This window comes from Pseudoalteromonas sp. P1-30, from assembly GCF_001400005.1.
In the GTDB taxonomy this organism is placed as follows: domain Bacteria; phylum Pseudomonadota; class Gammaproteobacteria; order Enterobacterales; family Alteromonadaceae; genus Pseudoalteromonas; species Pseudoalteromonas atlantica.
The window spans coordinates 65522-123192 of sequence record NZ_LKBC01000013.1; the positions used below are offsets into that span (position 1 = coordinate 65522).

General features: G+C 40.5%; 46 protein-coding genes and 1 riboswitch (1 of these 47 cut by a window edge). Of the genes, 24 read left to right on the forward strand and 22 right to left on the reverse strand.

Annotated elements, in window-relative coordinates:
• Positions 1 to 217 precede the first annotated feature (217 nt).
• The 6 genes from AN395_RS15965 to AN395_RS15990 all read right to left on the reverse strand — a co-directional run bounded on the left by AN395_RS15965 (position 218) and on the right by AN395_RS15990 (position 4793).
• Positions 218 to 1063 (reverse strand): DUF4198 domain-containing protein, encoded by an 846-nt coding sequence (locus AN395_RS15965; protein WP_054983578.1) that lies wholly within the window; start codon positions 1061 to 1063, stop codon positions 218 to 220.
• Between the two features lie 34 nt (positions 1064 to 1097).
• The gene (locus tag AN395_RS15970) at positions 1098 to 1607 is read right to left on the reverse strand and encodes a DUF2271 domain-containing protein (protein WP_054983579.1); all 510 of its coding nucleotides are present in this window, start codon (positions 1605 to 1607) and stop codon (positions 1098 to 1100) included.
• Complete coding sequence (locus AN395_RS15975) at positions 1607 to 2239, reverse strand: PepSY-associated TM helix domain-containing protein (RefSeq protein ID WP_004586014.1); 633 nt, start codon at positions 2237 to 2239, stop codon at positions 1607 to 1609. Before AN395_RS15975 ends, AN395_RS15970 begins: the two co-directional genes overlap by 1 nt.
• A gap of 122 nt (positions 2240 to 2361) precedes the next feature.
• Entirely contained in the window at positions 2362 to 2760 is a 399-nt protein-coding gene (locus AN395_RS15980) for a YbaN family protein (protein ID WP_054983580.1), read from the reverse strand.
• 128 nt (positions 2761 to 2888) lie between these two features.
• The gene (locus tag AN395_RS15985) at positions 2889 to 4208 is read right to left on the reverse strand and encodes a hypothetical protein (RefSeq protein WP_054983581.1); all 1320 of its coding nucleotides are present in this window, start codon (positions 4206 to 4208) and stop codon (positions 2889 to 2891) included.
• Positions 4209 to 4310: 102 nt separating this feature from the next.
• A complete protein-coding gene (locus tag AN395_RS15990) occupies positions 4311 to 4793 on the reverse strand; it encodes a MarR family winged helix-turn-helix transcriptional regulator (RefSeq protein WP_004586011.1) in 483 nt (160 codons plus the stop codon).
• Between the two features lie 532 nt (positions 4794 to 5325).
• On the opposite strand from AN395_RS15990, the gene AN395_RS15995 reads away from it, so the two are divergent.
• The 4 genes from AN395_RS15995 (at position 5326) to AN395_RS16010 (ending at position 11304) form a co-directional block, all read left to right on the forward strand.
• On the forward strand, positions 5326 to 6186 hold the full coding sequence (locus tag AN395_RS15995; protein WP_054983629.1) for a D-hexose-6-phosphate mutarotase: 861 nt from the start codon (positions 5326 to 5328) through the stop codon (positions 6184 to 6186).
• Positions 6187 to 6207: 21 nt separating this feature from the next.
• Complete coding sequence (locus tag AN395_RS16000; RefSeq protein ID WP_095206679.1) at positions 6208 to 6741, forward strand: PH domain-containing protein; 534 nt, start codon at positions 6208 to 6210, stop codon at positions 6739 to 6741.
• Positions 6734 to 8278, forward strand: coding sequence for a PH domain-containing protein (locus AN395_RS16005; protein WP_054983582.1), 1545 nt, complete (start codon positions 6734 to 6736; stop codon positions 8276 to 8278). Before AN395_RS16000 ends, AN395_RS16005 begins: the two co-directional genes overlap by 8 nt.
• A gap of 206 nt (positions 8279 to 8484) precedes the next feature.
• On the forward strand, positions 8485 to 11304 hold the full coding sequence (locus tag AN395_RS16010) for a PD40 domain-containing protein (RefSeq protein ID WP_054983583.1): 2820 nt from the start codon (positions 8485 to 8487) through the stop codon (positions 11302 to 11304).
• An 84-nt stretch (positions 11305 to 11388) separates the two neighbouring features.
• Here the strand turns inward: AN395_RS16010 and AN395_RS16015 are convergent, their stop codons facing one another.
• Both AN395_RS16015 and AN395_RS16020 read right to left on the reverse strand, forming a co-directional pair.
• Complete coding sequence (locus AN395_RS16015) at positions 11389 to 12534, reverse strand: lipopolysaccharide assembly protein LapB (protein ID WP_054983584.1); 1146 nt, start codon at positions 12532 to 12534, stop codon at positions 11389 to 11391.
• 48 nt (positions 12535 to 12582) lie between these two features.
• Positions 12583 to 13716 carry a PepSY domain-containing protein gene (locus AN395_RS16020; RefSeq protein ID WP_024033989.1) on the reverse strand — a complete coding sequence of 378 codons (1134 nt, stop codon included), beginning with the start codon at positions 13714 to 13716 and terminating at the stop codon, positions 12583 to 12585.
• 364 nt (positions 13717 to 14080) lie between these two features.
• On the opposite strand from AN395_RS16020, the gene AN395_RS16025 reads away from it, so the two are divergent.
• The 4 genes from AN395_RS16025 to AN395_RS16040 all read left to right on the forward strand — a co-directional run bounded on the left by AN395_RS16025 (position 14081) and on the right by AN395_RS16040 (position 16869).
• Positions 14081 to 14695, forward strand: a complete 615-nt coding sequence (locus tag AN395_RS16025; protein WP_054983585.1) for a PQ-loop domain-containing transporter — start codon at positions 14081 to 14083, stop codon at positions 14693 to 14695.
• A 71-nt stretch (positions 14696 to 14766) separates the two neighbouring features.
• On the forward strand, positions 14767 to 15591 hold the full coding sequence (locus AN395_RS16030; RefSeq protein ID WP_054983586.1) for a hypothetical protein: 825 nt from the start codon (positions 14767 to 14769) through the stop codon (positions 15589 to 15591).
• Positions 15588 to 16061: a pilin gene (locus tag AN395_RS16035; RefSeq protein ID WP_054983587.1), complete on the forward strand. Its 474-nt coding sequence runs from the start codon at positions 15588 to 15590 to the stop codon at positions 16059 to 16061. Before AN395_RS16030 ends, AN395_RS16035 begins: the two co-directional genes overlap by 4 nt.
• Positions 16062 to 16080: 19 nt before the next feature.
• Complete coding sequence (locus tag AN395_RS16040; protein ID WP_054983588.1) at positions 16081 to 16869, forward strand: PhzF family phenazine biosynthesis protein; 789 nt, start codon at positions 16081 to 16083, stop codon at positions 16867 to 16869.
• Between the two features lie 42 nt (positions 16870 to 16911).
• On the opposite strand, the gene AN395_RS16045 is transcribed toward AN395_RS16040, so the two are convergent.
• The gene (locus AN395_RS16045) at positions 16912 to 19422 is read right to left on the reverse strand and encodes a zinc-dependent metalloprotease (protein WP_054983589.1); all 2511 of its coding nucleotides are present in this window, start codon (positions 19420 to 19422) and stop codon (positions 16912 to 16914) included.
• Positions 19423 to 19712: 290 nt separating this feature from the next.
• Between AN395_RS16045 and AN395_RS16050 the strand changes: the two genes are divergently transcribed.
• The 5 genes from AN395_RS16050 to AN395_RS16070 all read left to right on the forward strand — a co-directional run bounded on the left by AN395_RS16050 (position 19713) and on the right by AN395_RS16070 (position 27601).
• Positions 19713 to 20897, forward strand: coding sequence for an efflux RND transporter periplasmic adaptor subunit (locus tag AN395_RS16050; protein ID WP_054983590.1), 1185 nt, complete (start codon positions 19713 to 19715; stop codon positions 20895 to 20897).
• An 11-nt stretch (positions 20898 to 20908) separates the two neighbouring features.
• Positions 20909 to 24049, forward strand: a complete 3141-nt coding sequence (locus AN395_RS16055; RefSeq protein ID WP_054983591.1) for an efflux RND transporter permease subunit — start codon at positions 20909 to 20911, stop codon at positions 24047 to 24049.
• A 111-nt stretch (positions 24050 to 24160) separates the two neighbouring features.
• Positions 24161 to 24243: riboswitch (cyclic di-GMP riboswitch) on the forward strand.
• Between the two features lie 95 nt (positions 24244 to 24338).
• Positions 24339 to 24905: a hypothetical protein gene (locus AN395_RS16060; RefSeq protein ID WP_054983631.1), complete on the forward strand. Its 567-nt coding sequence runs from the start codon at positions 24339 to 24341 to the stop codon at positions 24903 to 24905.
• A 119-nt stretch (positions 24906 to 25024) separates the two neighbouring features.
• Entirely contained in the window at positions 25025 to 27142 is a 2118-nt protein-coding gene (locus tag AN395_RS16065) for a S9 family peptidase (RefSeq protein ID WP_408003099.1), read from the forward strand.
• Between the two features lie 60 nt (positions 27143 to 27202).
• Complete coding sequence (locus AN395_RS16070; protein ID WP_054983592.1) at positions 27203 to 27601, forward strand: hypothetical protein; 399 nt, start codon at positions 27203 to 27205, stop codon at positions 27599 to 27601.
• 16 nt (positions 27602 to 27617) lie between these two features.
• On the opposite strand, the gene AN395_RS16075 is transcribed toward AN395_RS16070, so the two are convergent.
• Positions 27618 to 28373: a LytTR family DNA-binding domain-containing protein gene (locus AN395_RS16075; protein WP_024033980.1), complete on the reverse strand. Its 756-nt coding sequence runs from the start codon at positions 28371 to 28373 to the stop codon at positions 27618 to 27620.
• Between the two features lie 241 nt (positions 28374 to 28614).
• Here AN395_RS16075 and AN395_RS16080 point away from each other — a divergent pair, with 241 nt between their 5' ends.
• A complete protein-coding gene (locus AN395_RS16080) occupies positions 28615 to 31557 on the forward strand; it encodes a TonB-dependent receptor domain-containing protein (RefSeq protein WP_054983593.1) in 2943 nt (980 codons plus the stop codon).
• 282 nt (positions 31558 to 31839) lie between these two features.
• On the opposite strand, the gene AN395_RS16085 is transcribed toward AN395_RS16080, so the two are convergent.
• A complete protein-coding gene (locus tag AN395_RS16085) occupies positions 31840 to 32313 on the reverse strand; it encodes a Dps family protein (RefSeq protein ID WP_004585992.1) in 474 nt (157 codons plus the stop codon).
• Between the two features lie 346 nt (positions 32314 to 32659).
• Here AN395_RS16085 and AN395_RS16090 point away from each other — a divergent pair, with 346 nt between their 5' ends.
• Complete coding sequence (locus AN395_RS16090; RefSeq protein ID WP_024033977.1) at positions 32660 to 32869, forward strand: hypothetical protein; 210 nt, start codon at positions 32660 to 32662, stop codon at positions 32867 to 32869.
• Here AN395_RS16090 and AN395_RS16095 read toward each other — a convergent pair.
• On the reverse strand, positions 32866 to 33471 hold the full coding sequence (locus AN395_RS16095) for an alpha/beta hydrolase (RefSeq protein WP_004585990.1): 606 nt from the start codon (positions 33469 to 33471) through the stop codon (positions 32866 to 32868). The two genes, AN395_RS16090 and AN395_RS16095, sit on opposite strands and share 4 nt — an antisense overlap.
• A 17-nt stretch (positions 33472 to 33488) precedes the next feature.
• A complete protein-coding gene (locus AN395_RS16100; protein WP_024033976.1) occupies positions 33489 to 34025 on the reverse strand; it encodes a YaeQ family protein in 537 nt (178 codons plus the stop codon).
• A gap of 91 nt (positions 34026 to 34116) precedes the next feature.
• Here AN395_RS16100 and ylqF point away from each other — a divergent pair, with 91 nt between their 5' ends.
• Both ylqF and AN395_RS16110 read left to right on the forward strand, forming a co-directional pair.
• Positions 34117 to 35061: a ribosome biogenesis GTPase YlqF gene (gene ylqF / locus AN395_RS16105; protein ID WP_054983594.1), complete on the forward strand. Its 945-nt coding sequence runs from the start codon at positions 34117 to 34119 to the stop codon at positions 35059 to 35061.
• A 245-nt stretch (positions 35062 to 35306) separates the two neighbouring features.
• On the forward strand, positions 35307 to 35684 hold the full coding sequence (locus AN395_RS16110) for a hypothetical protein (RefSeq protein WP_054983595.1): 378 nt from the start codon (positions 35307 to 35309) through the stop codon (positions 35682 to 35684).
• Between the two features lie 139 nt (positions 35685 to 35823).
• Here the strand turns inward: AN395_RS16110 and AN395_RS16115 are convergent, their stop codons facing one another.
• The 5 genes from AN395_RS16115 to AN395_RS16140 form a co-directional block, all read right to left on the reverse strand.
• Positions 35824 to 36459, reverse strand: coding sequence for a recombinase family protein (locus AN395_RS16115; protein ID WP_054983596.1), 636 nt, complete (start codon positions 36457 to 36459; stop codon positions 35824 to 35826).
• A gap of 261 nt (positions 36460 to 36720) precedes the next feature.
• Positions 36721 to 37362 (reverse strand): inovirus-type Gp2 protein, encoded by a 642-nt coding sequence (locus tag AN395_RS16120; protein ID WP_054983597.1) that lies wholly within the window; start codon positions 37360 to 37362, stop codon positions 36721 to 36723.
• A gap of 520 nt (positions 37363 to 37882) precedes the next feature.
• Entirely contained in the window at positions 37883 to 38338 is a 456-nt protein-coding gene (locus AN395_RS16130) for a hypothetical protein (RefSeq protein ID WP_054983599.1), read from the reverse strand.
• Between the two features lie 101 nt (positions 38339 to 38439).
• On the reverse strand, positions 38440 to 38667 hold the full coding sequence (locus tag AN395_RS16135; RefSeq protein WP_054983600.1) for a hypothetical protein: 228 nt from the start codon (positions 38665 to 38667) through the stop codon (positions 38440 to 38442).
• Between the two features lie 139 nt (positions 38668 to 38806).
• Positions 38807 to 40372, reverse strand: coding sequence for a hypothetical protein (locus tag AN395_RS16140; RefSeq protein ID WP_157683955.1), 1566 nt, complete (start codon positions 40370 to 40372; stop codon positions 38807 to 38809).
• 619 nt (positions 40373 to 40991) lie between these two features.
• Between AN395_RS16140 and AN395_RS16145 the strand changes: the two genes are divergently transcribed.
• Positions 40992 to 44441: a PAS domain-containing hybrid sensor histidine kinase/response regulator gene (locus AN395_RS16145; RefSeq protein ID WP_054983602.1), complete on the forward strand. Its 3450-nt coding sequence runs from the start codon at positions 40992 to 40994 to the stop codon at positions 44439 to 44441.
• Positions 44442 to 44455: 14 nt separating this feature from the next.
• Here the strand turns inward: AN395_RS16145 and AN395_RS16150 are convergent, their stop codons facing one another.
• Both AN395_RS16150 and AN395_RS16155 read right to left on the reverse strand, forming a co-directional pair.
• The gene (locus AN395_RS16150; RefSeq protein ID WP_054983603.1) at positions 44456 to 45118 is read right to left on the reverse strand and encodes a response regulator transcription factor; all 663 of its coding nucleotides are present in this window, start codon (positions 45116 to 45118) and stop codon (positions 44456 to 44458) included.
• 102 nt (positions 45119 to 45220) lie between these two features.
• The gene (locus tag AN395_RS16155; protein WP_054983604.1) at positions 45221 to 47509 is read right to left on the reverse strand and encodes a TonB-dependent receptor; all 2289 of its coding nucleotides are present in this window, start codon (positions 47507 to 47509) and stop codon (positions 45221 to 45223) included.
• Between the two features lie 258 nt (positions 47510 to 47767).
• Between AN395_RS16155 and AN395_RS16160 the strand changes: the two genes are divergently transcribed.
• The 6 genes from AN395_RS16160 to fusA all read left to right on the forward strand — a co-directional run bounded on the left by AN395_RS16160 (position 47768) and on the right by fusA (position 54776).
• Entirely contained in the window at positions 47768 to 49069 is a 1302-nt protein-coding gene (locus AN395_RS16160) for a GntP family permease (RefSeq protein ID WP_028834699.1), read from the forward strand.
• 9 nt (positions 49070 to 49078) lie between these two features.
• Complete coding sequence (locus AN395_RS16165; RefSeq protein ID WP_054983605.1) at positions 49079 to 50260, forward strand: homoserine O-acetyltransferase; 1182 nt, start codon at positions 49079 to 49081, stop codon at positions 50258 to 50260.
• Positions 50261 to 50264: 4 nt separating this feature from the next.
• Entirely contained in the window at positions 50265 to 51026 is a 762-nt protein-coding gene (locus tag AN395_RS16170; protein ID WP_054983606.1) for a 3-hydroxybutyrate dehydrogenase, read from the forward strand.
• 9 nt (positions 51027 to 51035) lie between these two features.
• Positions 51036 to 51743 (forward strand): CoA transferase subunit A, encoded by a 708-nt coding sequence (locus tag AN395_RS16175; RefSeq protein WP_054983607.1) that lies wholly within the window; start codon positions 51036 to 51038, stop codon positions 51741 to 51743.
• 10 nt (positions 51744 to 51753) lie between these two features.
• On the forward strand, positions 51754 to 52413 hold the full coding sequence (locus AN395_RS16180) for a CoA transferase subunit B (RefSeq protein ID WP_054983608.1): 660 nt from the start codon (positions 51754 to 51756) through the stop codon (positions 52411 to 52413).
• A gap of 278 nt (positions 52414 to 52691) precedes the next feature.
• Complete coding sequence (fusA, locus tag AN395_RS16185) at positions 52692 to 54776, forward strand: elongation factor G (protein WP_024033968.1); 2085 nt, start codon at positions 52692 to 52694, stop codon at positions 54774 to 54776.
• Between the two features lie 850 nt (positions 54777 to 55626).
• On the opposite strand, the gene mdoH is transcribed toward fusA, so the two are convergent.
• Both mdoH and AN395_RS16200 read right to left on the reverse strand, forming a co-directional pair.
• Entirely contained in the window at positions 55627 to 57588 is a 1962-nt protein-coding gene (gene mdoH, locus AN395_RS16195) for a glucans biosynthesis glucosyltransferase MdoH (protein ID WP_054983609.1), read from the reverse strand.
• Positions 57560 to 57671, reverse strand: partial view of a glucan biosynthesis protein gene (locus tag AN395_RS16200; protein WP_054983610.1) — the 3' end only. The gene runs 1508 nt beyond the window's last position; only the last 112 of its 1620 coding nucleotides appear in the window; its start codon lies off the right edge, out of view — the gene reads right to left on this strand; it ends in the stop codon at positions 57560 to 57562. Before AN395_RS16200 ends, mdoH begins: the two co-directional genes overlap by 29 nt.

The following is a 57671-nucleotide window of genomic DNA, read 5'->3' on the forward strand; positions in this document are numbered from 1 at the left end:
ATGTAGGCAACAAAGAGTTTATCGCCCCTAGGCAGAACCCGAAGGGCAGCACATGTTTGGCATTTATGCTGCGTTATCGCCTATTTATGGGGAATAACCACACTTCATAGGCTCTGCCTTGCCTAAAAACCAAACACACTGCTGCAAATTCAACCATCAAAGCTCAACACGCCCTGAAAACTTGGCCTTAATTTATTGTGTAAATTGCGTGAAAAAATTATTCAGGCGCTACTTCTAACGTCGTGAATAAAGCATAACGACCGGCATCTACGCCTTCTTCGTTTACTTTAACTTTGTTAGAGGTTTCGATTAGGTATAGGCCTGGCTCTTTCCAGGTTGTGCTAAACATGCCGTTTTTGTCGGTTGTTACTTTTATTTCGCCACGTTCGTTACGGTAGCGTGTATCGCCTTTTAAAATGCTTACTTCAATGCCTTCGCCCGCTGGCTTGCCATCTTGTAGTAACTGAAAACGCGCTTGCTCGCCAACAAATAAATCGTTTGGATGCGTTGGGCCGCTAAGCTCAAGGCCTAAGCCAAGTTGTGCAGGCTTAGAAGTACCGTTACGGCTTACAAATGTATCTACTGTAGATATAACTTTAGTTGTGGTTACATCTTTTGCATTGCTTGGTAATTCAGCTTCTGACTTTTTACCAAATACGCGCTTGCGCTTACCTTCTTCGTTTTTGTAGAAGGTCATGTACATTGGCTTTTGCGTCATGGCAATGTGGTAAGTACCTTCTTCTTTTAGGCTTACCGCCGCTGAGCTTTTACGCTTTAGGTAATAAGCACGAATGGTCTCAGATACTTCTTCATCGTTTGGAGCAAGGGCCATAAGTAGTGTGTCGTCGTACTCTGCGCCTTTTTCTTTTGGCTTAAAGGCTTTGTCGGGTGCAAATATTTCGTTAGAAATACTCGCGTCAATCATTACGTAGTGCGCTTTGTCGCCAGATAATGACGTATGCGAAGGTAATAACCAGCGCCCATGTGCACTTGCCGATGTAGATACCAGCGCCGATAAGCTAAGTGCGCCAATTAAAGCCGTTTTTAATAAATTAATTTTCATTGTATTTCCTTAAATTCAAATGATTCAGTAGCAGCTACTTAGTGCTTACGGTTACAAAACTTGTCGAAAATTCTTTTTTACCTTCAATGGTCACTTTGCCAGCTTGCGATAAATCAAGCTCTACGCGGCTGTAATCACGGCCGCCTTCTTCGCGCACAACCTCAATGTTTAAAAGGTATTTGCCAGGCTTTACGGCATTGCCGTCTAAATCTTTACCTTGCCAGTTAATGGTGTAAGTACCTGCACGCTTAGTTGCACCACTTATGCCGTCAAAGTTAATGTCGGTTTTACCCGCTTTACGCCACCATTGGCGCAAATCTTTAAACCATTCTGCTTTTTGAACCCATAGCGCAAGCGTCGTTACGTGTTTACGCTTTGGCGTTTCTAGCCAAACAGCTACGTATGGGCGATGGTAAGGTTGTACATCAAGATCGGGTAGGGTTAATTCAATCTCTAGCTGTGGCGTTTGTGCCTGCGCAGTTGTTTGAAATAATGCGGCAACCATTAATAGTGCTGCACTTAGTACCGTACTTACTTTTAACATTAAGACACTCCTTTAATTTGTGGCACCCAACATAAATAAATAACCAAAGGCGTTGCTATGCCTAAAACGGTTATCCATATTCCTGCTAAGCGTTTTTTTCTGTTTTGAAATAAAATAATCATCCCGGTGATTGAAAAAATAATCATCAATACCGCTGAAATATCAATAACCCAGCTCCACACGGCGCCACTGTGGCGGCCTTTGTGTAAATCGCCAATCAGGCTTAAAAAGCCACCGGTTTGGTAATCTAGGTTTAGCTCACCGGTTGTAAAATCAAGCTCTGCGTAAGCAAAGCCTGCCGGTAGTGGGTAGTCGAGCATAACCAGCGCGTCTTCTTTTTCCCACTCAATGCTTTTAACTTTAGTGAGCGCGTATTGCTCGGCAAAAAACGCTTCTATGTCTGGGTAGAGGGTGGGTAATGTATCTAGTTGAGTATTCGCTTTAGCCATTAACGCTTGAGGAATAGCGGTACTTACTTGGCCGTTGCTTTTGTCGTTTTTAAGCCAATCAACATGGTTAAGTACAATGCCGCTAACGCAAAATAAAATAAGCAAAAAAAACAAAGCTGTAGAAATATAAATATGGAGCGCACGGCTTGTGCTGTACAAAGCCCGCTTATTAATAAACGCCATAGAAACAGTAATTAAATTAAATTTAGAACATGATAATCATTTGCATTAACCATTACAAATTTACTTACTTAACTTTACATTAAATTTTTGCCTAAACGGTGTGTGCATGCAAAAAAGGGCGGTTATTTAGCGCTAGGTGGGTGCGAGGGCCTTAAAATTAGGTAAATCATAACGGCTATTTCAATTACGCCAACAAGGTAAATAACCCAAACAGGGGCGTTTGAGTAAAGCAAAAATACAAAACCAATTAGCATACCAATCGCGGCGTAGCATTTTGCTTTTACAGGCACTACTTTATGCGCTTGCCATTGTTGTAAGGTAACGCCGTAACGAGGGTGGTTAAGTAGCCAGTGTTCAAGCGCCGGTGATGAGCGAGTAAAGCAGGTAAGCGCAAGAATAAAAAAAATGGTGGTAGGCATAACCGGCAGCACAATACCAACAATGCCAAGAGCCACTAACAATAACCCAAGTGCTTTAAGCCATAAGTTTTTATAACAAATAAATACTGCTTTTATATTCACTTAGGCTCTTTTAAGTAATGGCTGTTAGTTAGGATTGTAGGCCAAATAGTTATAAAATCGAACCCTATAAACGCAAAAAAGGGCAAACTAAGTTTGCCCTTTTAAAATACTAAATATGTTTTACTTATTTAGAAGTAGTAACCTACGTTGATGTTAAAGCGACGTTCTGTGTCGCCATCACCTGCAACAGAGCCACCAATAAATGGCTGGTTACGTGCTTGAATAAAGTCAAAGTAAGTAAATAATGCACCGGCCGATACGCTCATGCCTGTTACGTTCATCCACGTATCTGGGCTGTCGTCAGACTTGTCGTAAATAATGCCGTAATCGTTGTAAAATTGAACGCCTGTTACTGGGCCCCAATCAAGCGATAGATCGTAAGCTACGTTAAAGTTGGTCATGGTTGCTTCGCTTGATACGGTATCGTAGTAATCAAACGCGCCAACTACAAAGCGGTTGCTGTTGTCATCTAGGTCGTAGTCGTACTCGCCGTGCTGAAATTGAATATTCCAGTTATTAATTTGGCTATTTACATGAAACGCCCATGCACCGTAGTTACCCGCACGGTCGTTACCGTCGTGCAAACCACCGCTTAGTAGTGATACGCCAATATCGGTTTTAGCGTTTTCACTGTGCTCTATTTGATACACTGTACGACCAGCAAAAGTATTGTACTCACCAAGGCGCGAACCTGGTGCGTCGTAGGTGCCTTCGGTTGTTGCACGGCTACCAACAATATCGTAAGAGTAACGTTCGTTAACTTCTGAGCTGCCATCAACGCCGCCTACTTCATCATTTTTGAAAAAGCCGAGGTCTAGTTTCCAGTTGTCTTTAAGTTTACGGTTTACTGTTACACCTAAATCAAAGTCATCTTCTAGGCCAACGTAGTAGTTGGTGCTAAAAAAGTAGCTGTGTGAGTTGTATGGGCCGTTACCAAACGGTACAGGTGCAATACCAGCTTGCGCTTCCCAGCCATCTGTAAATTCGTAACCTAAGTATGCATACTTAACAATGGTCATGTAATCGTAAAAACGAAAATCACCATTTACAGAAATATCGCTAATTTCACCCGATAAGTTAAGGCGAAATACTTCAAAGTCTAAATCGCCGCCACGGTCTTGCGTGTCTTCATCGTAGGTGTTTGTGCTGTAGTTAAAACGTACGGCACCGCCAATTTTAATGCCTTCATCTTCTTGTTCAGGCGCAGCGGCGGCAACAACAACTTCTTTGTTGTCGGCCTTTTTACTGATCTCGGCAACTTGTTGTTCGTGTTGCTTGTTGATTTGGCTTTGCTTTGATTTTTCATCAGCAAGCTGCTGTTCAAGCAACTGCATTTGTTGCTTAAGCTGCTTTAATTGGCTTTGCAGTGTGTCGAGATCGGCTGCATTAGCTGTGCTTGCTGCACCGCCAAGCATTAGTGCTAGCGTTAATTTTGAGAGTTTAGTCATTGTTGATGCTCAGGTTTTGATTAAAAAATAAAAAAATTCAAGGTGCCCAAAAGCCCCTTACGAATGATGTAAGAACTAATTTAAATTTATTTTTTATTTTTTTTATTTATTTGGTGTTTGAGTTAACGCACCTACCTCTAACAGAGGTGATGCATCTAACTTATCAGCATCCATCATTGCTGCAACGCGTTGCATAGATGAAAGTAATAAACTTTGCTCCCACTCTGCAAGTGCAGAAAACTTTTCAATAAAGTGTTCTTGCAGTGGCTGAGGTGCTTTTTCTAGTAACTCTTTCCCTTGCTCGGTGAGGTATAAGCTCACTCGGCGTTTATCCATTTGACTACGAACGCGTGTTACAAGGTTTCTGCTTTCTATTCTATCAAGAATATTAGTTACAGTAGCCGGGCTTAAGTTAACATTCTGAGCGATACGGCTTGCTGTTATTCCATCGGTGTGCGCTACTTCTTGCATTATAAGCAATTGTGGGCCTGTTAAACCTGATGTTTTATTTAGCTGCTTAGAATGTAAGTCAATCGCGCGGATTACTTTACGTAAAGAAACTAATAATTCGTCATATTTTTGCATTTGCTTATCTCGTCGATGGGCCAAAGGTGTGCCGTAATCGCGAAATGTTACACATCAAATAAATTGAATTCAAATAATAAATTAAGCTTGAGCCCATGTTTATTGGTTTTTATTAGTTTGAGCAGAAACTAAAATAGTATAATTTTGTTTAAAACTTATTAAATGTTATTAGCATATTGTTTGCATTGTGGTGCGCACACTACGTATGTTGTGAATAATTGGCAAGTCTTATGGTTTAGACTTTAGTATTATACCCACCTGCATTAATACCTTAATAAATTTAACATGCGTTTGCCTAAGCTTAGCCGCGGTTTTACTGCCCTAAAGCATGGGCATTATTTATACGCATTAGTGTTATTTATAACAGCTGTTATTAATTGGTAATTGTTTGTAAGTTAGCTGTGTATGTATTAATCGCCAATGAACAAATTATGCACGCAATGTTTAGTGAGTATAGCGTATACTTTGCACATGCATTATTGTTTATATGCACATGTTAAAAATCTTTAATATCAGCATTGTAGGGAAAAACATGAAATTATCGCCATCAGTTAGCATTGAACAAAGCGAAACCGGCCTAGAGTTTATAAAAGTTGCGAGCTCAAAGTGTGATGCAAAAATATTTTTGCAAGGCGGGCAAATTACCGAGTTCATCCCAAAAAATAACAAGCCACTTATTTGGGTCTCTAAAAATGAGACGTTTCAAGAAGGGGTGAGCATTCGCGGTGGTATTCCTATTTGTTGGCCTTGGTTTGGTAATCATGAAAACCAAGATTGGCCAGCACATGGCTTTGCACGTACCAGTTTATGGCAAGCTGATGCTGTGCATGAAGATGATGAGCACATTACAATTAGCTTAAACTTACCCATGAAGTTAGTTAACCCAACGTATTGGCCGCACAACTCGGCGTTAAAGGTTGAGTTTGTATTGAGCGAGCAATTACAGGTGCGTTTAACAACCACTAATTTAAGTAATAGCTCTTTTAGCTATACGCAGGCTTTGCACAGCTATTTTCCTACCTCAGATATAAAACACACCCATGTAGAAGGTTTACAAGGCGCGCAATATATTGAATTTGGTGAAGGGCCGTTTGCGCAAAATGCGCCAGTGGAGTTTACCCGCGAAACCGATATGGTTTATACCCAGGCCGCTAAGCAGCAACACATTCACACCCCAGATGGGATTATTAATGTAAGCCGCGAGAACTCAAGCTCGTGTGTGCTGTGGAACCCATGGATAGAAAAATCTAAGCGTTTATCTAATTTTGCTGACGATGAATACCTGAGCATGGTGTGTTTAGAAGCCGCCAATGTGTTAGAAGATAACGTGACACTTGAGCCTAAACAAAGCCATACGTTAGTTACTACAATCAGCTGGGCTAACAGTCAGTAAATAGGAAAGGTACTTAAAATCGTGTTTGATAATCAGCAAGTAATGGATTTACCAAAGCATAGCGAAATACAGCTCAACCCCTTGGCCGATAAAGCGTTACTACACGTGCAACTTAATTGGCTGGCGTTTTACATTCCTTTTTGCGCGGTACTGTTTGCTGTTTGTTACTTTAACGAAGCGTTTGCTAACAAAGCACAAACCTACTTGCTGATAGGCGTGCCTATTTTAATATTGCTTTCAATGCTTTATAACGCCCTGAGTATTAAGCTGCAGGGCTTTGCGCTGCGCAATCACGATATTGCGTTTAAAAAAGGGGTTATTTGGCAGCAAATAACGATTTTGCCCCTCGCGCGCGTACAGCATATGGAAATTCACCAAGGCCCCATTGAGCGAAAACTAAAGTTAGCCAGTTTAAAGTTATTTAGTGCCGGCGGGGTCAGTGCTGATTTACAAATAAGTGGCTTAACCCACGAGCAGTGCAAAAACATACGCCAATTTGTACAAAATTATCGCCAAGACGGCACACCCGCGCAGGTTGAATTAGCAAATGAGTAATACCATTAGCGAGGAGCAAAGTAGCTCACTACATTGGCAAAAAGTATCGCCTTGGGCGGTGTTGTATTTTGTGGTGTATTTTAGTGTGCGCTTTGTAAAAGACGGGCTTTTAAACCTGCTGCCTATGCTTGTGGTGTTTGTAACACAAGTAGAAAACAAGCTGTTTTGGGCGCAAGTTGCAGGTGCTATTGCGTTAGTGACACTGCTAATATATTCAATTTTATATTACATAAATTTTAAGTTTTGCATTAGCGACGATCACGAAATTTTGCTTAACAAAGGGGTGTTTAAAAAAGAGCGCCTAACGCTAAAGTTTTCGCGCGTGCAAAACGTTAATATTGCTGAGCCCTTTTATTTTACGCCCGTTAATTTGGTTAATTGTATTTTTGATGCCGCAGGCAGCGTAACCCAAGAGGCGGTATTGCCAGGTGTTACCAAAGCCTATGCACAGCAAATGCGTAAACAAATTTTTGCCTTTAAAGCGCAGCAGCAACCCGACGAGCAAACACCCTCAAGCGAGCATTTTGAAGCAGAAAATAGCTTACGTATCAGTAATAAAGAAATCGCTAAATTTGGCTTAATGTCTAATATGGCTATATTAGCAATGGCCGCTATTGCGCCTTTTATAAATGTGTTGGTTGATTTTTTAGAGCAGCAAATTATTGCTAAGGTAGAGGGGTTTTATCAGCAAGAGCTTGGTTTACTGGCAAGTGCTGCAACCTTTGCCATGATAACGCTTATTGCTTTGCTTGTTTTAACGGCTGTGATGTTGTCGGTAGGTATGTCGCTTATTCGTTTTTATAACTTTGAGCTTTACTTTAAAGGCCAAAAATTTAAACGTATTGCCGGCTTATTAGAGCGCCATCAGTTGTCTATGAGCATGGATAAAGTGCAATCTATAGTTATAAAACAAAACCTAATGGGGCGGTTACTAAAGCGTTTTACCGTTGAGTGCTTACAAGCAAGTAGCGGCGGTATAGCGGCGGGTGTAGCTGCTAAAAAAAATAAACAAACCTTAGTGTTACCCGTTTTAAATAGCGAGCAAGTAGATAGCGTTTGCCAATGGATTTACCCGTGGTTTAATAGCAAAAAATTGCAGTTTAACGGCGCAGAACCGGCCTTACTTTATAAAAACTTGAGCTTTTATGCCTTAATTCCAAGCGCTATTGTACTGTTAGGCTGTTATTTAGGCGACTTTAATGCCTGGCTTAGCTTGGGAGTATTACTTATTTTAGCGGGGTTGGTAACGCTTGCTTATCAGCGTTATGGCTATTATTTGCATGAAGACAACGGCCGTTTTTACATGGTGGTACGCAAAGGTATGATAGGGGTGCATTACCGTGTGTTTGAACTGTATAAAGCGCAAAGTGCACGCAGTATTAGTACCTACTTTATGCGCCGCGCAGGGCTTAAAAGCCTGTATATACAACTTGCATCAGGGTTTGCCTTTATGCCCTATATAAAGCAGCAAGATGCTGATTATATAATTGATTTTACTCTTTATCAGGCGGAGTCAACGCAGCGTAACTGGATGTAATTATACCAATCGACTTACATATTTAGCCTTTTTAGGTTGCCAAATAAAGCGTTAACGGCGTTATTGATTTTTCATGTAAAACAAGGCATTGCTTAATTTAAAAGCTTATAAATTATACACTTTCATAAGCTTTGTTACATTTTTTTACTGCAACATTAGTTGGTTTAATAATACTCTAAGTGGTATCAATCATTTAAAGGATTATTATGAAAAAATCATTCATCGCTGCCTCTTTGTTATTAGCCACACCTACCTTAGCTGCTGATTGGCAAACTATTCATACCGAGCACTTTAATGTGCATTACAGCACCGAAAACGCCGATTATGCTAAATCGACAGCGGTCGAACTTGAAATAGTACGCAGTAAAGTGCTTGAGCAGCAAAACCGAGCGCTTGATAAAGTAGTTGATGTGGTGGTGTTTGATCCCCTAAATGCGCCAAACGGCTTTGCTTTACCTACTTCTAATAATCCTTTAATGGCCCTTTTTACCACGCCCCCGCAATCAGACACGGTGATTTCTAATATTAGTGGCTGGCAGCAATTACTGGTATTGCACGAATATATTCACTTAGTGCATTTAGCGCAGCCCACACGCAACACGTGGCAGCAAAAAATACGGGGTGTGTGGGATATTTACGACTTAACTTACAGTGACATGCCGCGCTGGGTAGCCGAAGGTTATGCAACCTTACTTGAGTCAAAAATGACGGGCCGAGGGCGACTATTTGATAACTACACTGAGTCAATACTCATTGAGTTTGCCCAGCAGGGGGCATTGCCTAGCTATAGCCAGCTAAGCGATACAGAGGGCGGTTTTATGGCTGGCTCTATGGCGTATTTAATGGGCAGCCGGTTTTTAAATTGGCTAGAGCAAACTTATTCAGCGCAAATGCTCGATGCTGTTTGGACTCGTATGCAGGCAGTTAAAAAGCGCGATTTTAACGAGGCCTTTACTGGGATATTTGGCCAAAGTGCAGCTAAGTTATATGGCCGCTTTATTGCACAATATACCTATAAAGCGATGGCAAAAGAGCAGTCAGAGCCTGCGCTTAACAGCGAGCTGTGGTTAAAGCTTAACTTATATGCAAGCAACCCTGCGCTTTCAAAAGATGGCAGTAAACTTGCGATTGTTGAGCGCGATAAAGATAAAAAAACTAAGCTTATTATTTATAGCACGCAGGATAATACTAAAGCTGAAGATGAATTTACAAAAGCACAAAAAGCGCTATTAGAAAACGATGCATTGGATATACCCGATAACGCCCCGAGTGTATTTAAACGTGAGAAAAAGCACGTATTAAATCAAATAAACAGAGCGGGAATTGCTAATCCACAATGGGTAAATAATAGTACACTTTACTTTAATGCTTATACACGTGAAGAGACGGGTATTTATAACAAAGTGTCTGATATTTTTAGTTATAACACCGAAACCGGAAAAGTTGAGCAGTTAACTAAACTTGCTGGCTTACGCCGCTTTAGTGTTACAAACAATGGAGAAACCCTTTACGCCGAGCAAGTACGTGGTGGCTACTCAGAATTAGTAAAAGTAGACTTAACAACGCAAACCATTACCCCTTTATTTACTAAAAGCTTAAAAACAGCTTACGACTACCCAACTTTTAGCCCTGATGGAACCCAACTAGCTTATGTATCAGCCAATTTGAATGAGAATTGGCAATTGTATATACAAGATATTGCCAATAATACTCGCCAAGCCGTGCCTATGCCAAACGGGTATCAATACCTAAGCCAACCAAGCTTTAGTAAAAACGGAGAAAAAATTGACTTTGTAGCCGGCTTAAAAGGCTCAACTGATATTTATAGCTACCATATTGCAAGTAGCACATTAACTAAACTTACCCAGGGCCAAGAAGCCGTTGCCCACCCGCTAGAAACAAACGAAGGGGCATTACTTTATTTATCTATCACTGCTGATGGGCCTAATGTAAAGCAATTACCGAGTACGGTAGAGGGTGAAATAGTCACTGATTTAGCACTTGATAATAGCGCGCCACTGCTTTTGGTTGATCAGTACACTTTGCCTAAAGCAAAAATATATAGCGAAAATGTAGGTAAACAAAGCAGCTACGATGTGCTTGATCAGCATGCGAGTTTAGCGCTAGGCGCACAGTATTACTCGGCCGCTTCAAGTGCTTTAAATATAAATATTAAAAGTAGTGACTTACTTAAACAGTTAGACCTTCAAGCGGGCTATAGTGTTGATTTAAATGATGATGCTTTGCACGGTGGGTACGCCCAAGCAAAATACAATGCACTGCCAGTTAAGCTTAAATTGAGTGTATTTGATTATGATTTAAATACCGCAAAACAATACCAAACGAGCGAAAATGCAGATGTATCTGCACGAGGTGGTTTTGCAGCCTTAAGTTACCCGATTAAATACGCGGCGTTTAGCATAACGCCAGAGCTGGCTTATAACTATACCGATTATAAGCAAGACTATAATAAATGGGCACGCATAGGCATTACACAAAGCTGGCAGTACGACCGCCAAGCATTTGCTATAGGGCAAAGTGTTAATGCCCGGTATTACGATGGCAGCAGTAAAAACAAGAGTTGGGATGGCTATGATTTAGCGGCCAAAGTATTTGGTAAAGCGTTTGATGTGCCGCTTTATATTAATTTTACTCAAAAGCAGCGCGATGATAGCAGCTTAGTGCTAGGCGGATTTAGCTCAAACCTAATTAGCGAGCACCAAAATAGTGAGTTTGTGCTTTCATCAGAGCTGCCATTTTATAGCACAACTGCTGAGCGCTACATGGGTTATGGCGGTGGTTTTAGCTTTAAAGAAGGCATGCCGTGGCTTTATTACAAACAGCATCAGGTAGATGATGCGGTATACGCACAAAGTTATGGTTTAAAATATCAAGGCAATTTTAGCTTTGGATTAGGCCCCGTCGGTGTGAACGATTTAACCTTTAATATGGGATTATCCCGCGTTGAAGGCGATAGCTTTGAGGATGAAATGCGCGGCTGGTTGAGCTTTTACTACTCGCTTTAAGTAAATTGCTATAACACGCTAATGCACTTGTGTAATAAGTGCATTAGCAAAAGCCGTGTTTAAACTAATTTAAAATACCGATGGTTAATTGTGCTTGTTTAGCGACGCAAGCTTAGCTTGATATACGTTTAGCCTTTCTTTATTGCGCTCATACTGGATGGCTTTTTCAAGCAAGCTTTGTGTTTGCGCTGTGTTACCTTGTTGGTAGCGAATTTTAGCCAGCTCTAAATAGAGCTCCGATATATAAGGGGCTTTTGCAATGGCAAGTTCGAGTTGTTTTTTAGCTTGAGTGACCTTGCCCTGATGTAAGTTATTTTTAGCAATAACGAGTAGCTCGTAGGGATCTTTTTCTTTATCAACAAGCTGGCTTGTTAGGCGTTTTTCTAGTGTTTTATCTCCCAGCTCTTTTGCTAATATTCGATAGTTATTAATTAAATTTATACTTATATCGTTTCTATCAAGCGCGGTTTGGTAAATCATGTGAGCGCTTTTTAAATCGCCTGCACGGCGGTGCAGCACGCCGGCTATATTAAACAGCTCTGTATCGTTTGGGGTAAAGCGGTTGGCTTGCATAATTAAAGAGTAAGCCTTATTAAGATTGTTTTCGGCTAGTGCCGTAGCGGCTAAGTTGCTATAAAAATTAGAGAGTAAATCGTTATACGTAGCGCTGCCTGAATAAAAGCTGCCACGAGTGGGGAAGTAATCAATTAACGTGCCTGCGCGAATTATTACAATAATATCTTCATCTGTTTCTTTTTTTGGGGCGTAAATTTTCGTTCTAAAGTGGTTAGCAACATAAATTACATTGCCTTCTTTGGCATACACAGGTTCGCTCGTCATTTCTTGAAAGCTGGTTTCGAGATTTAAAAGCTGCGCATAGCTTTGCGTAAGTATGGCTAAACTAATGCAGTTACCTTCTGAGCGTTCAATCGCTTGTTGGGCTGTGAGGGTGGCGCCATCATACTTAAAGTTGGTGAGCTGGTTTTGCAGGTAATTAAAAATAATTTCATCAGCGCGAACATTGCTTAAACGCGAGTGTGCGTAGGCTAAAAACGCGCTTTCTTCAGGCTCCGACAGCTCAAAAATACTGTGCTCGCTAGGTGTTTTAACCTGCTCGAAAAGCGAGTGATTTATTATATGGGTAAGTTGTACTTTTTTAATTGGCGTTTCGGGCGGGGTGCTACTGCAAGCAGTTAGCAATAAACTAAGTGTAAAAACTAAATATTTCATATATCACCTCACTGTGATTTTTAACATTACAGTGAGGTGATTTTTTAATCAAGCACTTACGGTGCGGTGTTTACTTAAGCGGTTTTTTTGAGACTGTTTTTTACGCTTACGGCGAGTAAACCATAAATAAAAGCCAGTACCGCCAAGCCAAACAGGGCTTAAACCAATAACACACCAAATTATTTTACTAATGAGCCCTGCAAAATAACCAAAGTGTAGTTTTCTAAAGCTATCAATTACTTGCCAACCTACACCCACTTCGCGAATGTCCCAGTTAGCCATATGCTCGCCCGTTAGCTTATTGTAAGTCACGGTATTGGCATATTCACTGGCAAGCGGGTTGCTGGTATCAACCTCACCAAATAACGTTATGTTTTCGTCTGGCTCAAGCGGCATTACTAAAAACGTACCATTAAAGGTGGGTATTTGCTTTTGGCTGTCATCAAGTACGTGCTGAAAAGAAATCTCTTCATTGTATAAATTTTTAGTTAATACAAAGTGCTCTTCTTCTGCGTGTTCAATTACTTCGTGATACCACACCGCGCCGTTAAAGTAGCCGCCGGTGATGGCTAAAATTATAATAATTGGCGAGCCAATTACACCGGTCATTTTATGAATGTCGCTAAGTACTATTTGCAATGTGGCGCGCCAGCGTACACTAAATAACCGCTGCCAAAACTTACGATAAATAATAAGACCTGTAATACCCAGTACTAAAAAAAACACCGCAAAAAAGAACCCTAAAACAGTGCCAGTTTGCCCTGGTAAGCTTTTTAAATCGTTAAGTAAAAAGGTGTAATGTAAGTCTAAAAACCAGTCGGTAAAGTAATGGCTAGTGCCTACTGGCTCCGATAAAATATTGCCCGTGTATTGATCTAAATGAAATTTATACCAGTCCTCTGTACCGCGTTTAATTAAATAAACCCGATCAGCAGTATCATCGTTAAATATTTCCCAGCTACCAACAACATACTCAGGGTAGGTTTTTTGAGTTTTTGTTATAAGTGTATCAATAGGTAAGCGGTTGGCTTGTTGTTGTACAACAAAGTGACTGTCTGGCATTAGTAAGCCGTCAATCTCGCTTTTAAATACCAAAACGCTACCAGTTATACTGATAACAAGCAGCGGAATAAGCGCTATAAGGGCTACCCAGCTGTGAATTTTAAAAAGTGTTTTTCTCATAGTTTATTTTTTGTGTAATTGCCACAGACCTGCGTATGATAACAATTATCAGTTCTATTTCATAGTTGTGCGATGAATGCACAACAATTGTTTTAGAGCGAGCCGATCTCTAGAGTAAAATGCGTTTAAGCTGTGGTGTAAGGTTGGTAACTTTTAAATGCAAAGTGGCTCTGGTGTTCACTTAAAGTAACGATTTTTGTACAGCTATCTTGCCAGTGCCTAATATAGGTTTACGCTAATTTGTTGAGTAAAATGTATTCATCATTACAATGCGCGCTCACTTTAAAACCCTTTTAAAAACATATGTTTATTTATTGTTTCAGGCGGGTTTTATATTAACATTTAAGTAACGAGCGAGGTTGTTTTGGCGCACTATCTACCTATTTTTTCGGCTTTTATTTTAGTTTTTAGCTTTTTACCGCTATTGAGCAAAATTAGAAAGAATCGCAGTGTGTCGGGGTTATCACTATTAATGATGACCTTTGGTTTAGCACAAAGTCTCTACTTTATTACCTACAATATTTATTTTGAACGCTACTTTATTGCTTTACCATTTTTTGTAACTGGGGCGCTAAGTGGTCTAATTTTATATTACTTTGCACGCTATAACGCCGCAAAAGCTGAACGTATACAGCTTGTGGCTATGCTTGGCTTTTCGTTATTACCTTTTTTATTGCTGTTAAATAAAAGCTTAGAAACATCATCGGTGCTCAACGCCCTTACATACGTAGGGCTGGTAATGAGCTCAGTGCGGGTTATGCCGCAAACGTATAAAACCTTACGCAGTGGTAATATTAGCAATTTAAGCGCCCGCTACTTTAGCTTGCAGTTTGTAGCAGGTACTTGTGGCTTATTTGTAGAGCTAAGCAGTGCTATGCCCAGCACCTCGCATATTTTAATGTTTGTTATGCTACTACTTACAAATGCCGTGCAATTTGCATGTATGCAATATTATAAAATCCGCCCCGCAATGGCTTAAAAAACAATCGTCTTCTATTTATATTGTGCTAAATATGTGGCAAGTTACTTTATCAAATAAAAGGATAAAGTATGAATTGGAATCAGTTTGGCTACATTTGCCGTGTCTATAGTTCTAAAACATTAAGTGCCGCACAAAAAGAAGAGCTAACCACACAATCGTATTTAGCCGTTTATGCTAATAAATACGCAGACAGTAAATTAGCCAATTGCCTTGCAGCAAAATTTGCCCTGCAAGATGCAGGTATTTTGCAAAAACAAGCCCTGCATTATCAATGTGTACCGCAGCTAGTTAGCGGGTATAAATTTGAGCACAAAGGCATTTTTAGCTATTTAACTGCTGTTTTTTTTATTTATGTTTTTTCTTCGCTTTTATATCAGTCTTTTGTTGTTCCTACATTTGTAGAGATATATAGCAATCATATGGCTTCTTCCGCGCACACCTTAGATGATTACTTTTCTTATTGGTATGTGCCAATTATTCTATTGGTTTTACTGCAAAGCATTATTTTTATAGTAATTTTTAAAATTAAAAATGCATGCGCTTTAACCGACTCGCAGCCTTTTACTGGTTTATCAAAAGCTTTACTTCCTCGCAGTTTAATTAAGAAATACGATCGCCTAATGACAACGCTTAACTTTGCGGTAAATTTTAAAGAGGATGAAAACGCCGCAATAGTCGAAACTAAACATTTGGCTAAGTGTGATTCGTTAGGCTACGAAACTCATGAAGAGTTTAAAGTGTTACTTGAGCAGCAGCTGGAACAATTTAATGTGCAGGCTAAAGGCTTTATAAATAAGCTGGTTATTCTGTATGGATTAGTCATTGTTGTGTCAATTTACTTATTTGTGAAAGCGGCTTACCAACCAATTTTTATGCTAGGAGAAGTGTTATGAAGTCAAAAGGATTTACGCTAATTGAATTGATGGTCGTAATTTCTATTATTGGTATTTTGGCGGCCGTTGCTTTACCTCAATACAGTAAATATATGCAAAAAGCTGAACTTGTTGATCCGCTTGCTATGGCCGCAGTAATTAGAGAAGACGTAACTACGTATTACATTGAAAACAGAGCGTTTCCTAAAAATAATAAACAAGCAAATGTGCCTGAAAGTAAATATTTAATAGGAAATCGAGTGACAGGTATTGCCATAGAAAACGGTGCAATTAACATTAGCTTGGGGAATAAAGCCTCGCAGCCTTTGCAAAATACAGTTTTAACTTTTAGACCCGCAGTCGTTACTAATAGCCCCACAAGTCCTATTGCATGGTTATGTGGTTTTGATGAACCTGTTGTAGGGATGCAAGCTGTGGGTGAAAATAAAACGACAGTACCTAAAGATGTATTACCTTCGGCTTGTTTATAACTAATTTAGGGGGGAACCCATGCAACTCACCATCCATCAAATTGATGCGTTTACCAGCGAGTTATTTAAAGGCAATTACGCGGCAGTGATCCCGCTTGAGTCGTGGCTTAGTGATGAGTTAATGCTTAATATTGGCGCTGAAAATAATGTTTCTGAAACTGCGTTTACGTGCCCTCAGGCAGATGGCAGTTTTTCTATACGGTGGTTTTCACCATTAATGGAAATAGATTTTTGCGGCCACGCTACGCTCGCTGCTGCGTATGTTTTATGCGAGCAGCACAACCTTAGCCAAGTGCGCTTTAACGCCGCGGCTGTAGGGGAGCTTATTGTTAATAAAAATAGCGATGGCAGTTTTGCTATGACCTTTCCTAAACAAGCGCCAGATGAAGTACAAGCGGTACCCGATGCGCTATTGAAAGGGTTGTCTATACAACCTATTAAGGTGCTTAAAAACCGCCAAGCATATTTTGCTATATACGAAAATGCTCAACAAATTCATGATTTAACCACTGAGTCTGATTTGTTAAAAACCTTATATCCACTTGATGTGGTCGCCACAGCGAGTTCTGCTGAGTACGATATTGTGTCTCGTTATTTTTGGCCAGCAAGTGGCGGCGAAGAAGATTTTGTTACGGGCTCTATTCACACCGGCCTTGCCCCTTACTGGGCACAGCAATTAGGTAAAAATAAATTAAATGCGTATCAGGCTTCAAGCCGTGGTGGTTTTATACAATGCGAAGTAGGCGAAAATACAGTGACCTTAACCGGTAACGCTGTGCGGTATTTAAAAGGCACAATTTATTTATAAATTAACAGGCCACGTATTACGTGGCCTGTTTGATTTAGTTAGTTAAGCTTCTAACGCTTTAGCAATTAAGTGATCAATATACTTTTTATGCGCTTTAGTTGCTGTATCGGCTCCCCATCCTACGCTTGTATCAGCTATTTGTGTTAACTGATAGAGCGCGGCAGTTTTTGCCAAATTGTCGTGTTTACTGGCTTTGCCTAGGCCTGCAATAGCAATAAGCTGATTTACATACTCTATTTGTAGATTGCGGCTAATAGACGTGCTCTCTTTGTTATCAACAAAAATACTGGCAGTTAGGTCGTCCATAAATTGCGTTAGGCTATATTCGTTACCGTACAGCGCGGTGTCTGAAATACGCAGCATAACAGCAGGGTGCAGCAATTGCGCAAGTACTGTTTTTTGCATGCCTAAAATCATTTTGTGCGCTTTAGGGTCTTCATTTTTACCATAATGGCTAAAGCCGCGACGTTGTTGCTGTAAATAGTTATACAGTGGTTGCATGCTAGTGAGTACATCTGGCGCAAATACATATTTAGCAAGTATGTTCATTGCTTGTGTTTGGCGCTCAAGCGGTACGGGGGTAAAGGGTTTATCAGCATGCTGGTCGCCCACAACGGCACGTTCAACATATACACCACCTATTTGGCGAGAAACAATGCCCGCTTGCGAGCGGTATTGGCCAAATAAACTATTAGCTGAGGTAACCAGCTGTTGGTAAGACTCACCCTTTACTGTGGCTTTATCTTTTAGCTCAGTAAATAGCTTATTAATTAGCGCCATACGGTCGGCGCCATAGGCTGCAGGGTTTGATGAAAGGTCGCCTATCATTACGCGCGGGTCTATATGGCGACCCGGTGCGCGCATGTCGTCGGCATCGTTACCAAAGGCAAGCGCATGCTCGCTAGAGCGCGCTAATATAGTATTTAGGCGTGCGCGCTCTGCGGCTTTATCTTCAAGGGCTGTGCTGTATCCATAGTTTATAGCCCAGTCGTCATAAGGGCCTGGCTTGGTTTGAAAAATATCGCCTTGCTGCACACCAATGGGTGCTATGTTGGCCGGCGCATAATCCATCACTGAGCCTGTAACTATGCCTTGGGTTTTGGTTTTATCATGAACCTCTTTTTCATCCCACAAAATAGACGATTTCATATTGTGGTTTAAGCCTAGTGTATGGCCTACTTCATGAAGAATTAACTGAGTTAAACCTTGGCGAATCATTTCATTGTCATCAATCGAGGCACCTGTTGCTAAGCCTTTAGCAAGTAATAGGTTTTGTTGAATTTCATGGCCTAGTGAGCAATTTAAATCGCCACTTGTGTGCAGGTTTTCGCCGTGGCTCATTGTGCCTTGTGTGTAAAGCGTGTCGTAAATCCAGCGGTTTTTCATAAACACAAACTCAAGCATAATGTCTGAGCCAAGTATTTCACCTGTTAGCGGATTAGCAAGAGCCGGCCCGTAGCCACCAAATGGTGGTTTAGGTGATGATGTCCAACGTAATACGTTGTAGTTAATATCACCAGCATCCCAGGTTGCGTCATCGGGTTGTACTTTAACTTCTAGTGCGTTTTTAAAACCGGCTTTTTCAAAAGCGCTATTCCAGGTAAGTACGGCATCGCGTATTGTGTCGCGCCACTCTACTGGGGTGGTATTTTCTATCCACCAGGTAATTGGCTTTACTGGCTCAGAAAGCTCAGCACTAGGGTTTTTCTTTTGTAGGTCCCAGCGTTTAATAACATCTTCATACGGTGCCCAATCGGTCGAGGTCATTAGATCAAATTGATTGGTGAAATAGCCTATGCGCGCGTCATCTTTACGTGGTTTATAGTCGTTTTTTGGTAATGCAACAAAAGAGTGCTGCACCTTTACAGAGACATTGCGCGGGTCGCTTACTGCGCTTGTACCACGCACGGTGGGGCTGGCATTACTAAATACGTAATCTACAACCACATCTAAGTTATTTGGGTAAGGACGCTGCTTAACAATACGCGACTTTTTGCTGTTTAATTTACCCACTTTAAAGCGTTTTTTAGCTTTTTTATCGGCTGGGTTTGGCGTTGGCGATACCTTGTGTAGCGCCTCACTTAAAAATAGCTTGTTGACCTTAAAGGCTATTTTTCCTTGTTCTTCTTTTTCTATTTTAATGCTGGCTAAAACGGCTTCGCTAATATTGGCATTGCTTGCTTTGGCAATGGCACTGTTTTGATCAAATTTATAGCGAGGGGTTTTGCTAACTATATCTATGCGGTCAAAGTATTTTCTAAACTCAATAAGCTTGGTTTCTCTATAGGCACCGCGATAATGCCCAGCATCAGTGACACCGTCGACTGTATGAGCAAAGTATACAAAAGGGGTATTAAGCTGCGATTCGGTGATCACCATTAAGTGCTCACCGGTTTTTGGGTCTTGGTATAAATTAAAAATACCTGAAAATTCGGTTTGTCCTTCGACCATTTCGCTTAGGGTTTGTGGTTTTTTGTCTTCTTTTTTATCGCTAGCCAGTGCGTGGCCGCTAAGCGCTACACTAAGTGTTAGCGCAAGGGTTGTTAATTTCATTGTAATAATCTTTTTCGCTGTTATTTATTTAGTGTGACTGTACGTAAATTAAAATTTGTTCGCACATCTTCTCGATGAAATAATAGCCTAAACCTGTAATGTGTTGATTTTAAATAGTAAAAGTTTGTAACAAAATATAATAAATGCGATGAATAGCAGGTGTTTGTTAACGGGTACACAGCTATATTTAGTTCCCAATTTTATTTGTAACAGTTGCTTACAAATGTCAGGTTAATGTTTTATTGCGCTCTGTTATTATAGTGTTAGTAGAAATATGAGGTAATTAGGATATGCAATCAAATTCACTGAGATGGGTGTTCCCATTTGTAGCATTAGCCATTGGTGTAGTGGGCTTTATGGGAATAAACGCTATTGCACAAGAAGATCAAAGTAAAACAGCAGTAGATACACGCCCCACCGTGCAAGTTGAGCCTGTAGAAGCTAATAATCATCAAGTAATAATAAACAGCTATGGCGAAATAAAACCATTAGAAAACACGCAGTTGGCGGCGCAGGTGTCGGGCGAGGTAATTAGTTGGCACCCTAACTTTGTAGCGGGTGGCGTGGTTTCTCGTGGCGATACACTTATTAGCATTGAAAAAGACAACTACGAAGCAGCCGTATTGGTAGCCGAAGCCGATTTAGCGCGTGCCAAAGCGGCCTTAATTGAAGAGCAAGCGCAGGCAAAAGTAGCCGAAGACGAAGCAAAGCGTTTTCCGAGTAAGGCACGTACCGACTTGTTTTTACGTAAACCGCAGGTGCTAAGCGCCCAAGCAGCGGTTAAATCGGCGCAAGCCGCATTAAAAAGAGCGCAACGCGATTTAGAAAACTGCGATATAAAAGCACCTTACGATGCGCTTGTTATAAGCCGCAATGTGGGGGTAGGCCAGTTTGTGGCTATGGGCGCACAAGTGGCCGATTTAAATAATATAGAAACAGCAGAGGTTATTATTCCTATTGCTGGTTTTGATAGCGTATTTTTACCGGAGCGAATTAAGGGCATTAAGGCCACTATTATTCAAAAAGGTTTAAACAGTTTTACACGTGAAGGCGTGATTGACCGCGACCTAGGTATTGTAGATAACGCGACGCGCATGAGCAGCTTAGTGGTACGTATTGAAGACCCATACGGCTTAAAAACACAGCAACCGGCTATTAAATTTGGCAGCTACGTGCAGGTTAATTTTGCAGGCGCCATGCTTAATAATATTTACCGTTTGCCGCAATCATTAGTTAATAACCAAACGGTGTGGATAGTTAACGAAAACCAAGAGCTTGAACCGCGCAAAGTAACCGTAGTGAGAGAAGAAGGCGAGTACTTTTATATTAGCAGCGGACTTAACGCCGATGATAAGTTGGTTACCACGTTACCTGAATACCCACAAAAAGGCATGCAGGTTAAAGTGGCTGGCATGGGCGAGCCAAGTAACGCTAATACAAACACCGAAAGTAGCGCTGATGCGCAACAGTTGTAAGGTGTAAATTAATGAGCGAATCAATTGAAAAAAAACAAACAGGGTTAATAGCTTATTTTGCTAAAAACTCTGTTGCAGCCAACCTAATGATGGTTTTTATCATCATTATGGGGATTATTAGCTACTTAACCATTCAGCGCCAAATGTTTCCTAATGTAGAAATTAACTACATTAATGTTGAGGCAAATTACCCCGGTGCCTCACCACAAGAAATTGAAGAAAGCATTCTTATAAAAATTGAAGAATCACTAAAGGATGTGACCGAAATTAAAAAGGGCGTGTACCGCGCCTTTAGAAATGGCGGTAGAGCAAGCCTTGAAATTAACACCGATGCAGAGCTTACCGATGTACTTGATAAGGTAAAGCTGCGTGTTGATGGTATTGCAACCTTTCCTGCAGGTATGGAACCGGTCACCATAAGTCAGATTGAGTTTAGGCAAGATGTTATAGGGATGACCTTAGTTGCCGATTTGCCGCTGACAGAACTCAAACCAATTGCCAATCAAATTGAAGATGAGCTATTACAGCTATCTAACGTGTCGTTGGTAGAAAACGATGTGCCGCTTGATGAAATAGCCATTGAAATCGACCCAGACACTTTACGCCAATACAATTTAACCCTAAGCGATGTAATGACCGCTGTGCGTAATTACTCTGCTAATTTTTCGGCGGGGCAACTAACAACAGATGCGGGGATTATTTCTGTTCGGGTTGAAAACCAGTATTACTCTGGCGATGAGTTTAGACAAATTCCGGTAAAAATAGGCGACTACGGCGCTAAAGTATTGTTGCAAGACATTGCTGTTATTAAAGACCAATTTACCGAAGGCGAGCGCTACTTTAAATTTAATGGCGAAAACGCGGTGTATATGTCGGTAAAGGCAACGCAAGATCAAAACATGATCCCCGTTGCCGATTCGGTTAAAGCATTTATTGAGCAAAAAAATACCCAGCTGCCACCGGGCGTTAGGTTAGAGCCATTAATGGACATGACGTACTACCTAAATGCGCGCCTTGATATGATGAAAGCTAACTTGTTTCAAGGGGCAATATTAGTCGCTATTATGCTTTCGTTATTCTTGCGCTTTAAATTAGCGCTTTGGGTAATGATTGGCTTACCAGTGTGCTTTTTAGGCGCCATGATGCTAATGCCTTTATTTGGTATAAGCATTAATATTATTTCGTTGTTTGCTTTTATTATGGTGCTCGGGATAGTGGTAGATGACGCCATAGTAATAGGAGAGGCCGCCTATACTGAGGTTGAAAAAAGCGGAGGCGGAGTTGAAAACGTCGTCCGTGGTGCTAACCGTGTAGCAACCCCTGCTACATTTGGTGTACTAACAACCATTGCGGTGTTTGCCCCGTTTACACTTTCAAGCGGGCCAGAAAGCGCCTTCTTTTACGGTATTGCCGTAGTAGTTATGCTGTGTTTAGTATTTAGCTTAGTTGAATCAAAACTTATTTTACCGGCGCACATTGCCCACACGCACTTTTCACCTATTAAAAAAGGGGGCTGGCGCGATAGGTTTAATACCCGCTTTTTTGGTTTTGTAAATGGCCCTTATAAGCGTTTTATATCGCGTTGTGTAGATTGGCGTTGGACAGTATTGTTTGGCTTTATTGCTATGTTTTTTATAAGCATTGCGCTGATCACATCAAATAAAGTACGCACTGTACCCACTCCTAAAGTGCCGCATGATTTTCCGCAAATTCAAATAGAAATGAATGACAATGTGTCTGACTTACAAACTATTGCAGCTATTCGTGAAGTAGAAGCCATGGTGTTAAGAGTTGATGAAGAAACAGAGCGTGAATTTGGCCAAAAAATAATTCGTGATGTACTGGTATTTAACCAAGGCAGAACGGAGTCTCAGTTACTTGCGCCGTTGGTTGATGAAGATTTACGCCCTTATAACGCGTTTGAACTTTCGCGCCGCTGGCGAGAAGCTATGCCAACCATTGCCGGTATTAAATCACTCACTATTGAAGATGATGTTGGCGGCGGTGGCGGCACCGGCGAAGGCGAATTTGGTTATTTACTGTTTGGCTCTGATATAGAAACGCTTAATGCGGCAGGCCGTCGTTTTATTCAGCTATTACAGCAACAAAAAGGCTTGTTTGATATAAGCTCGACCATTGACCCTGCTAGCAAAGAAGTGCAAATGAGCTTAAAACCTGTAGCTTACGATTTAGGGCTCGACCTTGCTAACATTGCAAATCAAGTAGGCGCTAGTTTTTATGGTGGCGAAGCACAGCGTGTAATACGTAACGGCGAAGAAGTAAGAGTAATGGTACGTTACCCTAAACTGACTCGCGAAGCGTTTTCATCGCTAAAACACACTGTAGTTACTACACCGCAAGGGCGTGAAGTACTTTTAGGTGATGTGGTTGAATTAACCGAAACGCCGGGTATTAGCTATATTCGCCGTGAGGGCGGTTATCGTACTGTTTATGTGTACGGCAGTATTGATGAAGAAGCTATAGAGCCTGGCGAAGTGGTTTCGCAAGTAAAAGAAAACTTACTGCCGCAACTTAAAGAAGAATACCCAAGTGTAAAATCAGAGCTAGGTGGCGCAATAGAAGAGCAACAAGCGCAAGCTAATGAGCAGCTGCTGTTTTTTGTAGGCGGCATGATTTTAGTTTATATATTGCTTGCTGTACCACTTAAAAGTTATGCCCAGCCGCTTATTGTTATGTCGGTTATTCCGTTTAGTTTAACGGGGGCTATTTGGGGACACTTTTGGTTTGATTTAGACATTAGCTTAATGTCGGGCTTTGGTTTAATAGCCGCGGCTGGCGTTGTAATAAACGACTCGCTGGTAATGACCGACTACGTAAACCAAGTACGCCGAGAGGGTGTAAGCGTTAAAAACGCGGTAATAGAAGCCGGTTGTGCACGCTTTAGGGCAATATTATTAACCTCTATTACAACCTTTGCAGGGGTTCTGCCCATAATGTTTGAAACCAGTTTACAAGCTAAATTTGTAATCCCTATGGCAGTAGCGCTAGGCTTTGCGGTAATGTTTGCAACACTAATCACCCTTATATTGGTGCCGTGCTTGTACATTATTTTAGGCGATATTGGCGGCGTGTTTAAAATGGCTTTTCGAAAAGTATTTAGGCGAAAAGCCCCTATAAACCAAACCTCTTAAACTATTAAAAGCCAACTTTAACAAGTTGGCTTTTTAGTTATTTAGGGTTATATAAAAATCTCGGTTACATTCTTTTGTTTGAATAAGCTTTGCGCACGTTTTATAATCACTTTTTTCTGTTGGCAAATTAGTCGAAAGGCTAAGACGCAAAGTTTCCGGTCTAAGGTGTAAACTACGATAGCGGGGCTGCTGCATAATTTTTATACGGTATTGCTTGCCCTCAGTGTCGTTTTTGTGTATCCATATGATATGGATAAAATTTTGTGACTCTTAAGGTGTTACTGTGTTTATGCATACGTCGTTGGCCTGTGGAAAATGGTCAACTATAGGTTGTTTAAACCATCATACTCAATTATTCATTGGGGATGTGGTTAGTGTAACCTTTTCAGACATGCAAGGAGTGCTTGTTGATTTATCGTTTGATTATAAAATTACCTCTTTAGAACAAGGTGAGCCTCATGCTTGGCCACGCTTAGTTGCTGAGTATATAAACGTGCATGTGCCCCTGGTAAGTGCAGGTAGAATGACCAAACAAGGGTTGGTTGTTGGCTATCGAGATAACGAAATATTTGCCCTAGAAAGTAGCGGTATTAATAAGGCAAAGGTTGATTTTCATTGCATTGCAAAGTGCGATACCCCCGCTAAGTGCACCAACCAAGCATATGATTTTGTATACCCTAATGGGGGCGAACAATACAATGCGGGGACTCGCGTACTGCAGCCTAAAACAGGTTATATATACCAATGTAAGGCATGGCCATTTAGCCAATTTTGCAGAACCAATAATGATAAAGACCCAAGCTTTGAACCTGGTATCGGAAAAAGCTGGGCAATGGCCTGGACTAAGCTCTCTTAACGCTTTTAAAATAAAAACCATCTTCCCATGGGTGTAATGACAAGAATAAAATTGCAGTAATTTTAAAATTTGGACTTATACCTCAAGCCCACTCTCTATGAGTGGGCTTTTTTATTTTTATGATAAACTGCCTGCATTGTTATTTTTTATACGGTTTTGTTGTGTCTTTAAGTGAATTTTCTTCTCAATCATTAGCTCGTTTTCCTGTTGCTAAAAAGCAACCTCATCAATTAACTATGCACAATAAAACGCGCACCGATAACTACTACTGGATGCGCGATGATGAGCGCGAAAACCCAGAAATACTCGCCCATTTAGCGGCCGAAAATACATACTGCGATGAGCAACTAGCCGCAATAAAACCACTTCAAAACAGTATTTTTGAAGAACTAAAAGGGCGCATCGTAAAAGATGACAACACGGTGCCGGTTAAAGATGGCAAGTACTGGTATCACTCAGAGGTACGTGGTGACGATGAGTATTCGCGCCATTACAGAAGCACAAGTATTAACACCGATAACAAGCAGTTACTTCTTGATGTGAATGCTTTAGCTCAAAGCCATGAATTTTACGAACTAGGTGAAGTCGCGCTAAGCCCATGCGAGCAATTAATGGCATACAGCGAAGATACCGAAGGGCGCAGAATTTACAGCGTACATTTTAAAAACCTGCAAACAGGTGAAATGCTCAGCGATGTTTTAGAAAACACCGAAGGGCAAATTGTTTGGGCTAACGACAATAAAACCGTATTTTACGTTAAAAAAGACTTACAAACGTTACTGGGTTTTCAGGTGTTTAGGCATGAACTAGGCACAGCGCAAAGCCAAGATGTCATGGTGTATGAAGAGCACGATAAAAGCTTTTTTATGGGCTTGGGTAAAAGCCGTGACGAGAGCCTTATTATTATAGATTTGGCCACCACCGAAACAAACGATACCTGGGTGCTTGATGCCAATAACCCGCAAGGAGAATTTAACGCATTACTACCGCGCGAAGAAGGGCATGAGTTTGATATAGATAAACACGGCGATACATATTACATAGTAACCAACTGGCAAGCTAAAAATTTCAGACTGATGACGGCAACAAGCGAAACGATTGCAGATAAAACGCAGTGGCAAGAGCACACCGCGCACCGTGAGCATGTATTGCTTGAAGGCGTAGAGATATTTGACGACTTTTTAGTATTAACTGAGCGCGAGCAAGGTCAAGCTCGCTTTGTTGTTATTAACCAAGCTCAAGAGCGCATGGCGCTTGAATTTAGCGACCCATGCTACTATGCCGCTGTGGCGATGAACCCCGAGCCACAGGCGCGTTCGGTACGTATTTATTATTCAAGTCTAACCACGCCTGGAACGTTGTACGATGTTGATTTAGCCACGGGCAAAAAAACATTGTTAAAACAGCAGCAAGTACTGGGCGGGTTTGATAGTGCACTTTATGCCTCTGAGCGCTTATTCGTGACAGCACGCGATGGCGTGCAAGTACCTGTTTCGTTAGTTTATAGAAAAGACACCTTTACCAAGGATGGCACTAACCCACTGTTTCAATATGGCTATGGTGCATATGGTTACACGATAGATCCGAGCTTTTCGAGTACCTCATTGAGTTTGCTAGATCGCGGTTTTGTGTATGCGATTGCACATGTAAGAGGCTCCGAAATGCTAGGACGCCATTGGTACGAGCAAGGTAAAAAAGAGCATAAACAAAATAGCTTTAGCGACTTTATTGATATTACAAAGGCTCTTGTAGAGCAAGGCTACGGTGATAAAAACAAAGTATTTGCCTCTGGCGGCAGTGCAGGTGGTTTGTTAATGGGCGCTGTATTAAACCAAGCGCCAGAGCTTTACTTAGGTGTAGGGTGTCATGTGCCATTTTTAGATGTGTTAACCACCATGCTAGATGAAAGTATTCCACTTACCACTAACGAGTATGATGAATGGGGCAACCCAAACGATGAGCACTTTTATGATGTAATAGCTGCGTACTCACCGTACGATAATATTAGCGCCCAAGACTACCCGCATATTTTAGTCACCACAGGCCTGCACGACTCTCAAGTACAATATTGGGAGCCTATGAAGTGGGTAGCAAAAATGCGAGAACTCAAAACCGATAACAATATACTGGTATTTAAAACCGATATGGATGCTGGGCATGGCGGCGCATCTGGGCGTTTTAAAAGCCTTGAAGAAAAAGCCCTCGAAATGGCCTTTTTTATCGCGCTTATAAATTAACTGCAAAATACGCAAAATGTATTAAGCTTTAATGAAGCACTGATATATAAAAGGTTATTTATGTTTGGAGCACATGGAGAGTTTTATATTTGCTCTCAGCCACCCACCATGTATTTAAAGCTAATGGGTAGTTTTAATAATGAAGGAATTACTTTACTAACTAATGGCGTGGTGAACGAACTAAGTATGCACCCTAAAGGCGCACTAAAGTGTGTTGTGGTTAATTTAGAAGAATTTGAGTTAATAACTGTAGATAGCATGGACTCGTTAGAGGCGTACTTTGCCAGCGTAAAAGAGCGTGGCTACGAACGCGTAGATTACTTATATGCAAACATTATTGCTAAAAATATGTTCGAGAAGGTCTGGAGCAACAGCGATATTGAAGTTAACTTTTATAAAGACTCAGAAAGTTACCTACATCATCACCCAGACGATGAATACATTAAAACCTACTGGTAAATAGAATTACAAGCCCCTATGCTACGGGGCTTATAATGCTTTCTAGGCAGTTTTTGTACCTTCTTGATAAATTTAACGAGATATTGTTTTTAAGCTTCACTTTATAGTCGCCGCTGTCTGTTGGCATAAGCTCTTTTATGGCATGTTTTCTAACAAGCGTGGAGCGGTGAATACGTATAAAACCTTCAGGCTCTAGCTGTTGCTCAATGTTTTTCATGGTTTCACGGTGTAAAACGGGGGCGCTGTTACCATTAAAGTGCAGCTCTACATAATTACCCGCACCGTTTATCCATACAATATCGTTAATATCTATTAAACGTACCTTTCCTACATCTTTAACAACAATATGTGCAGCAATGGGTTGCTCGTTTTCAGATGCGGCTTTAAACAAGCGCTCGGCTTGTGTGGCTAATGGGCATAAATGAATAAGCTTATCGAAGCATTTTTCAAGCCTTGAAGCGGTTGCATCAACTGTTAAAAAATCGACTGCGCCGACTTCAAACGCAAAATTAGCAAATTCAGCCGACCTAGCAATCACCACCACTTTCATTGTTTTAGCCAATTCAGTTAGGTGCACTATTTGAGTAGGATCATTTAAATTAGATAATTCGTAAAAAAGCACATTAAAACGAGAGGTATCTATTTGATCTAAACGCTGCTCGGGCAGTTGTGTTTGCGAATCAAAGTGACGGTGAGCTTGCACCTGCTGAGTTAAGAATGTTGCAAATTTGCTCGTGCTAACTCTAATTAGTGCATGAAAGTAAGTAATCATAAAAAAATCCATCTCTAGAGTGTGTAGTTATAAAGACCGTGTATTTAATAAAAAATGTTAAAAAAATTTAATCTAATTTATAACAATCTGGGATAAGTACCTTCATCCCATATATCCTGCTGTTTGTACCTGACTAAATGCCTATTAAATAATGCGCATAGTGTCTTAAAATTATTCCACTTAATGTTGAAATGTTTGTAACCAACCAGTTACAAAAATAACATTTCAGGGACATTATAGTATGAAAAAAATAAATAACTTAGATAGTCGTACATTTAAAAAATCTTCATTGTCTTTAGCACTTAGTGCGACAGTGCTTGCTGGCTTTTCTTTTCAAGGTTTAGCCGCAGAAGAAGACGAACTAGAAAAAATAGAACGCGTGCAAGTAACGGGTTCTCGTATTCGTTCAGCCGAGGCGATGTCATCTGCACCTATACAGGTTGTAAGTGGCGAGGCAATTGATGCATCGGGTTCTTTAAACATTCAAAACCTACTGCTAGAAAACCCAGCATTTGGTTCTCCAGCTATTAGCCGTACTAACTCTAACTTTTCAACTGCAAGCGCGGGTGTAGCTACTGTTGATTTGCGTAACTTAGGTTCAAACCGTACTTTAGTACTTGTGAATGGGCGCCGTTATGTATCGGGTGTACCTGGTAGCTCGGCAGTTGATTTAAATACCATTCCTAGTCAATTTATTGAGCGAGTGGAAATTATGACCGGTGGCGCATCATCAGTATATGGCTCTGATGCGGTTGCAGGTGTAGTTAACTTTGTACTAAAAGATGACTTTGAAGGCGTAGAGTTTGAAGGCCAATACGGCGAATCAAGCGAAGGCGATGATGAATCGCGCCAGTTTTCTTTTACCTCGGGTTTAACTACGGGTGATGGCAAAGGTCAAGCCATGTTCCACTTAGGCTACTCAGACCAAGGAGCCGTGTTTTCACGCGATCGTGAGCGCTCTGCAGTAGACCAATTTTCAGGTATTTATTTTGAAGACGATCCGGCGGCAAACCCGGGTTCTATTTTTGAAGCCGTTAATCCGTTTTTCTCATCATTTCCGCCACAAGGGCGTTTTGATGCAGGCGATACACGCTTTACTTACGATCCAAACAACAACTTACAAGACTCGTTTAGCACCAATGGCGGTGACGGTATAGATGCCAACGGCTTTAACCGAAGCGGCGTACGTACCATTGCTATACCAACAGAGCGCTACTTATTTGCCTCAAATGGTAGTTACGAGCTAACAGATAAACACAGCTTCTTTTTTGAAGGGACGTACGCATCTAGTACCACTATTTCAGAGTTAGAGCCTTTTCCGTTTGCCTCAGATGACATTTATGCCAATGGCCGCGTGCCAATTGAGTTTGACGTAAATGGCGAAATGCTTAGAAATGCCTTTGTGCCAGATGATATCTACAATGCAGCAACAGACACCGACGGTGATGGTGCTAGAGATATCTTTTTTGCAAAACGTTTAAGTGATGTAGGTAACCGTGGTGCCCGTGCAGAGCGTGATACATTCCGCTTAGCTGTGGGCTTTCAGGGTGAGATTAACGACAGCTGGTTTTACGATACCTACTATGTGTACGGTAAAACGAAAGAGTCGCAAGTATCAGGTGGCTTAGTAAATGTACAAAGCTTTCGCCAAGGTTTAGAGGCGGTAATTGATAGCCAAGATTTAGATGCGGATGGCATTACCGATGAAGCGATTTGTATTGATGCAACAGCGCGTGGCTTTAATTGTGCGCCAGTAAACATTTACGGATTTAATTCACTATCGCAAGGTGCAATTGATTTTGTTAGTGCACCAAGTACGCTTTCTACGTCGGTAGAGCAAGAAATTATTGGCGGTAATGTCTCAGGTGATTTATTTGAGCTGCCTGCGGGTATGGTAGGTATTGCGGCTGGTTTTGAATACCGCGAAGAGTTTTCTCGCAGTGAATTTGATGCCCTACAGCAAGCAGGCTTAAATGCCGGTAATGCAATTCCTGCAACCGAAGGTTCTTTTGATGTAACTGAATACTATGTTGAGGCTAACATTCCTGTGCTGGATGCGGTAACAGTGAACGCCGCAGTCCGTTTATCTGACTACTCAACAGTAGGTAATACAGAAAGCTGGAACGTAGGTGTTGATTGGGAAGTGATGGATAGCTTACGCCTTCGTGCTACCCGTGCTCGTTCTACACGTGCGCCTAATATTGATGAGTTATTTTCACCGCCTTCGCAAACATTCCCTAGTGGTTTAAACGATCCATGTATAGGTGTTACAAACAGTGGCGGTGGCGCTGTAGGTGATGCGTGTCGTGCCGATGCGGGTGTTGCAAATAATATTGCATCAAACGGTGAGTTTACCCTTAACCAGTCTGATTTACAGGGTATTAGTGGTTTTAACCGTGGTAACCCAGACTTAAAAGAAGAAGTGGGCGACTCTGTGACTGTGGGTGTGGTATTTACCCCAGAGGAGCTAATTTCGGGCCTTGACGTTACCCTTGATTACTTTGATATAGAAATCACAGATGCGATTGTATCTACACCGCGCCAATTTATTTTAGACCAATGTTATGGCGGTGGTGACGATAGCTTCTGTAGCTTTATAACTCGTCGTAGCGGCCCTTCTGGTAATAATAGCGCAGGTTCACTTGAGTTTATTGACAGTGGTGTATCAAATAGTGGTGGCTTAGGAACAGAAGGTGTTGATTTAACACTAACTTACTCTGCCGATATTGGCCCAGGCGCATTTAGAACTCGCCTTGCATACACTTACTTGATTGACGGTTACACTATTCCGTTACCGGGTGCGGATAAAGATGAGTTTGCTGGTGAAATTGGCGCATCTGAGCACAAAGCTAACTGGAACTTAGGCTATAAGCTTGATGACTTTGATTTTAACTGGAGCATGACCTACATAGGGGCTGCTGACTTTGAGGATCAATTCTTAAGTGGCTTTGGTATACCTGCTGGCGGCGTGGGTATTGGTTCAGTAACCTACCACGATGTACAAGCAAGCTATCATATAAGTGACGCGGTAGAGCTATACGCCGGCGCTAACAATTTATTTGATAAAGAGCCTCCACGTATACTTTCAGGTGTAAGTGGCTCAAGCACAGGTACTGAAACCGACGCAGGTACGTATGACCCAATCGGGCAAACCTTCTATATTGGTTTTAGAAGTAAATTTTAAGCAGTTAATACTGCACAATTGTAGTTTTTCCAGCTTCACTTAATTAAGGAGCTGGTATTAACAAAAGCCCCAGCCGTTGCTGGGGCTTTTTAATGCAAGCGCGAAAAGGGTGGGCTGGTTTGCTTTAAAATTATTTATGCTCCGCTTAAACCAAAAACAACGCCACTGGTAACAGTGGCGTTGTTTAGTCGATAGGGGGCGCTAATATAGTATCCGAATCGCAAAGAAATTTACGATTCTCCCTATTTGTAGCCCTCCCCTTTTGAGGGCTTATTTTTTAGCTTAGTCTAAGTACGCTTTTAACATCCATACTAGTTTTTCTTGCTCTGAAATATAATCACCCATTAATGACGCTGTACCTTCATCATCTGCATCACCTGCTTGAGTAAGTACTTCACGTTGCATTTTAATTAGTGTGCTGTAGCCAGCTAATAGGTTTTCTACGGCTGCGGTACCATCGCTAATGTTTTTAGCTTCTTTAATTTCACTTACTTCTAAGTAATCAGAAAACGCATGTAGTGGCGCGCCATCTAACGTTAAAATACGTTCAGCAATTTCATCTACTTTTTCAAGCAGAAGGTTGTAAATCTCTTCAAATTTAATGTGTAATTCAAAAAAGTTACGGCCTTTAATATTCCAATGAAAACCGCGCGCATTCATGTATTGAATTTGGTAGCTGCTCAATAATGTATTGAGTGACTTAACAATGTCTTCGCTTTTTGCGCTGTTTAAACCAATTGCATTTACCTGTGACATACCTTGCTCCTTGATGAACCGTTTATTTATGAACTGATGATCATTATTGCTCAGTGCTATTAATTAGTAAAATTGTTTAAACCAGTCAATGCAATAGGTTTTAACTATTAATAACGTGCAGCGCAATAAATCACTCATACAATATAGATGGGTTGAATTTATTAAAATTCTACCCCTTAACAATAAAATAAAGACAAAACATGGATAAATTATGATCTAAAACAAGTTTTCTACAAGGTTGAATATTGGCTATTTGATGTATTGATCTAAATCAGTAAATGCTTATGGCTGTAGCGCATAATTCATTCAAGCAAAATAAATATCTTAAATTTATTGGAGAGCGATTATGGATGCAAAAACAGTAAAACAAAATAAAGCAGAGTTAATAGTGGTAGGTATAGCCGTTATAGCATTTGTATTGGGGCTGGTGGCGCATTTAGCAGGCGCAAGTTTTGCCAATGCCGACACGTTTGGCTACATTGCCGCGCCAATGCCACTTATTTTGGGGGTGATATTTTTAATCAGTTATAAAATAGCAGAGGCGGGCGAAGACTAGGCTGCTTCGTTAAGGCACTTAATAATGTATTCAAGCACTTGGCGAGAATAAATCATACTGGTATGGCTTAAATGAAACACTTTATGCTCAGCCATGCCTTTAAGCTTGGTTTCGTCTAGTAAAACGGTGCCATCGGACTGACTGCCTTTGACAATTAACGGCATTAACCCAATGGGCAAATCGCCAGCAATACTGTAAAGCTTGGCCTTAAACGGCCAGTTACCATTTTTAGTGAGTAAAAACTCGACGCTGTTTTTTAAAAAGGTTTCAAACCCTTTTTGCTTCATCTTTTGCGCTATGTGGCTGCCTTGATGGGGTGTGCCAAGCGTAATCACTTTAGTGACATGGTGACTCGCTGGCGTGCCTGCCTCTAAGTAGGCGCGGGCAATTAATCCGCCCATAGAGTGACATACTAATGCAGAGGGCTCATCACCAATAAACTCATCAATTTGTTTAAATATGGTGCTTAAGTTAGGGTCGAGCGTATTGTAAGTGAGATTAAGTACTTTAACTCCAGACTGTTCAAGACGAGAGCAGAGCGGGCGCATAACAAAGCCCGACATATAAAGGCCGTGTAATACAATAACGTGGTTTATTTTCATACGCCCTTACCTACAATTTACATTAACTGTTGTGGTTTTATTTCGATATTAGCCGTATCAGAACTGACCCACACATCACCATCTTGAACGGTAATGGTAAGTTTTATATTGCGGTCAGCTAAATCTGCAAGTGCCTGAGTGGCGGCGTAATCAAGGCTAAAAATACTTAAGTTTTTAAAATCGTACAATTTAGGTTGATGTTTTTGCCACCAAATAGCTTGGTTGTTTTCGCCATAGGTATAAAGCACCACTTTTTTAGCTTTATTGCAGGCTTTTTTAAGACGCTTTTCATCTGGCAAGCCCAGCTCAATCCACAGCTCTATCTCTTCACTGTAGTTTACATGCCAAAGCTCAGGTTCATCGTCGGCACTTAAGCCTTTGGTAAACTCTAAGCCATCACAACTATTTAGCGCATAGGCTAATAAGCGAATCATCAAGCGTTGCTCGGTTTCAGAGGGATGCTGTGCCAACGTTAAATTAAAATCTTGGTACACGTGGCGGTCCATATCGCTTAACGATAATTGCGCTTTAATAATGGTAGATTTAAGAGCCATAATATCTAATCTAAAAAAATTTGCGCCAGTATAGCGCAATTAAATGAATTGCCAGTTAAAATAGCGTCAAATTATATGTTAGGAGTTAAAAATGGCTATCCAGTGGTTCCCTGGGCACATGAATAAAGCCCGTAATGAGATTAAAGAAATAATGCCGCAAATGGATGTGATCATTGAAGTGCTTGATGCACGCATTCCTTACAGTAGTGAAAACCCTATGGTAACTACGCTTCGTGAAGGCAAGCCGGTCATCAAAATTTTAAATAAGGCGGATTTAGCCGACCCTAAAATGACCCAAGCGTGGAAAGACTATTTTGAGCAAGAAAGTGGCGTAAAAGCCATCGCGTTTGGCCATGATAAAGCCGCTGAGGTGCACAGAATTAATGAGCTTTGTAAAAAATTAGTGCCACATAAAGTGGGCGCCGATAAGCAAATTAAAGCCATGATCATGGGTATTCCAAATGTGGGCAAATCAACGTTAATTAACGTATTAGCTGGGCGCATAGTTGCAAAAACGGGTAACGAGCCTGCGGTAACAAAAGCGCAGCAACGTATTAAGCTTGAAGATGGCATTATGCTTTACGACACGCCGGGTATGCTGTGGCCTAAAGTAGAAAACGAGAACTCGGGTTATCGTTTAGGTGCCACCGGTGCAATACGTGACACAGCGCTTGAATACGAAGATGTGGCAAGTTATACCGCAGAGTATTTATTAAAAGCCTACCCAGAGCTTTTAAAAGCACGCTATAAAATAGATGAACTGCCAGAAAGTGACTGGGAGTTTGTAGAAATGGCCGGTAAAAAGCGTGGTTGTATTCGTGGCGGTAACCAAATAGACACCTATAAAATGTCTGAAATACTGATTAACGAATTACGTGATGGGATTATCGGCCGTATTACCATGGAAACCCCAGCCATGCGTGAAGAAGAAGAAATTATGGTAGCTGGCTTACGCGCCGCTGCAGAGGCCAAAAAAGCCGCTAAAGAAGAAGAGAAAAAACAGCGCCGTGCACGTGCACGTAAAAACCGCCGTTAATATGTGAATTTATGTGAGTATGTTACTTACTAAATTACAGACATAAAAAAAGCCCGTAAGGGCTTTTTTACTTCCTAAAAGCGTCACTTAGTAAGTGATTGTGTTACATATTTTAGGCTTTTGTGTACAAAATGGAAGACTAGTTATTAAAAATTATGCTGCTTGCCCTGTTATAAAGTTTCTTGTGTCAGTATGTATAGGGTGCTAAGTTCTATAAAGTTGGACTAAAATTACAGGGAAAGTAAATGTTTAAAATAGAAACCATTAAAACACATCTCAAAAGTATCAGTTGGTCAGATATAAACCTTTATTCAAGTATCTTACTTAAGATAACAAGTATCTTATTTTTATTATTCTTAGCTGCATCACTAGTTAGTATAAAATTACAGTTTTCCCATTCAGGGCCTAGTTGTGACAGTTATAAAAGTGACTTTCAATACTGGTTAAACAATCAAGGTGAAAAAAAGAGCAGAGTCTTATCTGTAGAGACATCAAGAGTACAATTGCAAAATGGTACAACTAAGTGCTTTGGTACTTTAGAAGATGAAGAGGGCAATTATAAAAGTTGGTCAGGCGAAGTCACCCAGTTGGATGATGGTGGAATAATAGGAAAAGCAAATTAAATTCTACAATAAATTAGATAACAAGAAACTTTTTTGTACTTTAAAATATTGGATCTGGGTGCTAATGGTCTTAAACGCGTAGATACTCAGCCCGAAAATATATGACGGAAAATAGAAATACCTAATATTTATCATATACTTAATGTTTTTGTGTTTTCTTTAACCATTTGTAATAACCAGCTTTGCTTATCTTCAAACCCTTTTCAGACTCTAACAGCTTTAAAAGCTCAGTTGTTTTAGTGCCTTTATCTTGATGTGCAAGTATGAAGCTCAAGTGTTCATCAAGTTTAGACTTCACCACTTGTCCATGCTTACGCCCAACATGTAAGCCTTTAGCTTTGCGTTGTGCATGTCCTGCTTTTGCTCTCTCACTCCTTCGAGCTGCTTCTTGTGCACTTGCGAATGATTGGCCTATTACAGTAAATATAGTTTCAGCGTCATCTACGTTATCTTTATTTATAACGCGGTCGTTATAAGCTAAATGAAGTTCTCCATTTCTAGCAATTTGTCCAATAACACCAATAAGCTCCAATACCTTATTTCTACCGATTCGGCTAATATCACTAACTACAATACTCTGATTTGAACTTATTAAAGCAAATAATTTACGATCTTGTAGGTCTGTCTTACTAGCACTTATGTGCTCTTCTATAATTGAATCCAACTTGAGGTTGTTACGTGCAACATAACTTTCAATAGCCGCTTTCTGAGATTCGGCATTACCTTTATTGTTGTCTGATACGCGTATGTAACCAATTACTTTTTTAGCTTTCATTGTGCTGTCTACTATAGTGCATTAATTTATCGCCATAGTAGACAATTTAAAGCAAGAAAACAATAATTATTTGTCTACTTTGGTGTAATCACTAGAGTGGACTATTAATTGGTATTCAAATAAGGTTAGTATATAGTTAATTAAGTGGTTGGATAGGCTGCTAGTGCCGTGAATACTGGCTTTCAGGGGAGTTATATAATGATTTTTTATATTTTCTCTGTAACTATGCGAACGTTTTTTCAGTTCGTTTAACAAAAAAGCTTATTTTATTTGAGTCCTACCGAACTTGTACGGTTTTGTACCTTCTCTTACCTTACATATGTAGCTGATCCAGTAGAAAGAGGCCTTTAATTGAGTATAATTTCCTCTATTTAGAACCCTGTGATATTTGTAATCATCGTTAGGAATCGTACATGTGTGAACATAGCTGCTGTTATAAGATTCGGAGGTAACCTCTTTAAGCTCTATACTGGGTATATATTGTTTTAGCGCCTTATTCCAAGCCGAGGAGATAATACCACTTACACCAGTTGAGCGGTTTTTCTTTTCATTTACGAACGTGTGAAGGTGGACATGCCATCCTTTTTCAACTTCCCTTTCAACACACCAAACATAAAACAGTTTTCCTCTATCTTTGTTACTCCAAAGCCTTCCGTTTTCAAGCAGTTTGAAAAAGTGCTTCGTTAATTTTTCAAAATCTTTCTCTGTGTAATATTCAGATACACACTTAGGAATTTTTAACACTCTATGTTGGTGGAGTAATTTTGCATATGTGTTACTGGCTAAATCAATTAACTTATAGCAAGACTCCAATCGATTAACTAGGAGGTTTTGTTCTTTGTTATTAACAGGCAATTCTTTATATTCAAGTTTCTTAAATAACCTTCTGCTTACTTCTGGCATAGTAATTATCCTTTTAATTTATTTTATAAGTGTATAGATAAAGATATTTACCTCTCAAAAAAGGTTATAAGGTTTTTATTATATAGTTGAACACTCAAAAAGGCCTGTAATGGTGGCTGTTCGGTATATTACTAGTGTTGCTAACAATAAGCTTTCTGATATAAAAAGTTCAGGGGAAGTTTTGACATAAACCTTTATCAGAAATTAATTTGGATTGGATAGGTTAAGCTTACGATTTGTATCAATCGGTCGCGATCTAGCCCTAATTTTTTTAAATTAAGCGCTAGTGCATATGCGGGAGGCTGGCCTTTTTCGAAGCTATACCCCAGCTTTTCCAACAGCGGACGAATTTTATATTCAACTTTGGTTTCTATCATTTTCATTTCTTCCATTTTATTGAAGCTAACACGCTTGCAGTTATTATTCTTATGAGGAGGGCGGTATTAGCAGAGATTTTTGTTATTAAGGTGAATACTTAGCTATATAGCCTAAAGTATGCTGGACGCTGTTACAGAGGGGTTTAATTTGATTGTAGCGCTTTCAAAAGACTCGCCTTAAACTTTGCATTATTTTCTTCTTGGTTTTTAGTATGAATTTTAGCTTTTTCTAGTAAGGCTTCTTCTAACTCTCTATCTAACCACTCATTTTGTTGTTCGGTAATCCACTTATCGTATTCATTTCTTGCAACTTTTAAAGCTTGCTCAAGTACTTTTTTACTTTCCGATGGTGGTAATTCAAATACTAGAATGTACTTACCTGAAAGGCTCTTACATAATTCAGCTGCGATTTTGTATTTTGATTTTAATTTGGTATCTATTTCTTTCAATGCCTGTGGAAAATTATTAAAAACTTGCTTTTTATACTTCCCTTCACGTTCATGTGCTTTGGTTGTAAGTACTTCTAAATTAGCTAGTTTAGCTTCATTGGTGAAATCGGGCATTCTTGCTTTTAATTCTTGTATTAAATCAGTATTCATAGAGAGTTTCCTTTTTATTATATTATTAGAAAAATAAGCTTTTACCCCGACTGTTGAGGATAGCTAAAGGGTAAAAGCTTACAAAATGGAAGTGGGTAGTTTTACTTGTTTAGAACAGTGCAAACAGCAGTATGAATAGGTACACCTTTATTTATTAAACGCATAATTTTACGATAATTGCTGTTGTTGCCGTGCTCGTCAAAAGTGAAACCTAATGCTAATAAAATCGATTTAACAGTAGTTAATGTATTAACGGGTTTTGAGCTGATCAATTTACCATCAGACAGGCGGTATTGCTCATCGATTAACTTTCGAATAGTGATGTACATTTTTGTTCTTCTTATGTGTGTAGTTGTATGTGAGGAGATATTTGTTGCTTTGTTATATTATAACACAAATGTAAATGGTTTGTAAACCCATGTACAGAATGAGGTATATTAATAGGTAAGGCTTACTTAGTTCATATAGTTATTCATAATGAATTTTGTTAATTAAAAACTGTGCAAGTTCTAGGTTCGTGTTTGTATAATTAACAGTTACACTATTATTACCATGCCCGAAAACTTTATACTTCATCTCATTACTTTCATCCTGAAACATAGAAATCACACCATGTCTTAAACTATATAAGCTTTGAAGCTCACCTGCTTGGTTTAGAGAGGGAATATCAAATTTAACTCTGTAACGGTTAAAGTTATTTGTAAGCATGGAAGACGTAAGCGCAAATAGTGGCTCATTACTTTGAATATTAGTCCAGTAGTCTATAAATCCGCGATTAATAAATTCCTTGTGTATAGGCACTTTACGGGTTGCATTAACAGTTTTACCTTCCTTTATGTTGAAATACCATACCTGTGTATCCTCATCTTTAATGACGTCTTCTTTAATTAATGCTGCGACCTCTTTGTTCCTCATACCATGGTAAGCCATAACTAAAACAGGCCATGAATAAAGATCATCCAAATTTGAAAAACAGTGACGAACTATTTCTAATGTCTTTTCATTTGATAATGGTGTCCTTTTTAAAACCCGTTTATTTCTAGGAGTTGTAAGTTCAGCATTTTCTATAGGGTTTATGGTTATATAGTTGTTTTTAAGGCATATTTTGAAAAAGTCTTTAAGTACAACTTTCAAACTTTTTATCATTTCATAACCGTAAAGGTGTTCTTTATTTATTTCTATTTCATCTTGATCAATTATAGCAAGCCTTAACTTCCTTTCTTCATTACTACCTTTTGTACTAGAAAAGAAGCCATACTGCTTCCTCATAGCTGCACTGATATTTAATTTTGGTAAAGTAGGGTAGACAAGCCAGAACTCTTCTAAGTCATGAAAACTGATTTCATCTACATGGACTTTGTCAAAATATATAAGTATATCTTTTAGAATACCTTTATACTTATTTATAGTGCTTTTATTACTAAGGCCTGCTTTTTTATCCCAATATTCGCGTACTAAGCTTTCTAAATCAGTCACTAAAGGGGCTGTACTTTGAGTTTTCAATTTTGGCGTATCACTAGGAATTGTTGGGAGGGGTATCTCAAACTTTTTATAAAGCTCTTCTAGCTCCATTCTAAATTTAATACTGTGGTCTCTACTATTAGCAGAGGCAAGCCTTTGAGCGTGCTCCTTTAGTTGTTGGTCTAAATATGAGGCTTTTTCTTTAAAAACTGATGGGTAATCTAGAGCATCATACAGCTCTAAATTAGTTATTTCCCATTCTGCATTTTCATTGTCATATTTAGCAATATGCTCTACTGGGTGAGCTTTTTTTGAGGCTTTAATGAGTTGTTTGCTCATCCATTCTTTATAACTAATATATTTAGACTTAACTTCTTCTGGGACAGGATATCCCGTGTCCTCATACCTATAAAAACTCATTATTACAGCTTCATGTCTTTTATACCAAGTTTCATAGTAGTGCTGCGCAGTAACCGAAAACGGTTGTGTGATTGCCTTACCTAGTCTACCTAGCTCATTTGCTCTATTTGATATAAGGACTTTAATAAAGTCGTCTAATTCTTCCTTGGTCACAGCATTACCTAATATTGCTTTGCTTTTTATGAAGCATACTATATCGGAAATGTAAGCTCTACATATACTGGGGGAGTCAGTTTTAAGGCTCTTGCGGTAAAAGGATTGACCTAACCTTATATTCAAGTGATAAGTTTCGTTTCTTTTGATTGCATGCTTAATTGTGTACATTAAAAGTGTCCAAATGTGTGACACTCTTTTAGGTTTTTATATAGCTATATGAAAATATAGACATAAAAAAAGCCCGTAAGGGCTTTTTTAGTTTCATATCTACCGTCACCGATATGAGCAATGTAGCAAGTAAAATAGTAGGGCGGTTACTTATCATCAACATCAAGGGGCGTTGCGGTTCATAACAAGTAACCATAGCTGTTTACGTGCGCCACACGTTGTTTCAGGGTCGAGAAACAAATTAGTTCATTCCGTCACAAGTGGGTATGCATTCCCGTCTTGTTGATATTGATTATCAGTTAGATCTAATAAACTGTCAACACCTAAATACAAATAATTCTTATTTTGTCTTTTTGTTCATTTATAGCACTAAAGTAAGGGCTGCTTTTTGCTACACATCTCCTTATGCTAAGTTAAGTATTATAAAAATAATAACAAGAACAAAAATATGTTTTCAATTTGGTTTATTAGCCTTATTGCTGTGGTGTATCTAGGGATATTATTTGCAGTTGCGGGCTGGGCGGATAGGCGTAAGGTGCTTCCTTTCAACGGTTTAACCTACGGGCTGTCATTGGGTGTTTATTGTACCTCATGGGCTTTTTACGGCACTACAGCACAAGCGGCTAGTAATGGCTGGTGGTTGGCGCCTACCTATGCGGGCACGATTATATTATTTATTTTTTGCTGGCAGCTGTATTGTCGTATTGCGCATATTTGTCGACAGCAAAAGCTTACCTCTATGGCTGACTTTATTGCTACTCGCTATGGGCAGTCGTCGAGTTTGTCAGGGCTTATCTCACTTATTTCAGTGATAGCAATTGTACCGTATATTTCTTTACAACTTAGTGCGACCGCACAAAGTATTAATTTACTCACCGACCGAGCCCCCACTCAAAGTAACCAAGTATGGGCAGATAGTACGTTTTATATTACGTTATTACTGGCTTTATTTGCTATTTTATTTGGCGCTCGCAGGCTTAAGCCCAGTGAGCATAACCCCGGGTTAATTGCCAGCATTGCCTTTGAATCAATTGTTAAGTTACTTGCCTTTATTGCGGTGGGCTTGTATGTGTGTTTTTCTATATTTGATAGCCCTATTGCTTTGTATGAACAGGCGCAAGCGCTAAACATACCAACACACGTTGCCTCGACCCAAAGCCCCGTTTATGTCTATGTTGCACATACCTTGTTGGGGATACTGGCAACGTTATGTTTGCCGCGTCAGTTTCATATGAGCTTTATTGAAAACAATAACAATAATGAATTGGCAACCGCTCGCTGGTTATTTCCGTTGTATTTATTACTTATCAACTTATTTATTTTACCTATAGCTTACGCTGGACTGGTTTATTTTAGTGATAGTAGCGTTGGTCAAGATACATTCGTATTAGCGCTGCCAATGGCGGCAGATAATAGCGGGGTAACCTTACTGGCCTTTTTAGGTGGCTTTTCAGCGGCCACAAGTATGGTGATTGTATCGGCAATTGTGCTGTCGGTGATGATCACTAATGATTTTATTAATCAGTTTATTTTGCGTCGCTCACAGTTAACGTCAAGCAGCCGAGGGTTGGATAAAAACAACTTATTGCATGCGCGTAAAATAGTGATTGTGCTGATATTATTACTCAGTTATTTCACTCATAGAGTGCTGGCAGAAACCACCACTCTTGCTACCGTTGGGCTTATGTCGTTTACCTTGGTTGCGCAATTTGCTCCAGCGATGATTATTGGTTTATGGTGGCGCCACGCATCGTGTCGTGGTGCACAGCTCGGTATTTTAAGTGGCTTTGTAATTTGGGGTTACACTTTACTGCTACCTAATTTAGCCAGTGGTTTTGGCAGCCAAAGTAGCTGGTTAATAGAAGGGCCATGGCAAGTTGCTTGGTTAGCGCCCACTAATTTACTTTCATTGAATTTAGAAAGTATTAGCCAATCATTACTGTTGTCGTTAGGGGTTAATACGTTAGTGTATTTGCTTGTACCACTATTTAGTCGTGCAACGCTTGCTGAGCGCCTGCAAAGCAATAAGTTCATATCTCAATTAAACGACTCGCGATTAAACACCACATTGCAGCCTCTCAATTATGAAGATTTAGGGGCATTATTACAGCGTTTTGCTGAAAAAGAGGCGAGCCATTCTTTAGTGCAGCAGTATTTTCCGCATGACAAAAGCCAATGGAAACGTATCGCTAATGTTGAGCTTGAGTTATTAGTTGAGCGTGAAATGTCAGCGGTTATTGGTGGTGCATCAGCACGGCTAATTTTAGATGTAGCGAAAAATGAGCAGCGCCAGCCTTTAGAGCAAGTTGCTGAGTTTGTAGATGAAGCTAGTCAAGTGCTTAAATTTAATCGTGATTTACTGCAATCTACCATTGAAAACATTCAGCAAGGTATTAGCGTAGTAGATAGTGAGTTGCGTTTGGTCGCTTGGAATCAAGGCTATAAGCACATGTTTAATTACCCCGATAGTGCTTTGTATATAGGCCGTCCCGTTGCCGATATTATTCGCTTTAACGCTGAGCGAGGCTTATTTCGTGGTGAGGATATTAATACAGAAGTCGATAAGCGTTTAGCCTATTTAATACAAGGCAGTGCGTATAAATATCAACGTGCACATAGTGATGGCCGAGTATTTGAAATGCAAGGAAATCCCTTGCCTGGTGGCGGGTTTGTAACGACCTACACAGACATAAGTGAGTTTGTAAGACAACAAAAAGCACTCACCGAAGCGAATGTTAGCCTTGAAGAAAAAGTGGCTACGCGCACTGCAGCATTAACACAGGCTAACCAAGCGCTTTCTAAAGCTAAGCAAGTAGCAGAGCAGGCAACAGTAAGTAAAACACGCTTTTTTGCAGCGGCGAGTCACGATTTATTGCAGCCATTTAATGCCGCAAGTTTATTTTGTTCGCTAATGAACGAAAAAGCCCAAGATACTGAGCTTAAAGAGCTAGCCATGAATATTAAGAATTCCTTAGCAAGTGCAGAAGAGCTGCTTTCGAGTATTTTAGAGTTAACTAAACTCGATTCAGGTTCGTTTAAAGTACAGTTAACGGAATTTAATGTGAGTAGTTTAATAGAGCCGCTGCGTAATGATTATTTAGCACTAGCCCAAGAAAAAGGCCTCGGTTTTATCGTTGAGCCGTGCGATGCGCGAATTTATACCGACAAAGCATTACTTAAGCGTGTACTAAGAAACTTACTTAGTAATGCTATACGCTACACAGAGTATGGTGAAGTACGTTTAAAAGTTTTACTTGATGAACATCATGTATCGTTTGTGATTGAAGATACAGGCATAGGTATTGCTACCAGTGATCAGCAGAGTATTTATCAAGAATTTAAGCAGCTGGGCGATAAACCTAACGCCGAGGGATTAGGATTGGGGCTTTCTATCACCAAACGTATTTGTGATTTATTAAATATTCCTTTGGTAATGGGCTCTCAGCTTAATAAAGGCACTCAATTTACTTTAACCATGCCATGCAAACCTAGTTTAAAAACACCAGCCACTGCGCATGTACCTGCCAATTCAGAAACTGAATTGGGTCGTTTATGTATTTGGCTTGTGGATAACGATCGTAATGTACTTGAAGCGCTGAAACAGTTGCTAGAAAACTGGGGCTGTGAAATTGCCACCGCCACAAACTTAGTTGAACTTGAGCAACTCAAAGCAGTAAATACACTACCACAGCTACTTATTGTTGATTATCAATTGGATGATGGTGCAACGGGGCTTGAGGTGATTGAACAAGCAGGATTAATGACGTTGCCTGCCATTGTTAATACTGCAAACCACGATGAGCAAATACGCGAGCGGGTACTCGATGCGGGTTATCCTTTATTGTATAAACCACTTAAAGCACCGGCATTAAAAAGGATGATAAAACGACTGACTTAGAGACGTACACTATATTAGCTCGCTTCTAACTTACCAACTTGAGATAACTGATTAAACAAAATGCCTGCTTGGGTGCGGTTATACACGTTGAGTTTACGCAAAATAGCCGATACATGTTGTTTTATGGTGGTTTCTTGAATCGACATTTCAAAGGCAATTTGTTTGTTCAAAAGCCCGTCGGCTATCATCGCGAGTACACGGTATTGCTGTGGTGTAAGTTTTTCAAGGTTGCGGGCAAAGCTACTTTGCTCGTCGTTAACGATCACATCAGTTAAATCAACATCTGCTGGTAACCAAGAATCGCCATTGAGTACATGTTCAATGGCTTCACTGATCACATCAAGGGATGATGACTTTGGAATATAGCCTGCAGCACCTAAGCTCATGGCTTGCTTTATAATATTAGGGGTTTCATTTGCCGATACCATAATAATTAATATATCAGGGTATTGATTTCTTAGTTGCGAGAGGGCTTGTAAACCATTGGCACCAGGAATTGTTAAATCTAAAAATATCAGCTCTATCTCGGGGTGTGATTTTAATAAGCTAAATAACCCGTCGATATCGCTGGTTTCTTTTATATATTGTTCTGGTACGGAAGTCGCTGCTGCCTGACGTAGCGCACTTCTGAATAAAGGATGGTCATCAGCAATTATGGTATTCACAGCACAAGCCATTTCAAATAGTCTCCAATGCATTAAGTTATATGTGATTTTGCGATGTGAAACAAGGTTTGTCTGTGGGGATAAACAGACAAACCTTAACGCTTAAATTAAATTTTAAAAACGATAACCCACAGTGAGTGATATCGTGCGGGGGTCACCGTAATAACCAATTAAGGTATTATCGCCACCAAGACCGGGAGTATATTTACTGGTATCAGTTGGATCTGACGGATCAGGAGCCACGAACTGATAACCTCCAATCATGTATTCTTCATCGGTTAGGTTTTTACCATAAATACCCGCACTCCAATCGCCATCTGCGCTATACCAAGTAACACCAATATTTAATAATCCGTAGGCATCTTGTGTTAAGAGGCTATCTTCTTCGAACAGTGCGTAATCACCACGGTGATAGTAATTACCATTTATAACGAAGTCGCCCATTTCTGTGTATAAACGATAGGTAGCACCTAAGTTGAAAGTTAGATCTGGGGTGTTTGAAACACTAAAGCGGTCTGATTTATCAAATGTTTCACCGGTATCTGGATTGGTATCAATTACATTTTCAAAACTACTGTCGATGTAACCTATTGACGCATCAAAAGTTAGTGCATCGCTTGCAACATAGCTAAGTTCTAATTCAACGCCATCAGATTTAGATTCGCCAATATTACCTAATCGCTGATTTAAATCAGCGGCACTGACACCGGGTAATACTGAAATATACTGACGGTCTTTATGATCAAGGGTAAATATAGTGACGTTTGCGCGTAAGTTATTATTCCATTCGCTTTTCATGCCTAGTTCTATTGAATCAACAACTTCTGGCCTTGCTGCAGGTTCTGCAGTGGTTGCGCGCGGATTAAATGTACCTGACTTAAACCCTTGCGAGTAACTAGCAAAAAACATGATGTCGTTATTATATTGATATTCAACACCCGCACGAGGCGTAAAGCGTGACCAATCTTCGCTGTCATCTAGTACCGTAGGCACTAGTTGTCCTGCTGGGCGAACATAACCCGGGATCCAACCTGATTCAGGGTAAACAATGTCAAAAATAAGACCATTATTTACAATCGCTTCTTTGCTGTCTTTGGTATAGCGCGCGCCAAGTGTCATTGACCATTTGTCATCAAAGTCATAGCTTCCTTGTATATAAGCCGCTTTACTGGTGGAATTGCTGCAACCACTTACTTCACGCGTAAGCCCTGGGGCACCTAAACTTTGACCAAGCACACCTAATATTGCTTCAAACTGGCCACACGATTCACCATCATAGTAATATAAGCCCGATACTAATTTGTAGTTATCGCCACTGTGATTTAGCTGCAACTCATGCGTGGTTTGTTCATCGTCATAAATGGCTGGAACATCAAAAATAGGCAAAGAGGTATTATCAAAGTCGATGTTAGTTGGTGAATAGCTCTCTCTTGTTGCTGCAACATATTTAATACTCGTATTGGCACTCATATCCCAACGAGCAGTTAAGCTCATACCTTCAAGCTCTACTTTGTTCCATGTAGGTAAACTAGTATAAGAGTCATACACGCTATCGGGTACAGGCGCATTCGTTAACAAGCTTGGAAGTAAGCGATATCCGCCTTTCGCGTTGGAGTCATCATCAGTTTTATCCCACGCGAAACGAAAGAATAAGTCATCAGTAGGGGTGTACTCTAACGTAACCCGTGCTGCGGTAACCTCTTTGTTATAGTTTTCGCGGTCTTGATTATCAAGCGATGACGTTAAAAATTCACCATAGCCATCACGGTTCAATGTGGCAAAACCAAAACCAACATAGAGTTTTTCGTCAATAAGTGGGAGCTGCCCAGTGATTTTTAAATCTTTTTGACTGTAGCTGCCTACGGTGCCTTGAATATTTAGTGTTGCATCTCCGCTCATTTCTTTGGTGACATATTTTACTGCACCACCAATAGTGTTTTTGCCATATAGCGTACCTTGTGGGCCACGTAACACCTCAATTTGTTGTACATCAAGTAAGTCGAGCACGGCACCTTGCGGGCGGGCGATGTATACATCATCAATGTAAATACCCACGCCAGGTTCATAGCCCCAAAGCGGGTCTTGCTGACCTACACCGCGAATAAACGCAGTGATGGTAGAGTTAGTACCTCGGCTTGATTGTAGCGTAGTGTTGGGTGAAAACTGCTGCATTTCAGTCATTACGCTGATGCCGTTTTCTGCTAACTCTTGTGCGCCAATTGAGGTTACGGCAACCGGAACTTCTTGTAAGTTTTCAACGGTTTTGCGAGCGGTTACTTCTATTCGCTCTAACTCTGCTTTTTTTACTTTAGGCGCTTCTTCAGCTGCCACACTTGTTGCGCTTAATAAGGCGAGTGAAACAGCGAGTTTAACGGATGTGATATTTTGTTTGAGCTTTATCATTGGTGTGTTCCTGTTGTTATTAGTTGATTATTTGTTTGCTCATGTCACCTGCACTTAATGTAGAAGATAGTGTTAAAAAAATGAATTAGTACCATAGTGCTATAAAGACTTAACACATTGACATATAAGGTTTTTGTGTGATTTTTATAACGTATAGTACCTTAGTGCTATGTCTTTATTTGCGCTCAGCGATAAAACTAACAACAGTTACTGTGATGTCACCTCATCTGGGTAATAACAATAATTATAGGAATGTCTATGCTGAGCATGATAGGGCTGTTAGGTGGTTTAATACTGCTAATAATTTTAACTTTGCGCGGGGTCAATTTATTTATTGCCGCGCCAATATGTGCTTTGTTGGTGGCACTAACAAGCGGGATGGCTATATTCCCGGTGACCGCCGACAGTAATTTTATTAACGCGTACATGGATGGCTTTGCTGGATTTTTAAGTGCATGGTTTTTTATGTTTTTACTGGGCTCTTTGTTCGGTAAATTTATGGAAGATACTGGCGCAGCAGACAGCGTAGCTAGTTACATTGTTGGCAAGTTAGGTATGAAGCATGCGGTGCTGGCTGTGGTGATTGCTTGCGCCGTGCTGACTTATGGCGGAGTCAGCGTATTCATTGTGGCGTTTTCGGTTTACCCGATGGCCCTAAGTTTATTTAAAGACGCCGATTTGCCGCGGCGCTTTATACCCGCAACATTAGCGTTTGGCTCAGTGACATTCACTATGACCTCTGCGGGCTCGCCTGAAATTCAAAATTGGATACCCGTAAAACATTTAGGTACCTCACCCTATGCCGCATGGGAAGTAAGCCTAGTAGTGGCCATTTTTATGGCGACGGTCGGCTACTTTTGGCTAAATAAAATGATTAAAAAGGCGGTTGCCAAAGGTGAGCGTTTTGATGCTAGAGAAGACGACCCAATTATTTTAGAGCGTGAACGCCCCCACCCAATCACCGGCGTAATTCCTTTGCTGGTGGTGCTACTCTTATCATTTATGTTGCATGATGTTTTACAGCAAACCGCACTAATTGTGGCGTTGCTTGGTGGTGTCTTAAGTATTGTGGTCATCAATTATAAGTATTTTCATAACATGGCAAATGCCATCAATATGGGTACCACTGGCGCCTTAGTTGCTATAGGTAACACTGCAGCTGTAGTTGGGTTTGGCGCTGTGGCTAAAGTATCACCGGCGTTTATTGCAGCTGTTGATGCTATGACTCATATGCCAGGTAATGAGTTAGTGGGGGCTGCTGTTGCCGTGAGCGTAATTGCCGGATTAACGGGTTCAGCATCCGGCGGGCAAGCGATTGCACTACCGCTTGTGGCTCCTGGATATTTGGATATGGGGGTTAATCCAGAGCAATTACACAGAGTGGTTGCTATTAGTTCTGGTGCATTAGACAGCCTGCCACATAATGGTTACGTGGTCACAACTATACGTGCCATTTGTAAAGAAACACATCAACGCGCTTATTGGCCATTAGCCGCATTGACGGTGGTTATCCCATTGGTTGGGGTGGCTCTTGCGCTGAGCTTATTCATCACTTTTTAAGGAATTGCAATGAAAAAAATATTAATAATAGGGTTGCTGTTTTTATTTAGTAGTACGGTGTTTGGCGCTGATAAAGCAGAGCCGTTGCTAGTAGAAAAGCAACATTTCAGCACAGAAAACTTCACAACGGTTTCAGGCACAACGTTGCCACAGGTGGATATTGGTTGGGAAAGTTATGGTGAGCTTAACGAGGCCAAAGATAATGTAATCTTGATCACTCATTATTTTTCAGGAACCTCTCATGCAGCAGGTAAATATTCAGCCGACGACGCCGTAGCAGGGTACTGGGATGCGTTAATTGGCCCAGGAAAAGCCATAGATACTAACAAGTATTTTGTGATCAGCTCTGACACCTTAGTCAATGCTAATTGGCATGACCCACACGTAATCACTACGGGCCCTGCATCAATTAACCCTGCGACAGGTAAACCTTATGGCTTGGATTTTCCAGTGGTCACTATTACTGATTTTGTTAACGTACAAAAACGCCTAATAGAGAGCTTAGGTATTACTAAATTACATGCCGTGATGGGCGCATCTATGGGCTCTTTTCAAGCTCTTGAGTGGGCAACGCGTTATCCAGATCAGGTTGAACGCCTAATCCATGTTATTGGTGCAGCAACCATGGATGCATGGACTGTCGCTGCGCTTGAAAAATGGGCACTACCCATTCGTTTAGATAAAAACTGGCAGCAAGGTAATTACTACGACAAGGAGCGCCCAATAGATGGACTGGCTGCAACCATGCTTAATATTACCCAGGATGCGATGCATCCAATTATTTATAACGCTAGCTTCCCTGACTTTAACGTACTTGATGAAGGCGCTTTAAAAGACATTCGTACCTTGCCTAAATTAAACCAAGTACTAGCACAGCGTGCAATGGCGCGTGCAAAAACCCAAGATGCAAATCATGTATTGTATTTGGTACGGGCATCACAATTGTTTACTGCCGGTATGGAAGGCAACTTAAGCGCAGCACTTAAAAAAATTAGCGCTAAAACACTGTTATTGCCTGCAACCAATGATTTACTGCTACGCCCTGAAAATATGCGCACTGTATATGAGTCAATGAAGTCGCTGGGGAAAGAGGTTCAGCTTTCTGAAATTGAAGGCGGCTGGGGGCACCTCGATGGAATTTTTTCAATCTCGCCTAAAGCGCAGCTGATCAGTGAATTTTTAGAGGAGTAGCAGTATGAGTAAAAACGTATTAATCACCGGCGCGGCTAGTGGTATAGGGCTACACATTGCTGAGCAACTAGCCCGAGCTGGACATAGCATTATTGTGACCGACCTTAATGAACAGGTAGCTCAACAAGCCGCGCAAAAAATTATTGAACAGGGCGGTACTGCTCAGGGCTATGCATTGAATGTGGCAGATAGCCAAGCGATTGAAGTTTTTTTTAGCACCTTTACGCTAGCTGTGGATGTATTAATTAATAATGCAGGGATACAGCATGTAGCTAAATTAGAAGATTTTCCTGCAGATAAGTGGCTGCTTTTACAGCAAGTGATGTTGGTAGGCCCGGCAATGATGAGTAAAGCGGTACTGCCACGCATGCGTGAGCAAGATTTTGGCCGCATCATTAATATAGGTTCTATTCACGCTATGGTGGCCTCTAAGTATAAATCTGCTTATATCGCCGCGAAGCATGGCTTAATTGGCTTTGCTAAAACCATGGCATTAGAAACAGGTGATGCCAATATTACTATTAATACAGTATGTCCAGCGTATGTAAAAACGCCATTAGTGGAGCAGCAAATTGTCGCACAAGCTAAAGAGCATGGTATTTCTGAGCAACAAGTAATTGACACCGTTATGCTGGCACCCATGCCGAAAAAGGCATTTATCGGCTTAGACGAAATCTTGCATACCGTGAGTTTTTTAATGGCAGATGCTGCACGCAACATAACCGCTCAAGCAATCGCCATTGATGGCGGTTGGACTGCACAATAGGGGGAGCCAATGGCAGGTTTTGATAAAGTAGTAACAAGCTACAGTGACGCTATGACAGGGCTTGAAGATGGCATGACCGTGATTGCTGGTGGTTTTGGCTTGTGTGGTATTCCTGAAGGCTTGATTGCACAAATTAAATGTCAGGGGACACGTAATTTGACTGTAGTGTCTAATAATTGTGGTGTTGATGGTTTTGGGCTTGGACTACTACTTGAAGATAAACAAATTAGTAAAATGGTCGCTTCTTACGTCGGTGAAAATGCACTTTTCGAGCAACAATTACTTAGTGGCGAGTTAGATGTTGAACTAACGCCACAAGGGACACTAGCCGAAAAAATGCGCGCAGGCGGCGCCGGAATTCCAGCATTTTATACCGCAACGGGTGTCGGTACGCCTGTGGCTGAAGGTAAAGAAACCCGTTCAATCAAGGGGCGAGAATATTTATTAGAGCCCAGTATAATCGGTGACTTTGCCATTGTTAAAGCGTGGAAAGCGGATCGTTATGGAAATTGCATTTATCGTCATACAGCGATGAACTTTAATCCTATGGCAGCCACCGCTGGTAAAATTACCGTATTAGAGGTTGAAGAAATTGTCGAGCCCGGAGAGATTGAGCCAAGTCAAATTCATACGCCAGGTATTTATATCGATCGCGTTATTAAAGGTGAGTTTGAAAAGCGTATTGAAAAAATCACCACTCGAGCGGCAAAGTTCTAAGGAGCACATAATGGCATTAACACGAGAGCAAATAGCAAAACGCGTGGCAATGGAATTACAAGATGGCTACTACGTTAATTTAGGAATAGGGATACCTACATTGGTGGCCAATTATATACCTAAGGGCATTGAGGTAATGCTGCAATCAGAAAATGGGTTACTGGGCATGGGGCCCTATCCTAGCGCTGAAAATGTAGATGCCGATATGATCAACGCAGGAAAAGAAACAGTAACCGCAGCTACGGGTGCCGCTATTTTTAGTTCTGCTGAAAGCTTTGCCATGATCCGCGGAGGTCATGTTGATTTAACTGTACTCGGTGCCTTTGAAGTGGACCAAAGCGGTAACATTGCCAGTTGGATGATCCCTAATAAATTGGTCAAAGGTATGGGCGGGGCGATGGATTTAGTGGCTGGGGCAAAAAACATTATTTGCATTATGACTCACGCTAATAAACATGGTGAGTCAAAATTATTGAGCGAATGCAGCCTGCCGCTAACTGGTGTTTCCTGTATCAATAAAGTTATTACGGATTTAGCTTTATTAGAAATTAAAGACGGCGCTTTTCATTTGTTAGAATGCGCACCAGGGGTGAGTGTTGATGAAGTTAAAGCTAAAACAGTGGGTAATTTAGTTATTAGCGACAAGGTCAAAACCATGAGCTTTGAGTAATTTTACTAGAAAAGTGCATGAGGCAAAATAAATTGTATTTGCTTCATGTCATCACTCAATTGCGCTTTTAATGTTCAATAATAACGCTGTTGAAGACTTAACTCTTTTAAATACAGCTTATAACATGCCCCTTTTAAGTCCATCTCATACCTCAAAATATCTTTGAAGTAAGTTTTTTATAAATTGATTGCATTTTAAGCGACTTGTATGGTGATGTTCGCTTTAAGTAATGCTATACTCCCGCCGAATAATTTATCGACTTTATTAAGAGTAAAATAATGGCAGATTTATCGAAGTACAGAAACATTGGTATTTTCGCGCACGTTGATGCGGGTAAAACCACTACTACTGAGCGTATCCTGAAGCTTACAGGTACTATCCATAAAACAGGTGAGGTTCATGATGGTGAATCTACTACTGACTTCATGGATCAAGAAGCTGAGCGCGGTATTACTATCCAGTCTGCGGCAGTAAGCTGTTTCTGGAAAGATCACCGTTTCAACGTTATCGATACTCCTGGACACGTTGACTTCACAGTTGAAGTTTACCGTTCACTTAAAGTATTAGACGGCGGTGTTGGTGTATTCTGTGGTTCTGGTGGTGTTGAGCCACAATCAGAAACTAACTGGCGTTACGCTAACGAATCAGAAGTTGCACGTATTATCTTCGTAAACAAATTAGACCGTATGGGTGCTGATTTTTACCGTGTAACTGAGCAAGTACGTAAAGTACTTGGTGCTGTACCACTAGTTATGACTTTACCAATCGGTATTGAAGATGACTTCGTTGGTGTTGTAGACGTTCTTACTAAAAAAGCATACGTTTGGGATGACACTGGTCTTCCTGAAAACTACGAAATCACAGACGTTCCTGCAGACATGGTTGACAAAGTTGACGAATACCATGAAATGCTTATCGAAACTGCTGTAGAGCAAGACGATGACCTAATGGAAGCGTACATGGAAGGTGAAGTACCTTCTTTAGAAGATATCAAGCGTTGTATCCGTAAAGGTACTCGTGACCTTGCTTTCTTCCCTACATTCTGTGGTTCTGCATTCAAAAACAAAGGTGTTCAACTAGTACTTGACGCTGTTGTTGATTACTTACCATCTCCTACAGAAGTTGACCCTCAACCTCTTATGGATGAAGAAGGTAACGAAACTGGCGAGCATGCAATCGTATCTGCTGATGAGTCTTTCAAAGCATTAGCATTTAAGATCATGGATGACCGTTTTGGTGCATTAACATTCGTACGTATTTACTCAGGTAAACTTAACAAGGGTGACACTATCCTTAACTCGTTTACTGGTAAAACAGAGCGTGTTGGCCGTATGGTTGAGATGCAAGCTGACGAACGTAAAGAGCTAACTAGCGCACAAGCTGGTGACATCATTGCAATCGTAGGTATGAAAAACGTTCAAACTGGTCACACTCTATGTGATCCGAAAGACAAAGTAACTCTAGAGCCAATGGTATTCCCAACTCCAGTAATCTCGATTGCTGTACAGCCTAAAGATAAAGGCGGTAATGAGAAAATGGGTATTGCTATCGGTAAAATGGTTGCAGAAGATCCGTCTTTCCAAGTTGAGACTGATGAAGATTCAGGCGAAACTATCCTTAAAGGTATGGGTGAGCTTCACTTAGATATCAAAGTAGATATCCTTAAGCGTACTTACGGCGTAGACCTTATTGTTGGTCAACCACAGGTTGCTTACCGTGAAACTATCACTCGTGAAATCGAAGATAGCTACACGCATAAGAAACAATCTGGTGGTTCTGGTCAGTTCGGTAAAATTGATTACCGTATCAAGCCAGGCGAAGCGAATTCAGGCTTCACGTTCACTTCATCAGTTGTTGGTGGTAACGTACCGAAAGAATTCTGGCCTGCAGTTGAGAAAGGCTTCAAGTCAATGATGAACGAAGGTGTTCTAGCTGGCTTCCCAGTACTTGACGTTGAAGTAGAGCTTTTCGACGGTGGCTTCCACGCCGTGGATTCATCTGCAATCGCATTCGAAATCGCTGCTAAAGGCGCTTTCCGTCAATCGATCCCTAAAGCGGGCGCACAACTTCTTGAGCCAATCATGAAAGTTGACGTGTTCACTCCAGAAGATCACGTTGGTGACGTAATCGGTGACCTTAACCGTCGTCGTGGTATGCTAAGCGACCAAGAAGCTGGTTTAACTGGCGTTCGCATTAAAGCTGACGTTCCGTTATCAGAAATGTTTGGTTACATCGGTTCACTACGTACAATGACATCAGGTCGTGGTCAGTTCTCTATGGAGTTCTCACACTACGCAGCATGTCCACAAAACGTGGCTGACACTGTAATCGCTGCAGAAAAAGAGAAAAAAGCAGCTAAGTAATTAGCTCTGTAACTCTTTAAAAAAACCCGCACATGTTGCGGGTTTTTTATTGCCTACAGTTGTAGTTTTTTAGTATTGGGTTTGGCTTATTTAATAGTCTTATATGATTAGTTAATGAAGTGCCTTATTTATAAACTTATTATGCTTTAACGTAAGTTGCTGTAATAGAAGTAGTATTTTTCATTGATTATAACTTGATGTATTTACTTAGACTTATTGCCGTGTGCAAGTGTCTACTGTAGAATACTGGCACTTTTAGATTAGTAATCTAAAAGTTGATAAGGAAGTCTCCGAAGAAGAGACGTTTACTATATTTCATTTTATATAAGACGTAAATTCATGAACTCGATAAAACTTACCCCTAACTGGCCGCTGCAATTTACAAAGTGTGCTGCGGTACTCGTACTTTTGTTTGTTATAAAAAGTGTGTTTGCAATTACTCTAAAAGCGGCTTTTCTATTATTATTACCGTTAATAGGAGTAATAATAATCTTTAATTTTATCCACCTTCGATTCTTACACTGTTACCAAGCAGGTATAAACTATACTCGCTTTATGCGCGAACAATATATAAATAGCGAAGAAATAAAGTCTATTTCATTTAAATCATTATTTATTTGTACCATATTTAAGGTTGAGCTAGAAAATGGTAAAAATTACCATTTTTATAATTGGCGATTATCAGCCGATGAAAAAGCGAATATAGTTAGGTTATATAAAAATAAGGTAGATTGTAAAGTCGACTATATTAGCTCATGCAGAGCGTGAGGTTAGCCTTTGTATAATTGGCATTTTATAAATAAAAAGGAGCAATCATGCTCCTTTTTGTATTTAGTGCGTGCCCATTGCGCTAATTAAACTTCTTAATTGCTTTAGCTCTTAGCGCTTTCATCTTTGGCAAGCGAGGCTTATTAAAGCTTTGTATTGGCATAACCACTAAATGCTCTTGTGGCAGGGCTGGCACCGTTTTAGGGTATTGCCCAGGCTCTGGTACCGAAATCTCTTTTAAATGCACTTTAAGGTTGTTTAGCATAGGGTCGTTATCAACTTCGCTAGGGCAAATAAATATTCCCATTTTACGCAGTTGCACACCTAACTTAATGCTACTGGTGTAGCGTATTATTGGCGCTCCAAGTAATAGACCGAGTAATATAGGCGATAACCACCAAAAGAACACTGGCGTAAAGTAATAGGCTGTAGCACCCCATACTATGGCAACCAAGGTAGAAAATAGTGTGTAATTAAACGCTTCTTTCCACGGTACCATGCGGCCTTCGCGCGGTTGTGCATCCCACTTAACTTTTTTACCCAAAAATACACACACTACAAAGTAAGCATGAAACACCATCATAAGTGGTGCCACAATAATGGCAAATACAGTCTCTATTATTGAGCCTAATATTAATTTAAACGAGCCGCCAAAGCGCTTATTTCTGTGCACTAACGTGACAATTACACCCATTAATTTAGGCACCAATAATATAATAATGGTTAAATAAAGTAGTGAATCAATAAGGTCTGTTTTAGCTATTTGCCACGTTGGGAATAACTGATAAACCCGATTAAAGTACACATCGCTATTTAATGCACGCGTTACCGCATCTATGGTGCTTAGTGCCAGCATAGATAACCAAATAAGCGATGAAATATAAGCGGTTGCGCCTAATAAAAAGTGAAACTTACTCATTAACTTTAATTTAGACGAGCCTAATAAGCCAAGATGCTGAATGTTACCTTGCACCCAACGTCTGTCGCGTATGGCATAATCTAAAATGTTACTTGGTACTTCTTCGTAGCTACCTTCAATATCGCTAAGTAATAAAACATCCCAGCCTGCACTGTGCAGTAGTGAAGCTTCTACAAAGTCATGACTTAAAATTTCGCCACCAAAGGGGGCATTGCCTTCAAGCGTAGGTAAACCACAATAGTTAATAAATGCTTCAACACGAATAATGGCATTGTGGCCCCAATAATTAGCTTTGTCGGTTTGCCAAAAAGCAGAACCCGTTGCCAGCATTGGGCTGTAAAGCACAGAGGCAAATTGTAAAAAACGACCAAAGTAGGTGTCTTGACGAACTGGAATAGGAATAGTTTGAATTAAGCCAGCTTGCGGGTTGTTGATCATGCTTGTGGTCAGCTCTAGCATACATTTACCCGTCATTACGCTGTCGGCATCAAGTACAATCATGTGATCGTATTGGCTGCCCCAGCGCTCGCAAAAGTCGGTTAAGTTACCTACTTTACGGTGTTTATTATCTTCGCGGCGACGATAGAAAACCTGTTTTGCAGTATCGCCTAAACGCTCACATAAAGCATGCCATGCGCTTAGCTCGTTTTGTGCTATTTCAGGGTCTTGCGTGTCGCTAAGTAAATAAAAGTCAAAATTGGCAAGTTGCCCAGTCTCTTTTAGCGATTGTAAGCTCACTTCAAAGCCGGCAATAACACGGTGCGTGTCTTCGTTATAAATAGGCATAACTACCGCGGTTTTTTGTTGTGCAAGCGCGGCATTGTCAAACTCAATAGGCTTAATGCGTCTTAGGGTGAGCGGGTCAATACGAAATAATTGCAGTACAAATCCTATCGTGCCGCTACAAAATGCCGTAACAATCCATGCAAAGGTTATTGAAAATAAAACCAATAGCGCGTATTCAAGCAAGGTCATTCCGTTTGAGCTTAAAATTTCAAACATAATGGAGATGCCGTACCCTGAAACAGTGAGTGCAGCAATAGCAAATAACCATACGCGCAGTGTTTTGAATGGCATTGGTGTGCCCTTTCCTTTATTACTTGATGTCATTTGGGTACCAAACATAGCTCCATACCTCACTAATTTCTTTATCACGAAGTTTTAACGATAAACGCATATCTACGGGTTGATCGTCCTGTGGTGCAATT

What these genes read in the sequence shown, in the direction of transcription:
- AN395_RS16165 (WP_054983605.1), top strand. Translation starts at nt 49,079, where the DNA reads ATGAAAAAAATATTAATAATAGGGTTGCTGTTTTTATTTAGTAGTACG.
- AN395_RS16010 (WP_054983583.1), top strand. Translation starts at nt 8,485, where the DNA reads ATGAAAAAATCATTCATCGCTGCCTCTTTGTTATTAGCCACACCTACC.
- AN395_RS16115 (WP_054983596.1), bottom strand. Translation starts at nt 36,459, where the DNA reads ATGAAAGCTAAAAAAGTAATTGGTTACATACGCGTATCAGACAACAAT.
- AN395_RS16160 (WP_028834699.1), top strand. Translation starts at nt 47,768, where the DNA reads ATGCTGAGCATGATAGGGCTGTTAGGTGGTTTAATACTGCTAATAATT.
- AN395_RS16150 (WP_054983603.1), bottom strand. Translation starts at nt 45,118, where the DNA reads ATGGCTTGTGCTGTGAATACCATAATTGCTGATGACCATCCTTTATTC.
- AN395_RS16095 (WP_004585990.1), bottom strand. Translation starts at nt 33,471, where the DNA reads ATGAAAATAAACCACGTTATTGTATTACACGGCCTTTATATGTCGGGC.
- AN395_RS16135 (WP_054983600.1), bottom strand. Translation starts at nt 38,667, where the DNA reads ATGTACATCACTATTCGAAAGTTAATCGATGAGCAATACCGCCTGTCT.
- AN395_RS16050 (WP_054983590.1), top strand. Translation starts at nt 19,713, where the DNA reads ATGCAATCAAATTCACTGAGATGGGTGTTCCCATTTGTAGCATTAGCC.
- AN395_RS16130 (WP_054983599.1), bottom strand. Translation starts at nt 38,338, where the DNA reads ATGAATACTGATTTAATACAAGAATTAAAAGCAAGAATGCCCGATTTC.
- AN395_RS16120 (WP_054983597.1), bottom strand. Translation starts at nt 37,362, where the DNA reads ATGCCAGAAGTAAGCAGAAGGTTATTTAAGAAACTTGAATATAAAGAA.
- AN395_RS16110 (WP_054983595.1), top strand. Translation starts at nt 35,307, where the DNA reads ATGTTTAAAATAGAAACCATTAAAACACATCTCAAAAGTATCAGTTGG.
- AN395_RS15965 (WP_054983578.1), bottom strand. Translation starts at nt 1,063, where the DNA reads ATGAAAATTAATTTATTAAAAACGGCTTTAATTGGCGCACTTAGCTTA.
- AN395_RS16155 (WP_054983604.1), bottom strand. Translation starts at nt 47,509, where the DNA reads ATGATAAAGCTCAAACAAAATATCACATCCGTTAAACTCGCTGTTTCA.
- AN395_RS16070 (WP_054983592.1), top strand. Translation starts at nt 27,203, where the DNA reads ATGTTTGGAGCACATGGAGAGTTTTATATTTGCTCTCAGCCACCCACC.
- AN395_RS16085 (WP_004585992.1), bottom strand. Translation starts at nt 32,313, where the DNA reads ATGTCACAGGTAAATGCAATTGGTTTAAACAGCGCAAAAAGCGAAGAC.
- AN395_RS16040 (WP_054983588.1), top strand. Translation starts at nt 16,081, where the DNA reads ATGCAACTCACCATCCATCAAATTGATGCGTTTACCAGCGAGTTATTT.
- AN395_RS16180 (WP_054983608.1), top strand. Translation starts at nt 51,754, where the DNA reads ATGGCATTAACACGAGAGCAAATAGCAAAACGCGTGGCAATGGAATTA.
- AN395_RS16100 (WP_024033976.1), bottom strand. Translation starts at nt 34,025, where the DNA reads ATGGCTCTTAAATCTACCATTATTAAAGCGCAATTATCGTTAAGCGAT.
- AN395_RS16145 (WP_054983602.1), top strand. Translation starts at nt 40,992, where the DNA reads ATGTTTTCAATTTGGTTTATTAGCCTTATTGCTGTGGTGTATCTAGGG.
- AN395_RS16065 (WP_408003099.1), top strand. Translation starts at nt 25,025, where the DNA reads ATGATAAACTGCCTGCATTGTTATTTTTTATACGGTTTTGTTGTGTCT.
- AN395_RS16030 (WP_054983586.1), top strand. Translation starts at nt 14,767, where the DNA reads ATGAATTGGAATCAGTTTGGCTACATTTGCCGTGTCTATAGTTCTAAA.
- AN395_RS15985 (WP_054983581.1), bottom strand. Translation starts at nt 4,208, where the DNA reads ATGACTAAACTCTCAAAATTAACGCTAGCACTAATGCTTGGCGGTGCA.
- AN395_RS16045 (WP_054983589.1), bottom strand. Translation starts at nt 19,422, where the DNA reads ATGAAATTAACAACCCTTGCGCTAACACTTAGTGTAGCGCTTAGCGGC.
- AN395_RS16170 (WP_054983606.1), top strand. Translation starts at nt 50,265, where the DNA reads ATGAGTAAAAACGTATTAATCACCGGCGCGGCTAGTGGTATAGGGCTA.
- mdoH (WP_054983609.1), bottom strand. Translation starts at nt 57,588, where the DNA reads ATGTTTGGTACCCAAATGACATCAAGTAATAAAGGAAAGGGCACACCA.
- ylqF (WP_054983594.1), top strand. Translation starts at nt 34,117, where the DNA reads ATGGCTATCCAGTGGTTCCCTGGGCACATGAATAAAGCCCGTAATGAG.
- AN395_RS16005 (WP_054983582.1), top strand. Translation starts at nt 6,734, where the DNA reads ATGAGTAATACCATTAGCGAGGAGCAAAGTAGCTCACTACATTGGCAA.
- fusA (WP_024033968.1), top strand. Translation starts at nt 52,692, where the DNA reads ATGGCAGATTTATCGAAGTACAGAAACATTGGTATTTTCGCGCACGTT.
- AN395_RS15975 (WP_004586014.1), bottom strand. Translation starts at nt 2,239, where the DNA reads ATGGCGTTTATTAATAAGCGGGCTTTGTACAGCACAAGCCGTGCGCTC.
- AN395_RS15995 (WP_054983629.1), top strand. Translation starts at nt 5,326, where the DNA reads ATGAAATTATCGCCATCAGTTAGCATTGAACAAAGCGAAACCGGCCTA.
- AN395_RS16020 (WP_024033989.1), bottom strand. Translation starts at nt 13,716, where the DNA reads ATGAGAAAAACACTTTTTAAAATTCACAGCTGGGTAGCCCTTATAGCG.
- AN395_RS16080 (WP_054983593.1), top strand. Translation starts at nt 28,615, where the DNA reads ATGAAAAAAATAAATAACTTAGATAGTCGTACATTTAAAAAATCTTCA.
- AN395_RS16015 (WP_054983584.1), bottom strand. Translation starts at nt 12,534, where the DNA reads ATGAAATATTTAGTTTTTACACTTAGTTTATTGCTAACTGCTTGCAGT.
- AN395_RS16075 (WP_024033980.1), bottom strand. Translation starts at nt 28,373, where the DNA reads ATGATTACTTACTTTCATGCACTAATTAGAGTTAGCACGAGCAAATTT.
- AN395_RS16055 (WP_054983591.1), top strand. Translation starts at nt 20,909, where the DNA reads ATGAGCGAATCAATTGAAAAAAAACAAACAGGGTTAATAGCTTATTTT.
- AN395_RS15970 (WP_054983579.1), bottom strand. Translation starts at nt 1,607, where the DNA reads ATGTTAAAAGTAAGTACGGTACTAAGTGCAGCACTATTAATGGTTGCC.
- AN395_RS16090 (WP_024033977.1), top strand. Translation starts at nt 32,660, where the DNA reads ATGGATGCAAAAACAGTAAAACAAAATAAAGCAGAGTTAATAGTGGTA.
- AN395_RS15990 (WP_004586011.1), bottom strand. Translation starts at nt 4,793, where the DNA reads ATGCAAAAATATGACGAATTATTAGTTTCTTTACGTAAAGTAATCCGC.
- AN395_RS16175 (WP_054983607.1), top strand. Translation starts at nt 51,036, where the DNA reads ATGGCAGGTTTTGATAAAGTAGTAACAAGCTACAGTGACGCTATGACA.
- AN395_RS16035 (WP_054983587.1), top strand. Translation starts at nt 15,588, where the DNA reads ATGAAGTCAAAAGGATTTACGCTAATTGAATTGATGGTCGTAATTTCT.
- AN395_RS16060 (WP_054983631.1), top strand. Translation starts at nt 24,339, where the DNA reads ATGCATACGTCGTTGGCCTGTGGAAAATGGTCAACTATAGGTTGTTTA.